The 57,671-nt window shown below is 64.8% G+C and carries 46 protein-coding genes, 4 tRNA genes, 1 pseudogene and 1 riboswitch (1 of these 52 running past the window's edge); of the genes and pseudogenes, 23 read left to right on the top strand and 28 right to left on the bottom strand.

Features of this window, described 5'->3' with window-relative positions; translation table 11 throughout:
- The 4 genes in view from MAY35_RS09835 to MAY35_RS09820 are tightly spaced (at most 55 nt apart) and all read left to right on the top strand, a layout consistent with a single transcriptional unit that may run on beyond the window.
- On the top strand, positions 1-790 hold the end of the coding sequence (locus MAY35_RS09835) for a helicase-associated domain-containing protein (protein WP_238421119.1). The gene continues 1,565 nt to the left of window position 1, outside the view; only the last 790 of its 2,355 coding nucleotides appear in the window; its start codon lies beyond the left edge, outside the window; the stop codon is at positions 788-790.
- 55 nt (positions 791-845) lie between these two features.
- Complete coding sequence (locus tag MAY35_RS09830) at positions 846-1,778, top strand: oxygenase MpaB family protein (protein WP_238421118.1); 933 nt, start codon at positions 846-848, stop codon at positions 1,776-1,778.
- A 55-nt stretch (positions 1,779-1,833) separates the two neighbouring features.
- Positions 1,834-3,504, top strand: a complete 1,671-nt coding sequence (locus MAY35_RS09825) for a DNA repair helicase XPB (protein ID WP_374237937.1) — start codon at positions 1,834-1,836, stop codon at positions 3,502-3,504.
- 9 nt (positions 3,505-3,513) lie between these two features.
- Positions 3,514-4,677: a pyridoxal phosphate-dependent aminotransferase gene (locus MAY35_RS09820; protein WP_238421116.1), complete on the top strand. Its 1,164-nt coding sequence runs from the start codon at positions 3,514-3,516 to the stop codon at positions 4,675-4,677.
- A 3-nt stretch (positions 4,678-4,680) separates the two neighbouring features.
- Here the strand turns inward: MAY35_RS09820 and MAY35_RS09815 are convergent, their stop codons facing one another.
- The 4 genes from MAY35_RS09815 to MAY35_RS09800 are packed head-to-tail and all read right to left on the bottom strand — an operon-like array spanning position 4,681 to position 10,591.
- Entirely contained in the window at positions 4,681-5,664 is a 984-nt protein-coding gene (locus MAY35_RS09815; RefSeq protein WP_238421115.1) for an LLM class F420-dependent oxidoreductase, read from the bottom strand.
- A 10-nt stretch (positions 5,665-5,674) separates the two neighbouring features.
- A complete protein-coding gene (locus tag MAY35_RS09810; protein WP_238421114.1) occupies positions 5,675-7,999 on the bottom strand; it encodes an ATP-binding cassette domain-containing protein in 2,325 nt (774 codons plus the stop codon).
- A complete protein-coding gene (locus MAY35_RS09805; RefSeq protein ID WP_238421113.1) occupies positions 7,996-8,970 on the bottom strand; it encodes an ABC transporter permease in 975 nt (324 codons plus the stop codon). The genes MAY35_RS09810 and MAY35_RS09805 overlap by 4 nt, the downstream gene beginning before the upstream one ends.
- Positions 8,971-8,980: 10 nt before the next feature.
- Complete coding sequence (locus MAY35_RS09800; protein WP_238421112.1) at positions 8,981-10,591, bottom strand: ABC transporter substrate-binding protein; 1,611 nt, start codon at positions 10,589-10,591, stop codon at positions 8,981-8,983.
- A gap of 10 nt (positions 10,592-10,601) precedes the next feature.
- Positions 10,602-10,738: riboswitch (cobalamin riboswitch) on the bottom strand.
- A gap of 62 nt (positions 10,739-10,800) precedes the next feature.
- Here MAY35_RS09800 and MAY35_RS09795 point away from each other — a divergent pair.
- From MAY35_RS09795 to MAY35_RS09785, 3 genes are read left to right on the top strand one after another with little or no spacing between them, the layout of a single operon-like run.
- A complete protein-coding gene (locus MAY35_RS09795) occupies positions 10,801-11,397 on the top strand; it encodes a TetR/AcrR family transcriptional regulator (RefSeq protein ID WP_238421111.1) in 597 nt (198 codons plus the stop codon).
- Positions 11,390-12,961, top strand: coding sequence for an NAD(P)/FAD-dependent oxidoreductase (locus MAY35_RS09790; RefSeq protein WP_238421110.1), 1,572 nt, complete (start codon positions 11,390-11,392; stop codon positions 12,959-12,961). Before MAY35_RS09795 ends, MAY35_RS09790 begins: the two co-directional genes overlap by 8 nt.
- Positions 12,958-14,688, top strand: coding sequence for a GMC oxidoreductase (locus MAY35_RS09785; RefSeq protein ID WP_238421109.1), 1,731 nt, complete (start codon positions 12,958-12,960; stop codon positions 14,686-14,688). The genes MAY35_RS09790 and MAY35_RS09785 overlap by 4 nt, the downstream gene beginning before the upstream one ends.
- Before the next feature lie 16 nt (positions 14,689-14,704).
- Here the strand turns inward: MAY35_RS09785 and MAY35_RS09780 are convergent, their stop codons facing one another.
- Positions 14,705-15,334 carry an alpha-ketoglutarate-dependent dioxygenase AlkB gene (locus MAY35_RS09780; protein WP_238421108.1) on the bottom strand — a complete coding sequence of 210 codons (630 nt, stop codon included), beginning with the start codon at positions 15,332-15,334 and terminating at the stop codon, positions 14,705-14,707.
- 140 nt (positions 15,335-15,474) lie between these two features.
- Between MAY35_RS09780 and MAY35_RS09775 the strand changes: the two genes are divergently transcribed.
- Positions 15,475-15,993: a hypothetical protein gene (locus MAY35_RS09775; RefSeq protein WP_238421107.1), complete on the top strand. Its 519-nt coding sequence runs from the start codon at positions 15,475-15,477 to the stop codon at positions 15,991-15,993.
- A gap of 24 nt (positions 15,994-16,017) precedes the next feature.
- On the opposite strand, the gene MAY35_RS09770 is transcribed toward MAY35_RS09775, so the two are convergent.
- From MAY35_RS09770 to MAY35_RS09750, 5 genes are all read right to left on the bottom strand, one after another.
- Complete coding sequence (locus tag MAY35_RS09770) at positions 16,018-16,908, bottom strand: oxidoreductase (RefSeq protein WP_238421106.1); 891 nt, start codon at positions 16,906-16,908, stop codon at positions 16,018-16,020.
- A gap of 109 nt (positions 16,909-17,017) precedes the next feature.
- The gene (locus MAY35_RS09765) at positions 17,018-18,733 is read right to left on the bottom strand and encodes an adenylate/guanylate cyclase domain-containing protein (RefSeq protein ID WP_238421105.1); all 1,716 of its coding nucleotides are present in this window, start codon (positions 18,731-18,733) and stop codon (positions 17,018-17,020) included.
- Between the two features lie 194 nt (positions 18,734-18,927).
- A complete protein-coding gene (locus tag MAY35_RS09760; RefSeq protein ID WP_238421104.1) occupies positions 18,928-19,479 on the bottom strand; it encodes a YceI family protein in 552 nt (183 codons plus the stop codon).
- Positions 19,480-19,617: 138 nt separating this feature from the next.
- A complete protein-coding gene (locus MAY35_RS09755; protein ID WP_238421103.1) occupies positions 19,618-20,220 on the bottom strand; it encodes a CoA pyrophosphatase in 603 nt (200 codons plus the stop codon).
- Complete coding sequence (locus tag MAY35_RS09750; RefSeq protein WP_238421295.1) at positions 20,217-21,263, bottom strand: hypothetical protein; 1,047 nt, start codon at positions 21,261-21,263, stop codon at positions 20,217-20,219. The genes MAY35_RS09755 and MAY35_RS09750 overlap by 4 nt, the downstream gene beginning before the upstream one ends.
- Before the next feature lie 281 nt (positions 21,264-21,544).
- Here MAY35_RS09750 and MAY35_RS09745 point away from each other — a divergent pair, with 281 nt between their 5' ends.
- Positions 21,545-23,137 carry an HNH endonuclease signature motif containing protein gene (locus MAY35_RS09745; protein WP_238421294.1) on the top strand — a complete coding sequence of 531 codons (1,593 nt, stop codon included), beginning with the start codon at positions 21,545-21,547 and terminating at the stop codon, positions 23,135-23,137.
- Positions 23,138-23,226: 89 nt separating this feature from the next.
- Here the strand turns inward: MAY35_RS09745 and MAY35_RS09740 are convergent.
- The 3 genes from MAY35_RS09740 to MAY35_RS09730 form a co-directional block, all read right to left on the bottom strand.
- Positions 23,227-23,300, bottom strand: a tRNA-Phe gene (locus tag MAY35_RS09740).
- A 33-nt stretch (positions 23,301-23,333) separates the two neighbouring features.
- Positions 23,334-23,410 (bottom strand) — tRNA-Asp (locus tag MAY35_RS09735).
- Positions 23,411-23,457: 47 nt separating this feature from the next.
- Positions 23,458-23,530: transfer RNA gene (locus tag MAY35_RS09730), tRNA-Glu, on the bottom strand.
- 182 nt (positions 23,531-23,712) lie between these two features.
- Here MAY35_RS09730 and MAY35_RS09725 point away from each other — a divergent pair.
- The 4 genes from MAY35_RS09725 to MAY35_RS09710 all read left to right on the top strand — a co-directional run bounded on the left by MAY35_RS09725 (position 23,713) and on the right by MAY35_RS09710 (position 28,783).
- Positions 23,713-23,785: transfer RNA gene (locus MAY35_RS09725), tRNA-Lys, on the top strand.
- A 1,382-nt stretch (positions 23,786-25,167) separates the two neighbouring features.
- Entirely contained in the window at positions 25,168-26,688 is a 1,521-nt protein-coding gene (locus MAY35_RS09720) for a sugar transferase (protein ID WP_238421102.1), read from the top strand.
- An 83-nt stretch (positions 26,689-26,771) separates the two neighbouring features.
- Positions 26,772-27,803 (top strand): GDP-mannose 4,6-dehydratase, encoded by a 1,032-nt coding sequence (gene gmd, locus MAY35_RS09715; protein WP_238421101.1) that lies wholly within the window; start codon positions 26,772-26,774, stop codon positions 27,801-27,803.
- Positions 27,800-28,783, top strand: a complete 984-nt coding sequence (locus tag MAY35_RS09710; RefSeq protein ID WP_238421100.1) for a GDP-L-fucose synthase — start codon at positions 27,800-27,802, stop codon at positions 28,781-28,783. Before gmd ends, MAY35_RS09710 begins: the two co-directional genes overlap by 4 nt.
- On the opposite strand, the gene MAY35_RS09705 is transcribed toward MAY35_RS09710, so the two are convergent.
- Entirely contained in the window at positions 28,763-29,239 is a 477-nt protein-coding gene (locus tag MAY35_RS09705; protein ID WP_238421099.1) for an acetyltransferase, read from the bottom strand. The two genes, MAY35_RS09710 and MAY35_RS09705, sit on opposite strands and share 21 nt — an antisense overlap.
- A 29-nt stretch (positions 29,240-29,268) precedes the next feature.
- On the opposite strand from MAY35_RS09705, the gene MAY35_RS09700 reads away from it, so the two are divergent.
- Genes MAY35_RS09700 through MAY35_RS09655 form a run of 10 tightly spaced genes read left to right on the top strand, consistent with a single transcriptional unit; the run spans position 29,269 to position 39,328 of the window.
- Positions 29,269-30,561 carry a glycosyltransferase family 4 protein gene (locus MAY35_RS09700; RefSeq protein WP_238421098.1) on the top strand — a complete coding sequence of 431 codons (1,293 nt, stop codon included), beginning with the start codon at positions 29,269-29,271 and terminating at the stop codon, positions 30,559-30,561.
- Positions 30,558-31,121: an acetyltransferase gene (locus MAY35_RS09695; protein ID WP_238421097.1), complete on the top strand. Its 564-nt coding sequence runs from the start codon at positions 30,558-30,560 to the stop codon at positions 31,119-31,121. Before MAY35_RS09700 ends, MAY35_RS09695 begins: the two co-directional genes overlap by 4 nt.
- Positions 31,118-32,257 (top strand): glycosyltransferase, encoded by a 1,140-nt coding sequence (locus tag MAY35_RS09690; protein ID WP_238421096.1) that lies wholly within the window; start codon positions 31,118-31,120, stop codon positions 32,255-32,257. The genes MAY35_RS09695 and MAY35_RS09690 overlap by 4 nt, the downstream gene beginning before the upstream one ends.
- Positions 32,241-33,098 (top strand): glycosyltransferase, encoded by an 858-nt coding sequence (locus MAY35_RS09685; RefSeq protein ID WP_238421095.1) that lies wholly within the window; start codon positions 32,241-32,243, stop codon positions 33,096-33,098. The genes MAY35_RS09690 and MAY35_RS09685 overlap by 17 nt, the downstream gene beginning before the upstream one ends.
- Complete coding sequence (locus tag MAY35_RS09680; protein ID WP_238421094.1) at positions 33,082-35,085, top strand: GDSL-type esterase/lipase family protein; 2,004 nt, start codon at positions 33,082-33,084, stop codon at positions 35,083-35,085. Before MAY35_RS09685 ends, MAY35_RS09680 begins: the two co-directional genes overlap by 17 nt.
- Complete coding sequence (locus tag MAY35_RS09675; RefSeq protein WP_238421093.1) at positions 35,082-35,738, top strand: hypothetical protein; 657 nt, start codon at positions 35,082-35,084, stop codon at positions 35,736-35,738. Before MAY35_RS09680 ends, MAY35_RS09675 begins: the two co-directional genes overlap by 4 nt.
- On the top strand, positions 35,735-36,424 hold the full coding sequence (locus MAY35_RS09670) for a hypothetical protein (protein ID WP_238421092.1): 690 nt from the start codon (positions 35,735-35,737) through the stop codon (positions 36,422-36,424). Before MAY35_RS09675 ends, MAY35_RS09670 begins: the two co-directional genes overlap by 4 nt.
- Positions 36,424-37,146 carry a hypothetical protein gene (locus MAY35_RS09665; protein ID WP_238421091.1) on the top strand — a complete coding sequence of 241 codons (723 nt, stop codon included), beginning with the start codon at positions 36,424-36,426 and terminating at the stop codon, positions 37,144-37,146. The genes MAY35_RS09670 and MAY35_RS09665 overlap by 1 nt, the downstream gene beginning before the upstream one ends.
- Positions 37,143-38,414 (top strand): O-antigen ligase family protein, encoded by a 1,272-nt coding sequence (locus tag MAY35_RS09660; protein WP_238421090.1) that lies wholly within the window; start codon positions 37,143-37,145, stop codon positions 38,412-38,414. Before MAY35_RS09665 ends, MAY35_RS09660 begins: the two co-directional genes overlap by 4 nt.
- Positions 38,411-39,328 (top strand): YveK family protein, encoded by a 918-nt coding sequence (locus MAY35_RS09655; RefSeq protein WP_238421089.1) that lies wholly within the window; start codon positions 38,411-38,413, stop codon positions 39,326-39,328. Before MAY35_RS09660 ends, MAY35_RS09655 begins: the two co-directional genes overlap by 4 nt.
- A gap of 638 nt (positions 39,329-39,966) precedes the next feature.
- On the opposite strand, the gene MAY35_RS09650 is transcribed toward MAY35_RS09655, so the two are convergent.
- From MAY35_RS09650 to MAY35_RS09585, 14 genes and pseudogenes are all read right to left on the bottom strand, one after another.
- Complete coding sequence (locus tag MAY35_RS09650) at positions 39,967-41,094, bottom strand: O-antigen ligase (RefSeq protein ID WP_238421088.1); 1,128 nt, start codon at positions 41,092-41,094, stop codon at positions 39,967-39,969.
- Between the two features lie 257 nt (positions 41,095-41,351).
- Positions 41,352-42,389 carry a cellulase family glycosylhydrolase gene (locus tag MAY35_RS09645; protein ID WP_238421087.1) on the bottom strand — a complete coding sequence of 346 codons (1,038 nt, stop codon included), beginning with the start codon at positions 42,387-42,389 and terminating at the stop codon, positions 41,352-41,354.
- Between the two features lie 193 nt (positions 42,390-42,582).
- Positions 42,583-43,626, bottom strand: coding sequence for an O-antigen ligase family protein (locus MAY35_RS09640; protein WP_238421086.1), 1,044 nt, complete (start codon positions 43,624-43,626; stop codon positions 42,583-42,585).
- Between the two features lie 331 nt (positions 43,627-43,957).
- Positions 43,958-45,436: a polysaccharide biosynthesis tyrosine autokinase gene (locus MAY35_RS09635; RefSeq protein ID WP_238421085.1), complete on the bottom strand. Its 1,479-nt coding sequence runs from the start codon at positions 45,434-45,436 to the stop codon at positions 43,958-43,960.
- Positions 45,437-45,555: 119 nt separating this feature from the next.
- On the bottom strand, positions 45,556-46,689 hold the full coding sequence (locus tag MAY35_RS09630) for a glycosyltransferase (RefSeq protein WP_238421084.1): 1,134 nt from the start codon (positions 46,687-46,689) through the stop codon (positions 45,556-45,558).
- Positions 46,686-47,606 carry a glycosyltransferase gene (locus MAY35_RS09625; RefSeq protein ID WP_238421083.1) on the bottom strand — a complete coding sequence of 307 codons (921 nt, stop codon included), beginning with the start codon at positions 47,604-47,606 and terminating at the stop codon, positions 46,686-46,688. Before MAY35_RS09625 ends, MAY35_RS09630 begins: the two co-directional genes overlap by 4 nt.
- Before the next feature lie 215 nt (positions 47,607-47,821).
- A complete protein-coding gene (locus tag MAY35_RS09620; RefSeq protein ID WP_238421082.1) occupies positions 47,822-48,988 on the bottom strand; it encodes a glycosyltransferase in 1,167 nt (388 codons plus the stop codon).
- Entirely contained in the window at positions 48,948-49,883 is a 936-nt protein-coding gene (locus tag MAY35_RS09615; protein ID WP_238421081.1) for a glycosyltransferase family 2 protein, read from the bottom strand. The genes MAY35_RS09620 and MAY35_RS09615 overlap by 41 nt, the downstream gene beginning before the upstream one ends.
- A 1-nt stretch (position 49,884) precedes the next feature.
- Positions 49,885-51,309: a lipopolysaccharide biosynthesis protein gene (locus tag MAY35_RS09610; protein WP_238421080.1), complete on the bottom strand. Its 1,425-nt coding sequence runs from the start codon at positions 51,307-51,309 to the stop codon at positions 49,885-49,887.
- Entirely contained in the window at positions 51,306-52,202 is an 897-nt protein-coding gene (locus MAY35_RS09605) for a glycosyltransferase family 2 protein (protein WP_238421079.1), read from the bottom strand. The genes MAY35_RS09610 and MAY35_RS09605 overlap by 4 nt, the downstream gene beginning before the upstream one ends.
- 49 nt (positions 52,203-52,251) lie before the next feature.
- Positions 52,252-53,556: a UDP-glucose/GDP-mannose dehydrogenase family protein gene (locus MAY35_RS09600; protein ID WP_238421078.1), complete on the bottom strand. Its 1,305-nt coding sequence runs from the start codon at positions 53,554-53,556 to the stop codon at positions 52,252-52,254.
- A 57-nt stretch (positions 53,557-53,613) separates the two neighbouring features.
- Positions 53,614-55,125 carry a hypothetical protein gene (locus MAY35_RS09595; RefSeq protein ID WP_238421077.1) on the bottom strand — a complete coding sequence of 504 codons (1,512 nt, stop codon included), beginning with the start codon at positions 55,123-55,125 and terminating at the stop codon, positions 53,614-53,616.
- A gap of 3 nt (positions 55,126-55,128) precedes the next feature.
- Positions 55,129-56,544 carry a sugar transferase gene (locus MAY35_RS09590; RefSeq protein ID WP_238421076.1) on the bottom strand — a complete coding sequence of 472 codons (1,416 nt, stop codon included), beginning with the start codon at positions 56,542-56,544 and terminating at the stop codon, positions 55,129-55,131.
- A 612-nt stretch (positions 56,545-57,156) separates the two neighbouring features.
- Positions 57,157-57,671: pseudogene (locus MAY35_RS09585) on the bottom strand (dTDP-glucose 4,6-dehydratase); the annotation flags it as partial.

Here is a 57,671-nt window from a genome sequence, read left to right as displayed (position 1 = left end):
CCTGGAATCCGGTGGCGCCGCATCGGTGTACCGGGTCTCGCCCGAGAGTGTGCGCCGCGCGCTCGATGCGGGACGCAGCAGCAACGAACTGCTGTCGATGTTCACGACCCACTCGAGAACGCCGGTGCCGCAGTCACTCACCTACCTGATCGAGGATGTCGCACGTCGTCACGGGCAGCTTCGCGTGGGCGTTGCGTCGGCTTTCATCCGGTGTGAGGACCCGACGGTGCTCGCCGCGGTGCTGCGCAGTCCGGCCGCCGATGCGCTCGCCCTGCGCGCACTCGCACCGACCGTCGCGGTCTCGCAGTCGGAGGTACGGGACGTCATCGATCAACTGCGTGCCGCGGGATTCGCTCCCGCGGGCGAGGACTCGTCGGGCGCGCTGGTGGATCTGCGGGAGCGCGGTAGCCGGGTCTCGGTGTCGCGGGCGCGACGTCAGAGCCAGCCACGTCGTAACGCCCCGTCGGAGGCACAGCTGCGGTCGGTGGTCACCCGCATCCGCTCGACCGACCGGGCTGCCGCCGCGACCCCGGTCGTGCGTACCGATCACGCCACCCCGGTCCGCGCGACCGGTGGCGGCGAATCGGCGACGGCCCTCATCCAGTTGGCGCTGCGTGCGAACCGCAGGCTCCGGGTCGGGTACGTCGATGCACAGGGCTCCGCGAGCCGGCACGTCGTCACACCCAAGATCCTCGGCGCCGGTCAGCTGGTTGCCGTGGAGGAGGGCAGCGACGACGAGCAGCGCTTCTCGCTGCATCGACTCACCAGTGTGGAACTGCTCGACGCCTGAGTCCTGCCGATAGAGACGTCCTGTGGCGCACGTCTCATTCTTGCTACAGTCAGATATGACCGCTGCACGCGACCTCCCTGAGCGCGAACACGGTGGCGGCCCTGTCGCCGACACCTATCAGCACGATCTGGTCGCCCGGAGGAAACCCACCGCACGCCGTCGCCCCGTGCGACGGCCGGCAGATCTGGTCACCGCCATCGGTCCCACGCTCGCCGGTGCCAATGTCATCATGCAGCTGGCCAACCCGAAGGTGGGCTACGGCGTGCACGAGAGCCGCGTCCCCTCCGGCAACGCCATCAAACGGCCGATCAAGCGCGGCCGCACCACCGGCACGTTCCTCGCCGTCGCCCTGATGGGCAACGAGTCCGACAAGGCCTACATCCACGAGGCGGTCGGTCGCATCCACGATCAGGTGTACTCCACCGAGACGAGTCCCGTCCGCTACAGCGCCAACGACTCGCGTCTCCAGCTGTGGGTCGCGATCTGCCTGCTCAAGTACTTCATCGACCAGTACGAACTCCTCCACGGCCCCCTGACTGCCGAGGAGAAGCAGACGGTGCTGACGCAGGCCCACCCGCTCGGAACCGCGCTCAACGTACCGGCGGACAAGTGGCCCGCGACCTACGACGACCTATTGGTCTACTGGAACGGCGAGCTCGCCGGGCTGCGCATCGACAAGCCGGTGCGCGACGAGCTGCGCAGTCTCGCCGACCTCTCGTTCCTCGAGTACCGGGTCGGCAAGCTCGGGACGCTTGCGCATGTCACGCTCGGACCCTCGTTGGCCTACGCCATCAAGGCGGGCCTGCCGCCGGAGTTCCGCGAGATGATGCGCTGGCGGTGGACCGAACGCGACGAACGCCGCTACCAGCGTGCACTGGTCGGATTCCGACTCGTCGACCCGGTCCTGGCGCCCGTTCTGCGAGGCGTCTTCCGGCTCAACCTCCTCGATCTGCGCCTCCGCCGCAAGCTCGGCATCCCCGTGTTCTGACCCACATCGTGCCCCGTCGCTGACAATCGTCGGTGCGATCTGGACAATGGAGCGGGTGACCGACGGACCCCTGATCGTGCAATCCGACAAGACGCTGCTGCTCGAGGTGGATCACCCCGACGCAGCGGCGGCGCGCGCGGCGATCGCCCCCTTCGCCGAACTCGAACGTGCACCCGAGCACGTCCACACCTACCGGGTCACCCCGCTGGCATTGTGGAACGCCCGCGCCGCCGGGCACGACGCCGAGCAGGTCGTCGACGCACTCGTCACCTACTCGCGCTACGCCGTCCCGCAGCCCCTGCTCATGGACGTCGTGGACACCATGGGCCGCTTCGGTCGCCTGCAGCTCGTGAAGCACCCGGCGCACGGCCTGACGCTGGTCAGTCTGGACCAGGCGGTGTTGATCGAGGTGATGCGCAACAAGAAGGTCGCCCCGATGCTGGGCGCCCGCATCGACGACGACACGGTCATCGTGCATCCGTCCGAGCGCGGCCGGCTCAAGCAGGTGCTGTTGAAGGTCGGCTGGCCTGCCGAGGACCTCGCCGGGTATGTCGACGGCGAAGCGCACCACATCGAACTCGCGCAGGACGACTGGCAGTTGCGTGACTATCAGGAGATGGCCGCGGACTCGTTCTGGGCCGGCGGCTCGGGCGTGGTGGTCCTCCCCTGCGGTGCCGGGAAGACAATGGTCGGCGCGGCGGCGATGGCCAAGGCCGGCGCGACGACGCTGATCCTGGTCACCAACACCGTCGCCGGGCGCCAGTGGAAACGCGAACTCATCGCACGCACGTCGCTCACCGAGGAAGAGATCGGCGAGTACTCGGGCGAGCGCAAGGAGATCCGCCCGGTCACCATCGCGACCTATCAGGTGATGACGCGGAAGTCCAAGGGCGAGTACCGGAATCTCGACCTGTTCGATTCGCGCGACTGGGGTCTGATCATCTACGACGAGGTGCACCTGCTGCCCGCGCCCGTCTTCCGGATGACCGCCGACCTGCAGTCCCGGCGTCGTCTGGGCCTCACCGCGACACTGGTCCGCGAGGACGGCCGCGAAGGCGACGTCTTCAGCCTGATCGGACCCAAGCGCTATGACGCGCCGTGGAAGGACATCGAGGCGCAGGGTTGGATCGCGCCCGCCGACTGCGTCGAGGTCCGTGTGACGCTCACCGACGAGGAGCGCCTGCAGTACGCCGTCGCCGAGCCGGAGGAGAAGTACAAGCTCTGCTCCACCGCCCACACCAAGGTCAACGTGGTGAAGGCGATCCTGGAGAAGCACCGCGGTCAGCAGACGCTGATCATCGGCGCCTACATCGATCAGCTCGAGGAGCTCGGCCGCGAACTCGACTCGCCGGTGATCCAGGGCTCGACCAAGAACAAGGAGCGCGAGGTCCTCTTCGACCGGTTCCGCTCCGGCGAGCTGCAGACCCTCGTGGTGTCGAAGGTGGCCAACTTCTCCATCGACCTCCCGGAGGCGTCGGTCGCGGTGCAGGTGTCGGGCACGTTCGGGTCACGGCAGGAGGAGGCACAGCGCCTCGGCCGGCTGTTGCGTCCGAAACGCGATGGCGGACAGGCGCATTTCTACTCCGTGGTCTCCCGCGACACCCTTGACGCCGACTACGCCGCCCACCGTCAGCGGTTCCTGGCCGAGCAGGGTTACGCCTACCGCATCACCGACGCCGACGACCTGCTGGGCCCGACCATCGGCGACGCCACGTCCACGGACTGAGTCCGGCACATGCCATCGGACAGGACAACGAGCCGGCTGCGTCCGTTCGCCACGACGATCTTCGCCGAGATGTCGGCACTCGCCGTCGAGCATGACGCGGTCAACCTGGGCCAGGGGTTTCCCGACACCGACGGGCCGGAGTCGATGCTCGACGCCGCACGCGCCGCCATCTCCGACGGTCGCAACCAGTATCCGCCGGGCCTGGGGGTTCCCGAGCTGCGGCATGCGGTGGCACGTCACCAGCGCGAGCGCTACGGCCTGGACTACGACCCGGACCGGGAGGTGCTCGTGACGATCGGCGCGACCGAGGCGATCGCCGGCGCCGTGGTCGGACTCGTCGAACCGGGTGACGAGGTCGTCATGATCGAGCCGTACTACGACTCGTATGCGGCGACCGTGGCGATGGCCGGAGGTGTCCGGCGCGTCGTACCGCTGGTGCCCGATGGTGACGGGTTCCGACTCGACCGCGAGCGTCTCGCCGATGCTTTCGGGCCGAAAACATCGGTCGTACTGGTCAATTCGCCGCACAACCCGACAGGCACGGTCCTGACACCCGACGACCTGGCCGAGATCGCCCGCCTCTGCGTCGAACACGATGCCGTCGCCGTCACCGACGAGGTCTACGAACACCTCGTCTTCGACGGACGCACCCACACCCCGCTGGCGACACTGCCGGGCATGCGCGAGCGGACGATCCGCATCTCGAGCGCGGCGAAGACGTTCAACTGCACCGGCTGGAAGGTGGGCTGGCTCAGCGGGCCGCCCGAACTCGTCGCCGCGGCCCGCACCGCCAAGCAGTACATGTCCTACGTCGGTTCCGGGCCGTTCCAGCCGGCTGTCGCGCACGCACTCGACCACGAAGCGGACTGGGTGACCGCGTCCGCCGATGCGCTGCAGCGCAAACGAGACATGTTGTCGGCAGCCCTCCGCGATGCCGGGTTCGGCGTACATCGCAGCGAGGCAACGTACTTCGTCTGCGCCGACCCCCGGCCTCTCGGCGTCGACGACGGCATCAAGTTCTGCCGGTCGCTACCGGAACGCATCGGGGTCGCGGCGGTGCCGGTCAGCGTGTTCGCCGACGACCGTGATCCGTGGCGACACCTTCTGCGCTTCGCCTTCTCCAAACGCGACGAGGTCATCGCCGAGGCAGCCGACCGACTCCGCAGGCTCTGACCCCTAGCGCAGCGCGGGCGCGACGTGCTGCTCGAACAGTTCGAGATCCGCGAGGTCGTGCGCGAGGTTCGGGAAGTAGAAGATGCCGTAGGACATCCCGGCGTCGGCGAGCCCGCGCAGGTTCTCGGCGACCTGCTCGGGAGTACCGACCGCGGGCATTCCGCGGAACGCGCCCATGCTGCCCGACGCCGCGTCGGGTCCGACGATCGTGCTGAGTCGGCTCTCGAGTTCGGCGAGCTTGCGCTCCACCTCTGCTTCGGTCTCGCCGAGGATGACGTTGTAGTTGGCCGACCGGACGATCGACTCGAAGTCGCGTCCGAGGTCGGCGCAGTGCTGTTGCAGGACAGTCGATTTGTGGGTGAACCCGTCGAGCGTGCCGTCGAAGTTGGTGTAGTCGGCGTACTGCGCGGCGATGCGCAGCGTCTTCTTCTCACCTCCACCTGCGATCCAGATGGGCAGCTTTCCGGCGGTGGGTTGCGGTGCGCAGATCGCGTCGTCGACGGTGTAATGGTTGCCGGCGAAGGTGGCGCGCCCGGTCTCCCAGGCCTGCTTCATGATCTGCACGCCCTCGTCGAGGCGCGCGAGCCGCTCACCTGCCGAGGGGAATCCGTATCCGTATGCGCGCCACTCGTGTTCGTACCAGCCGGCGCCGATGCCCATCTGCACGCGTCCGCCGGAGATGAGGTCGGCGGTGGCCGCGACCTTGGCCAGGTACATGGGATTGCGGTAGCTCATCGCGGTGCACATCTGCCCGATCTCGACGCGACTCGTGGTGGCCGCGAGAGCCGAGACCAGGGTCCACGCCTCGTGGGTGGCCTCGTCGGTGGGCATCGGGACGGTGTGGAAGTGGTCGTAGACCCAGACCGAGTCCCAGCCGCCCGACTCGGCACGGTCGGCCACCGAGGACATCACCGCCCACTGGTCGGCGGGTGTCACACCCACGAGGTCGAGACGCCAGCCCTGAGGAATGAAGAGTCCGAAACGCATGACGTCCAACTTACGCGGGCGCATCCGCGGCGGCCCGGCTGCGGACGTCGAGGGTGGTCTCCGCAGGATCGGGTACCAGTCGCCCGTCGGCCAGCGTGAGCACTCGGTCCGCCATTCTGCGGACGGTCCGCGCGTCGTGCGAGATCAGCAGCACCGAAGTCCCGGCGGTCTGCACCTCCTCGATGATCGTCAGGACGGCGTCGGCGGCGACCGCGTCCAGCGACGAGGTGATCTCGTCGCAGATCAGCACTTCCGGGTTGCCCGCAAGCGCACGTGCGATCGCCACCCGCTGGATCTGTCCGCCGGACAGTTCACCGGGACGACGGCCCAGCAGGTCCGGGGTCAGGTGGACCGCCGACAGCAGGGACCGGATCTCTCGGTCCGCGGCGGTGTCGTCGAGTCCCCGCAACACGCGGAGGACCCGACGCAGCTCCCGGTCGACCGTTCGCCGCGGGTCGAGGCTTCGTCGCGGGTTCTGGTAGACCATGCTGATCGCGCGCCGATGATCGATGTGGCGGTGCGCGGCCGTCGACGCGAGGCGTCCGCCGTCGAGGACCACGTCGCCACCCGTCGGCGCGTGCAGGCCCGCCAGACACCGCGCCAGCGTCGACTTCCCCGCACCCGAACGTCCGACGAGCGCCACACACTCTCCCCGCCCGATCCCGAACGAGACATCGCGCAGGATCGCGGCGCGTCCATGAGAGGCGGCGAGGCCGCGCACCTCGACGCGCGGATCGTCGTCGAGCACGAACCGGCGAGATGCCCCTGCCGCCGGATCAACGGACGCGGCCGGCTCGACCACCGACCGCTCACCGGTGACCCGCCCGCCGTCGAGCGTCACGATCCGATCCACGACACGCGAGATGCGGTGCAGATCATGGGTGATCACGACGACCGTTCGACCCCGCCGCAGACGGTCCAGCACGTCCACGAGCTCCTCCGCGGTGTCCGCATCCAACCCGCTCGTCGGTTCGTCGAGGACGAGGACCCCGGGCGATCCGAGCAAGGCCATCGCCAGAAGAACCCGTTGTTGTTGTCCACCCGACAGCTGACCGGGGTACCGACGGAGGAACTCCCGGTCCGACGGCAATCCCAGTTCCGCGAGCAGGTCTCCGATACTCCCGTCTCGAGGGAGTTGGTGGGCACGACGTACTTCTCGCAGGGCAGCGCCGATCCGCATCGACGGATTGAGCGAGGTGCCGGGATCCTGCGGCACATATCCGAGACGCCGACCGCCATCCGGTGAGTCAGCCACGCGCACAGTGCCGGTGGCGGCGAACCCCGGCGGCAACGCCCCCACGAGCGACAGTGCCGTGGTGGTCTTGCCCGCACCGGAGGGTCCGACGAGGGCCAGGGTCTCGCCTCGACGCACCTCGAGTTCGTCGATGTCGACGACGACAGCCCCGTCCGGCGCCGAGACAACGAGATCCGACACCGAGACGGACACCCCGGGTGGGGCATCCGGCTGATCGCGCACCGTGCCAAATCCCCGGCGGCGAGACGCTCCTCGGCGAGACCCCCGTCTGCGGGATCCCCCATCGACCAACGGATGCGACTCGACAATCCGGTCGACGAGCAGGTTCACCGCCACCACCATCGCCGCGATGCAGACGGCCGGCACCACGACCGGCCACGGCGTCAGCGCCATCCCGCCCTTGTTCTCGGTCACCATCAACGCCCAGTCCGGCTGCGGCTGGGTCACTCCGAGACCGAGGAAGCTACCCGCGGTGACCAGCGCGATGGTTCCCGAGACCCGAATCCCGGCGTCGGCCAGCAACACCGGGCGCAAGTTGGGCAGCACCTGCGCCATCGCGATCCAGCGGAGGGTCTCACCCCGCGCGATCGCGGCCTCGACGAATCCCGCGTCCATCAGTTCGATCGTGGCCGTCCGCACCACCTTTGCCACCCAGGGCACGGTCGCGACCCCGACCGTCAGGCACACGGCGAGCGGCCCCTTCCCCATCGTCGTCGCGATGACCACGAGCAAGAGGAACCAGGGCAGGACGGTGACAGCGTCCACCGGGCGCATCACCCAACCGTCGAGCCGACGCGACATCCCCGCCGTGATCCCGGCGAGCACTCCGAGCGCGTACGACACCGACAAGGCGGCGACGGTCATCAGCACAAGGCGGTGGCCGCCGTGCAGAATCCGGGACGCCACGTCGCGACCGACGAAATCGGTTCCCAGCCAATGGCTCGACGACGGCGCCCCGAACGACACCGACACGATCGCGGTCGGCGAGTACGGGGCCAGAAAAGGGCCGACGACGATGATGATCGCCAGGAGGACCAACACGGTCGCGGGGACCACCAGCCGACGGGCGCGGGTGCTCATGAGCGCCCCCGACCGATGACGGCGCGGGCGGCCGGGGACGAGCCGAGGGCCACGAGGTCGGCGAGCAGGTACACGAGCAGTCCGTATGCGGCCAGCAGCACCGCCACGGACTGGACGAAGACCAGGTCACGTCCGGAGATGGCGCGCAGGAGTTCGTGCGCCACACCGGGGTAGGCGAACACGACTTCGATCACCGCGATGCCGCCGACCAACCCGACGACTGCTCCCGCGAGCGGTTGGATCGATGCCGAGACCGCGTTGGGTGCCGCATGACGCACGACGAGGCGGAGCTCGCCGACACCGTTCGCCCGTGCCGCCGAGATGTACGGCGACTGCATCACTTCTGCCATCTGCGCACGCACCAATCGCACGGGATGCGGCGCGAGCCCGATCAGCAGACACACCACCGGCAGCACCAGGACTTCCGGGCGATCGAGAGCGGACGAGCCGGCCGGGACGAGCGACACCGCGGGCAGCACACCCAGACCGATCGCCACCCAGGCGATGAGCACGACGCCGACCACGAACGCCGGAACGGATTCCGCCGCCAGCGCCGCGGTGCTGAGCAGCCTGTCCCATCGCGAACCCGGCCTCGCACCGGCGGCCACTCCCATCGCCAACGCCGCCGGGACGAGGACGACGATCGTGACGACGGCGAGCACCACCGAATTCGTCAGGCGCCCGTCGAGGATCTCCGCGACGGGTCGGCCCGACAGTTGCGACACACCCAGGTCGCCGGTGAGAAACCCACCCGCCCAGTCGAGAAACCGTACGACAGCGGGACGGTCCAGGCCCAGCTCGGCTCGCAGCGCGGCGATCTGTGCGGGATCTGGTTTTCCGGCGGCGCTTCTCGACAGTCGCGTCTCGGCCGCGTCGCCCGGCAGCAGTTCGAACAGGGTGAAGATCGACACCGCCACCACGGCGAGCACGGCCAGCGCTCCGCCCAATCGGCCCGCTACATACCGCAACACGACCGTCGGCCTAACGCGGCTGCAGCCAGGTGCCCGTGAAGCTGGCCCACTGCCCGGTGCCCGGTACCCCGTCGGTGATGCCCTGCACGGTGGTACGAACGCCGGTCGGTTGCAGCGCGAAACTGTGGATGAGATAACCGCTGTCGTTCCAGAGCTCGTCCTGCAGTTCGCGGTAGAGCGCGCCGCGACGGGCCGGATCCAACTCGGCGCGGGCCTCCGCGAAGGTCGCATCCCACTCGGGACGACGCCACGCCGTGGCGTTGGCCGGGGCGTCCGAGGTGAGGGTCTGCCCGTAGAAGTAGTCGAGACTGTAGTTCCACCAACCGGATTGGGTGAACGGCTTCTCTCCGACGACCTGGGAGAAATAGGTGTCGCCGGGTTCGACGGCGAGTTTCACGGTGATTCCGGCGGCCTTGGCCTGCTCGGCGAACAGCGTGGCCGACTCCAGTTGCCCCGGGCTGACATCCGCGGTGTGCAGGGTGACCGTGAGATTCTCCTTGCCCGCTTCCCGGAGCAGTCGTCGAGCCCGTTCCGGGTCGTAGGACCGCTGGGGCATGTCGGCGTAGAACGGCGCTCCCTTGCCGTACAGGTCGTTGCCGACCTCGGCGAAGCCGTAGTACACGTTGTCCACGATCGCCTGCCGATCGACCGACAGCTTGAGCGCCTCCCGCACGCGCGGGTCGTCGAAAGGCGCGATGTCGGTGCGCATCGTGAACGAACTCATCGTGCCCACGGGCGGGGTCACGAGGTAGACGTCGTCCTGTGACCGCAGGATGTTGCCCTGAGCCGGGGACAGTTCGTAGACGACGTCGGCTTCCTGTGAACCGAAGGCATTGAATCTCGCGTCCGCCTCGGCGACCTGGAGGATCTCCAACCCGTCGAGATGCGGCCGCTGATCCCAGTGGTTCTCGTTGCGGACCAGGACCGACCGGTCACCCGGCGACCACGACTGCAGGACGAACGGACCGGTTCCCACCGGGAGCGACGACGGGGTGAACTCTGTTGTGCCGTCTTTGATCACATAGACGTACCAGCCGGCCAGCACGGAACCGAAGTCGGCGACCGGCTCTGTCATCGCCACCACGACGGCGTGGTCACCGTCGGCGCGGGTCCGGGACAGGTCGATGATGTCGAGGTCGCCGGCCGACGGCTTCTCCTCGTCGAGCATCCGCTCGAGACTCCACATCACGTCGCGGGAGGTGAAAGGTGAACCGTCGCTGAACTGTACGCCGCGACGCAGGTTCATCCGCCACTGCGAGCCGTCGGCGTTCGGTTCCAGGGACTCGGCGAGGCGGTAGTCCAGGGTGAGGTCGTTGTTGTAGTCGACGAGGTGATCCCACACCGCCTTGGAGAGTGCACCGCCGGCCGAGTGACCGACGACGTGCGGATCGAGCACATCGGCAGTCGCCGAGGTGCCCGCGAAGACGACGCGGAGCGTGCCGCCGGGGACCGGGGTGCCACCGCTCGGGGCGCCTCCCGGGTTCGACCGGTCGGCGCATCCGGTGAGGAGCCCCACCGCGCCGAGTCCGGCGAGGCCGGCGATCCCGCCTGCTCCGCGCAGCAACCGGCGCCTGGTGAATACGGGAGCTGCGTGGGCAGCTGTCGATCTTGAGTTGTTCATGTCCATCCTCGTGGGTAGCGAAGACGCAAGCGATCTGGCTCCCCGATCGGGATCGGGTCACAGTTGCGGGACAGCCCCGGATTCACACCGGGTTCCCTTGCGTCCCGGTCATCGTACGGAGTGGACAATCGCGACATCACACGCGGCTTGGCTCGCACCTTCGGCCGAACTTACAAGCAGTCCGGACTGTTTGTGGTACCGTCTGCGATGTGACCGAGCCCACCAAGACCCCACGGCAGCGAGCGCCGGGTCGACGCACGCAGGCCGAGCGCACTGCGAGTACGCGTGCGCTGATCCTCGACGCCGCGGTCGACGCGCTCGTCGACGTCGGTTATGCCGCGACCACCACGCAGGAGGTCAACCGGCGTGCCGGGGTGTCACGGGGCGCACTGCTGCATCACTTCCCCACCCGCGAGTCGCTGGTGGTCGCCGCCGTCGGCCACCTCGTCGACCGTCGCCTCCAGGAGATGCTGTCGCGTCCCCGCACCGGCGACGAGGGGCTCGAGATCCTGATCGAGGCGTTCAGCGGTCCGCTGTTCGACGCGGCGCTCGAGCTCTGGGTCGCGGCCCGCTGCGACGTCGGCCTGCGCACGGCGATCATCCCGCTCGAGCAGCAGGTCTCCGACGCCCTCGCCGTGGGTTGCGCCGAGCTGTTCGGCGACCGGTACACCACCGCCGAACTCGAGCTCTCGATCGAGCTCGCCCGCGGCCTCGCCGTGTCGCGCATCCTGCGCTCCCCCGACGCCGACCGCGCCCTGCTCGACCATCTCCTGCCTGTCTGGAAGGACCTACTCAGCCATGACTGACCCCACTTCGCCTCTTCCGCAACAGAACACGTTGCCGGCGCGCGTCGACGTCCTCGTCGTCGGTGTCGGATTCGGCGGCCTGGCCGCACTGCACCGGTTGCGCACCGATCATCCCGAACTGCAGGCACTGGCGATCGAGCGCGGCGAGGGCGCCGGCGGCGTCTGGCGTGAGAACGACTACCCGGGCGCGGCCTGCGATGTGCCGACCTCGCTCTACTCGTTGTCGTTCGCACCCAATCCCGACTGGTCGCACACCTACGGACGTCGCCATGAGATCCACGCGTACCTGCGTTCTGTCGCAGCGGATTTCGCCGACCAGATCGAGTACAACTGCGCGCTGACGTCGGCGCGATGGGACGGCGACGCCCAGGAATGGATCGTGGCGACGACCCGGGGCGAGATCCGCTGCCGGTTCCTGGTGGCGGCGCCCGGCGCCCTGTCCGAGCCCGGACTTCCCGCCGTCCCCGGCGCGGACGAGTTCACCGGCACGATGTTCCACTCGGCCCAGTGGGACCACAGCCACGACCTGCGCGGTCGCCGCGTCGCGATCGTCGGTACCGGCGCATCGGCGATCCAGATCGTGCCCGAGATCGTCGACACAGTCGGACATCTCACCGTCTTCCAGCGCACTCCGGCGTGGGTCGTCCCGCGTGTGGATCGCAACATCGGCCCGCTCGAGCGCACGCTCTACCGTCGCGTACCCGGTCTCCACCGGCTCGTGCGGCGGATGGTGTGGACCTACCGCGAGGCCTACGTCCTGATGATGGCCCGCAATCCCAAGCTGCTCCCGATCGCGAAGTCCATCGCGCTGGCCCAGCTTCGCGTCCAGGTCCGTGACAAGAACCTCCGTCGTCGCCTCACCCCCGACTACACCATCGGGTGTAAGCGAATGTTGCTGACCAACAAGTGGTTCCCGGCGTTGCAACGGAACAATGCCACCGTCACGGGGGCCATCACCCGCCTCACCGCGCGCGGGGCCGTCGACGACGCGGGTCGGGAGCACGAACTCGATACCGTTGTCTTCGCAACCGGTTTCACACCGACGCAGCCTCCCATCGCGCACGCCATCACCGGCCGCGACGGCCGAACCCTCGCAGAGGCCTGGGCCGGATCGCCGCGCGCCTACCGCGGGGTCGAGGTCCACGGCTTCCCGAATCTGTTCTTCCTGTACGGGCCCAACACCAATCTCGGGCACAGTTCGATCGTGCTCATGCTGGAGCCGCAGGCGTACTACATGAGCAAGGCCATCTCCGAGCTGGCTCGCAACGGTCATTCGGCCTTCGAGGTCACCGAGTCCGCGCAGGAGCGCTACAACGCCGACCTCGACCCCGAACTCGAACGCACCGTATGGAACTCCGGCGGATGTTCGAGTTGGTATCTCGACTCGACGGGCCGCAACTCCGTGATGTGGCCGAAGTTCACCAGCGACTTCCGCCGCATGATGGCGTCCTTCGACGCCGCCGACCACCGTTTCGACGACGCGATCCCCGTCGCTTCCACCACAGCCGGCGACACCACCGCACCGGCAACCGATTCCGACACCGAGAGGACAGTCGCACCGTGACCTCCACCCCCACCCCCGACCACGACGACGCCGATCACTACGACGCCATCGTCATCGGCTCCGGTTTCGGCGGTTCGGTAGCGGCCTTGCGCCTCACCGAGAAGGGCTACCGGGTCGCGATCGTCGAATCCGGACGGCGATTCGCCGACGGAGACCTGCCCAAGACGAGTTGGCGGCTGCGCGATTACGTGTGGGCACCGGCGCTCGGCATGTTCGGTGTTCAGCGGATGCATCTGCTGCGCGACGTCCTCGTCATGGCCGGCGCCGGGGTCGGCGGCGGATCACTGAACTACGCCAACACCCTCTACCGCCCGCTGCCCGCCTTTTTCGACGACCCGCACTGGGGCTCGATCACCGACTGGGCGTCCGAACTCGATCCCTACTACGACCAGGCATCTCGCATGCTCGGGGTCACCACCTACCCCAAGGTCACCCCGGCCGACCGCGTGATCCGCAAGGTCGCCGAGGACATGGGCGTCGGCGACACCTTCGTCCACACACCGGTGGGTGTGTTCTTCGGTGAAGCCGGCAAGACGGTCGACGATCCGTTCTTCGGTGGCGCCGGGCCTGCCCGCACCGGATGCACCGACTGCGGCGCCTGTATGACCGGCTGCCCGGTGGGCGCCAAGAACACCCTGGTCAAGAACTACCTCTATCTCGCCGAACAAGCCGGCGCCGAGGTCATCCCGATGACGACCGTGGACACCGTGCGGCCGGGCCCGGACGGCGGATACGTCGTCGGCGCGCACCGCACCGGTCGCCGCTGGTCGCGCCGGGGCCGCCGTGCGTTCACCGCCGATCACGTGGTGTTCGCCGCAGGAACCTACGGCACCAACAAGCTGCTGCTGGACATGCAGCAGGGCGGCCACCTGCCCGGGCTGTCGACGCGCCTGGGCAAGGTGGTCCGCACCAACTCCGAAGCCGTGCTGGCCGCCACGGCACGCGACCTCGAGACCGACTACACCGAGGGTGTGGCGATCACGTCGTCATTCCATCCCAACGAGCACACGCACATCGAGCCGGTGCGGTATGGCAAGGGCAGCAACCTCATCGGGCTGCTCCAGGCGATGCTCATCGATGGCGACGGTCGCATTCCGAGGCCGTTGAAGGCGATCGTCGAGATGGCGCGGCATCCGCTGGTCACGATCCGCAGCCTGTCGGTTCGACGCTGGTCCGAGCGCACGATCATCGCCCTCGTCATGCAGACGGCCGACAACTCACTCGAACTGTTCTCGCGTCGCGGGCGTTTCGGCCCGATGCTGCGCAGCCGCCAGGGCGCCGGCGATCCGCCGCCGACATGGATTCCGGTGGGACACGACGCCGTGCGCGCGGTGGCCGACGAGATCGACGGCGACGCAGGCGGTTCCGTCGTCGACCTGCTGAACATCCCGATGACCGCGCACTTCCTGGGCGGTTGCTCGATCGGCCGTTCTGCCGAGGACGGCGTCGTCGACCCCTATCACCGCGTGTTCAACCATCCGGGCCTGCATATCGTGGACGGTTCGACGGTGTCGGCCAACCTCGGCGTGAACCCGTCGCTGACGATCACCGCGCAAGCCGAACGCGCGCTGGCGATGTGGCCGAATGCCGGGGAGGCCGATCCGCGACCCGCGCTCGGTTCGACGTACCGGCCCGTCGAACCGGTGGAGCCGATCCATCCGACGGTCCCGGCGCACGCCCCCGCCGCGCTGCGGTTGCCGATCACGCCGGTCTCGCACGCCGGCTAGAAATTTCGTGGGGAGGTCACCACACTCCCGGCGGACGCAGCTGGATGCTGATGCGCGCCCCGACGCCGCGCACCTTGGGAACCGCATGTTCCCAGGTGCGCTGGCAGCTGCCGCCCATCACGAGCAGATCGCCCGTCGACAGCGTGAACCGCAACGATTTCCCGCCCCCGCGGGGACGCAGCATCAGTGGTCGTGGCGCGCCGAGTGAGATGATGGCGACCATCGTGTCGTGCGTCGAGGCGCGGCCGATCCGGTCGCCGTGCCACGCCACAGAGTCGTTGCCGTCGCGATAGAGGCTCACGCCGGCGGTCGCGAAGCCTTCAGGCAGTTGGTCGCGGTAGTGGTCGCTCAGCGCACTCCGGGCCTGGGTGATCAGGTCGTCCGGGAACGGGTCGTCGGCCTGGTAGATCGACACCAGGCGCGGGACATCGACCACCCGGTCGTACATCTGACGCCGCTCGGCGCGCCACGGAACGTTCCGGCGCAGCCGGTCGAAGAGCTCCTCCGGACCGCTGATCCACCCCGGGCAGAGGTCGACCCAGGCGCCGTCGGTGAGCGGGCGACGCATCATCGTGGTCGAGAGGTCGCCGAGAGCCGGATCAGCCGACTGGTCGGCGAACAACGAGCCCTGGATACCGATCGACATGAGCGCCACCCTACACCGCTGATCGAATACATGTTCGATGATTCACTCGCCGGCCGCCCTCTGGTGAGGCGACCCTTCGCATGCGGGGTTCCCCGTGCTTTAATCATTTCGTTATAAACCGCGATGACCGAGAGAGTTCGATGAAGCGCACCCGTATCGCCGCCACGTTGCTTGCCGCCACTGCCCTGCTGCTGCCCGCCGCACCGGCGAACGCCGGCCCCCTGGACAGCTTGTTCGGAAGTGCGAGCGGCAGTCTCGACTCCGGGAGCGCTGCCCTCGGGTCATCCGGCGGCGACAAGGTCACGCACTACGGCAAACTCGGTCGCCCGGGCGCACCCAACGGCATCAAGTCCATCAACGTGTGGGTGTACGCGCCGAACAAGACCGAGGCGATCGTCCCCGGCACCTATCCGAAGAACTCGCGGCTCGGCGTGCGCTGGAATTCGATCATCGACGCCGGACCCATCGTCGACGGTAACGAGTGCCGCATGGAGGTCCGTCTGTCGGGCCCGAAGGTGCCGAAGGAGGCCGCGCTGTACAAGACCCAGGACTGCACCGCGGTGAAGTCTTACTTCTTCAAGGGCGCGGGCGACTTCACGATTCGGGTCACCGACACCATCTCGGGTGCGTCGAACAGCATCGCGTTCAGCGTTCAGTAGGGCCGGTACCGGTCTGCGGCCGCCTCAGCCGGCAGCCGCGACGTCGAACTTCTCTCCGGTGAGCCGTTCGGACTCGTCCCACAGCGCGCCCCGGAACCGCACATCGTCGGCGGCCTTGCGGTACGTGCTGCGCCCTGGGGCTCCGCGCATGCCGAAGAGCTGGGTGGGCCCGAAGAACGTCCCGGACTCCACGTCCGGCATCGTCGCGGCGTAGAGCTGCGGTAGAGCACCGTCGGCGGCAGGCTGCGCGATGGGCAGTTTGTTACCGAGCTTCGCGAACAAGTCGGAGAAGTTCTCGGTGCGGCCCTGCAGTTCGGTTGCGGCATAACCGGGGTGGGCGATGAGCGATTTCTTCGACGACCCGGCGGCGTCGAGTCGCGCTGCGAGCTCCTTGCCGAACATGAGGTTGGCCATCTTGGAATCGCCGTACGCGCGCCAGCGTCGGTATCGCCGCTTCTCCCAGTTCAGGTCGTCGAGGTCGATACGACCGATCTGGTGAACGGTCGACGACACGGTCACCACTCGCTCGGTGATCTTCGGCAGCAGGAGCGCAGTGAGCGCGAAGTGCCCGAGATGGTTGGTACCCATCTGCATCTCGAAGCCGTCGGTCGTGCGCCGGAACGGCACGGCCATGAGGCCTGCGTTGTTGACCAATACGTCGGCCCCGGTGAGACCCGCGGCGAAGGTGCGTACCGAATCCAGGTCGGCGAGGTCGAGTTTGGCAACGGTCGCCTGCGAGCCGAGTTCTGATGCCACCGCATCCGCCTTCGCGGTGTTGCGGCACGCGAGCACCACGTCCGCTCCGGCCTTCACGAGCGCCTTGGCCGTCTGGTATCCGAGCCCGCTGTTGGCGCCCGTCACCACGAAGGTGCGACCCGTCTGATCCGGAATATCCGCTGCCGTCCAACCACTCATCGCGACCCCCTGGGATGCTGTGTCTCCCCCGGCATCGACGCCGGGACCGTGCCCACGCTATTCACGGCTTGGTATGTCGTCAACGATCCATCTCTTCGGCGCGGGAGTTTCAGCCACCGAAGAAGGTCGACATCCGGAGCGGGTTGGCCCCGACGATGCGTCGCGCGGGACGCAGCAATTCGGCGATCAGATTGGTCGACGACCCGAGTCGCTGAACCAGCTCGATGGGCGCGTAGAAGTCGGTCGGCTCGGATCTGCCCCGCATGATCCGACTGCCCAGCAGTTTCCATTCCTCGGTCTCGTCGCCTGCGGCCTCGATGGCCGCACCGCTCGCGAGGGCCGGAATGCGACCGGTCTTGGCCATGTCGGACAGTCGCGCACTCTCGTTCACCGGGTCGCCGATGACGGTGTACTCGTAGCGTCGCTCGGCACCGATGTTGCCGGCGAACACATCGCCGTGGGAAACACCGATGCCCCACCGGATGTCGAGGCTGTGTGCGAGACGGTCGGCCAGATCCCGCGCTGCGGCGAGGGCAGCGCCGGCGGGGTCGTCGATCTCGACCGGCGCACCGAACACCGCCAGCGCGGCGTCTCCCTCGAACTTGTTGACGAACCCCGAATGCTGGTCGACGACGTCGGCGACGATGCTGAAGAAGGCATTCAGCAGAGCGGCCGTGTCGTCCGGGCTGCGTTGCTGCGCAATCCCTGTCGAGCCGACGATGTCGACGAACAGCACGCCGACGTGAGTGTTGGTGCCGTGCATGCCGACGCCATCGGAGATCGCCAGGTCGGCGACGGTGTCGCCGACGTGCCGCGCGAAGATCTCTCGCATGCGGTCGCGTTCGGCCAACCCCTCGACCATGCGGTTGAAGCCGTGTTGCAGCACACCGAGTTCCGAGGAGTCGTAGACGGGTACGCGGGCCTTGTAGTCCCCGTGGTCGACGCGATGCACGGCACGACGCATCTCGGTCAGCGGATCGGTGAGGGACTGTCCGACAAGCGCGATGACACGTGCACCCGAGACCAGCCCGACGATGGTGAGCACCACGGTGGTCCAGTCGACCGCGCCGTGGACATCGGGGAGCAGGCCGCCCCACCGACCGGCGTTGACGGTGAGCAGGCCGACCATCGGGACCGCCGAACTCACCGACCACACCGCGAGCATCCGCACCCGGACCCCGTTCATGACGTGGTTCGTCGGGAAGTCCTCCAGCACCACCACCGCAAGCGGACGAGCGGCGCGTTCGGCGAACAGGTAGGTGAGACAGGCACTCGACGATCCGGCAAGCGCGAACGCCACGGCCACGCCGGCGACGGTCGCGGTCGTCAGTTGTTCGGCGATGAGCACGTAGAAGAGGACGGCGGCAGTCCAGGCGGTCGCCGTCACGAGAACCTGGACGATCGGGATCCGCTGGACCGCGCGGCGTCGCGCATGGTCGGCGGGCTGGCAACTGATGAACCACTGCAGCTGTGGCCGTACCGCGATGAGGCCGAGCAGGAGATTCGTGAGAATGCCGACGATGATGGCCCCCACGACAACCGGGAAGTTGGGGGCGCCCAGCGTCTCGTCGAATGTGAGTTGCCCACCGTTGAAGGCGAGTTGGACGAGGAGGAAGGTCTCGGCACCGATCACCGCGTTGCTCGCGATCACGGCCGTCATCGCGGTCACCGTGGCGTGCAGCGCGATCCGGCTGCGCATCGTCGGCCCTATCCGCGACCACCCGCGCGGGCTCGGAACCGTGGGACTTCCCCACAACAAACCCGCGGTGCGCCGGCGAAGACGGTTCCACGGCGCACCACGGCGGGTCCGGCGCGGTCGTCCCATCGGCCTCTCCTGCCCAGCGGCGTTCTTCGCAGCCTACCGAAGGGATCGCCGCAGATGAGGTGACCAATGACCCTTTCGGAACGGTCGAAGCCCACACAGACGAACGGGCCGGCACCGCTGCGGGGTGAGCGCGGTACCGGTCCGTGACCGGTGGGACTCGAATGTGGGCGAGTCCCGACCGGGGTTCGTGCGGATCAGGCCTGGAGTGCCTCGATCTCGAGGTTGATGGTGATCTTGTCGCCGACGACGACGCCGCCACCCTCGAGCGGCATCTCGATGTCGATGCCGAACTCCTTGCGGCTGAGGACGATCTTCGCCTCGAAACCGGCGACGGTGCCCTGGCCCATGCCGGGGTTGGTGCCCAGGTACTCGAGTTCGAGCGTGACGGGCTTGGTGACGCCCTTCAGGGTGAAGTCGCCGTCGAGGAGGTAGTCATCGCCGCTCTGGCGGACGCCGGTGGAGACGAAGGTCGCCGTCGGGAACTTCTCCGCGTCGAAGAAGTCGGCGGACTTGATGTGGCCGTCACGCTGCTCGTTGCGCGTGTTGATCGAGGTCACGTCGATCTCGGCCTGCACAGCCGGGGCACCGTTCTCGTCGACGGTGATGGTGCCGGAGAAGGTGTCGAAGCTGCCGCGGACCTTGCTGACCATCAGGTGCTTCACGGTGAAGTTGATCGCCGAGTGCACAGCGTCGATGGTCCAGGTGCCGGCGGGGATCGGTGCCTTGACGGTGGTTGCAGAAGTCATGAGTGCGTCCTTCCAGAAATTCGGGTTCGGGTCTCGAGTGGCCGTGGGCCTTCGCGACCCATCACCCAAGCTAACCGGACCACGGTCCGATTTCATTCCCGGTGCCCGATTTCCGTAGCGTGATCTATGTCGCACTGGCTACTTCCAGGCGAATACTGGCTGCTCGAACCCGTCGACGCGGGTGGCCCGGTCGCGCAGGACCACCTCTGCGAACTGGTAGATCACCGCGGCTGTCGGCGCGTGGACCAGCGATCCCACGATCGGTAGCTGGATGACCGGGAGGTCCGACTGCGGGATCGAGAGGAACCGCGGCTCCACCAGGAGTTCCTCGAACGTCACGAAGAACAGGAGCGCGACCTCGTCCGGGTTGGGCGTCGGCTCCTGGTACTCCTCGGCCCAGCAGACGATCGGGGTGATCACGAACCCCGATCGTGTCGGATAGTCGTCGAGCAGACCGAGGACCGAACTCGTCGGCAGCTGGATGCCGAGCTCCTCGTCGAGCTCACGGAGTCCTGCGGTGACGTGGTCTTCGCCGGGATCGAGCCGGCCGCCGGGCAACGCGAACTGGGCCGCATGCCGACGCATCGTCGCGGGACGCTTCGAGAGCCAGATGCCTTGTCTGCCGTCCTTCTCGGCGACCGCGAGAACCACCGAGGCAGCGCGGGAGCCCGGCACATCGGCGGTACGACGCTCGAACCGTTCGACGCGCGCGGCCGCCACTTGCCGTTCGAGGTGAGTCACACCCTCAGTTCATCACGGGCACCGCTCGACTCCGTGACCGCCTGCGAGAGGTGGTAGCTCACGACGCTGAGCGCGAACAGGCCCAGGCCGAGGTTGAGTAATGCGCCGAACCCTTCCAGCGCGAAGTCGACGAGCGCGTTGGACAAGGTGAACACCAGTGCGGCGATCCGCAGTGCACGCAGGGGCCACACCCCGGCGTCCTCCCGATGACGGGCGATCATGGCGGGCAGCGAGAGCGCGAGTGTGACGATGCCGCTGACGAGAAGGATCCAGGTCGCCTTGTGATCGCGGGTGAGTTCGATGTAGACCGCGATCTCGTCGTACCGGTTCTCGTTGAAGTAGAAGCTCAGGGCACCGACGACGACGGTGACGCCCGATGCGAGCACCAGACCCCACCCCACCAGTGAGATCCAGCGTGGACTCCGGAAGAACCGGGGGATGAGCCCCACCGCACGATCGCGCAGCCGCATCAGCCGATCGGGGGTCCCTTCACTCGATTCGAGCACCGCGCGGATGTGACCGATCGTCTCGGCGTCGAGTCCCTTCTCCCCCGCCATCTCCAGGAACTCATCGGCCTGGCGTCGGCGACGCTCGGGCAGCCCGTGCGCCACCCCGTCGGCGGCGATCACCGCGGCGTTGGCAAGCGCTTCGGCTCCCGTGGGGCGCTTCACATCTCGGACGATCCGACTGATGAGCAGAACCAGCACGACGAGGATGTACATGATCTCCGCCGACGGCCCGTAGAAGTAGTCGTTGGTCCGGGTCACGAACTTTCCGACCTCGTCGAGGAACAACCCGAAACCGATACCGCCGAGCACGATCGAGGTGACACGCGCCGACGCCCCCAGGAACAGCCACCCGTTGATGAGAGCCAACATCATCAGCGCGCCACCCCACAGGGCGTGCGCGATGTGCAGAGTGCCGTCGCCGATCTGCGGATATCCCGTCAGGTGCAGATACAACCGCGTGACGAGGATCGTGACGATCGCGATGATCAGGAACCACTCGACCGCGGCGGTTCCGTACACGCTGCGGACGACCACCGTGGTCGTGCGAGTTCTCATGGAGATGAGTATGGCCGGTCTCGCGGCGACACAGTGATGATCGGCGGAAGGCCCCACTCCCAGACTTCGTTTCGTCGACGCGACCTCGATCGAAGTCGCGTCGACGAAATGAAGTCTGGCAGTCGATTCCTGTTGCTGCATAGCCTTTCTCGTACACCCGGCCTGGGGATCGAGATCTCGGTTTGTCGGTGGTGAGGTCTAGATTGGTGGGTGAGCGGACAACCGTCGGAGATGTCCGCGCACACGTGTTCGGGGGAATCATCGTGGTGTCATGGGCCGATCTACCGGGCGAGTTCCTCGCCGGGGTCGATCCCGCCTATCCCGATGAGACGGAACTCTGCGTCTTGATGGACGGTATGGCCGCCGGGACGCGAGGCCGGTCGTTCCTCGCGTGGTCGCAGTATCAGATCATCGCGGTCATGTACGACCGCCTGGTCGCCGCGCGTGAGGACATCAGCAAGTTCGTCATGGACGGTCATGCAGACTGCGCCGCCCGCATCGCGCGGCAGGAGGGCATCTCGCGTCGCAAGGCCGAGACACTGATGGAGGAGGCACTGGTCCTGCGTGACCGGCTTCCCGAGGTCTCCGCCACCCTGCGGGACGGTGTCACCACCGATTGGCAGGTCCGGTTGATCATCTCGCGCACCTACCTGATCGCCGCCGACGATTCCGTGGCACCGGCACTGGATGCCGAGATCGCACGGACGCTTCGCAAGCGCCGCGGTGTCTGGGACCGCGCCCGCCTGCGGGACATGGTGGACCGCCTGGTGTTCCGGCACGACCCCGACGCCGTACGCGAACGCCGCCGGGAGGCGCTCGACGGGCGTGGGATGTGGACCCGCACTCTCGAGGACGGAACCGCCGAACTGACCGGCGTCATGTCGGCGGAGAACGTCCGCATCGCCGCCAAGGCCATCAATGCGCTCGCCGAATCGGCGTGCAAGCACGACGGCCGCAACCGCGGTCAGCGCAACTCCGACGCGATGTTCGCTCTCCTGACGGGCGTCGCGTTCGAGTGCCAGTGCGACCGCCCCGACTGCGAAGCCGAGATCCCGGAGCCCGGTTCGTTGATCGCACCGGTCAGCACCGCGGTCGTCATCCACGTCGTGACCGACGCCTCGACTCTCGCCGGGGGCCCCGGCATCGGCTTCCTCGACGACCACGGCGTCATCTCCGACGAACACGTCCGCGATCTCGCCTCGCGTGACGACGCGACGATCAAGCCCGTGACACCCCCGCGAACCCGTCCGGTACAGGCCGTCGCACAGTCGATTTCGATCGACGACGAGACCGTGGTCTATCCAGGCGCCCAGCCCGCGGATCCGTACCGGCCGACGACGGCATGCGCCGACTTCGTCCGAGTCCGCGACGGTTACTGCACTGAACCCGGCTGCACCCGGTCGGCGTTCGCGTGCGATCTGGACCACGTGGCGGAGTATGACCACCGCGACCCCTCCCGCGGCGGATCCACATCCAGCGAGAACCTGAACGCCAAATGCCGCGCGGGCCATTTGTTGAAGACCCACGGCGACTGGGTGGATGTGCAGTATCGCGACGAGGACGGCCGCCTGAACACGGAGTACATCACCCCGGAGGGCATCATCCTCCACGGCGACGCCGAGACGCTCGAGGACCTCTTCCCCAACCTGCGTCGCATCCGGTTCGAGCAGGCCGCGAAAGCACCACCCCGGCCGCGCGTCATCGGCCCGGAGGACAACCCGAGCCGCACCCGCACCCGACTCGCCGACAAGCTGGCGCGCCGGCGGGCCGAACGTGCCCGGAACAGGCGGCAGCGCGAGGCCGAACACGACGCCGAGCGTCAGGACTCCTTCGACGATCCTCCGCCGTTCTGAAGCGAAAACCGTTGGCACCAATCGTTTTCGGACGAAGGTGGACCAAACAACAACAATCCCCAACAGACGAATCTGCTGGGGATTTGTTGTGGCCAGAGTCGGGATCGAACCGACGACCTTCCGCTTTTCAGGCGGACGCTCGTACCAACTGAGCTACCTGGCCGGAAGGCACCGGTTGGCAATGAACCGAAACCTTTGGCGACCCTGACGGGACTCGAACCCGCGACCTCCGCCGTGACAGGGCGGCGCGCTAACCAACTGCGCCACAGGGCCTTGTTAAATTATCCACGCGGGACCCGTTGCCGAGTTCCGCGCAGGCGTACCCCCTACGGGATTCGAACCCGCGCTACCGCCTTGAAAGGGCGGCGTCCTAGGCCGCTAGACGAAGGGGGCCGGTCGTGTTCTCCGTTGGGAGCTCGCATAGCTTATGACAGGTTTCGCAGAAACCACAAATCGACTGGTCAGGTCCATAAGGGGGCTGTCAGGGCCAGCTCGCCGACACGCGGCGCGAGGGCCTCGTCCGGACCCCTCGCGCACGTTGTAAACTCATCGACGCCCCGGCTCGCCGGGGTCCTGCCCCTATAGCTCAGTTGGTAGAGCTACGGACTTTTAATCCGCAGGTCCCAGGTTCGAGCCCTGGTGGGGGCACTCATCTCTACCGCCCTCGTGCGCACGCCGGTCGCTCAGCCGATCCGGAAGTCGTATCGCGCCCGGCCTCCGACCTGATCACAGAAGTACGGCGAGTCACATTCGAGGAAGACGTACCCCGCGCCAGTCGAGGTCATACGGACCCTTGCACGGTCGCCTCCGCCCAGGTCGAAGTTCAGAGTGGCGTCAGCCCGACCCAGTCCACAACTCGCGCCACGCCTCGCAGTGAAGATCACCCGCCAATTGGAAGGCCAGCGATCTGGCAGTTCGAGCCCAGGGGTTTCGAAGCAGGACGAGTCGGGTTGAGCGTTGATCATGGTGACCGTCGCCCCTCGGAAGCCGGTGCTCATTGTGACGAGCACCTCCGGCTCGCTCGTACGCGGTTCGAGGGACCCGAGATCGAGGCCGTCGAGGCTCCCAGTTGCAGGGGCGGCCACCGCCGCGGCGGGTGTCGCACTTGCGAGTCCTGCGAGAGCGATCGTTGTCGAGGCCAGTACTGCGGCAACGCGGCGGGCGAACGTCATGACGTGCTCCCCAGTGGCTCACGATCCAGACCGACCGCGATCAAGACATCAGTGCATCACGAAAGTCCGTAATAGCGGGCGGCTTTGACCACACCGGACACCCCTTTCACTCATCGATCCGCTCGCGCCTGCGCAACCCTCGGCCGCTGCATCCCCGGCCGGCAACACGAGAACCGTTCGCATTGCTCACTTCTCGCGCCGCGTTGCCGCATCCATCCCCACAGCGGGACACAAGAAGTACAAATTTGTGACATGTCACGAGGAGTTTCCCGCGCGCAATTCGCGCGAGGTGAAGCCGATTTGCCACGCTCCCTCATATTTCGACGGCCGCCCACGGAAGGCGAGTGCGCCCCATTTCGCACCTGACGAGCGGGGCCATCGAATCAATTGACAATCAGAGCGAGTCAAAAGACAACAACGTTTTCTCAACCTCGATTTGTCAACTGAAAAGCCTTACGCAACCATTACGACTTCTCAGTTGCCGGCATCCTCCACCTCCCTGAGGGCATGACTCGACGCCGTATCCGCAGCTAGAGAGGTTGTAGACAGCGCCGATGCGCCGGCGAACGCCCCATCCAGTAGGCGATATGCACGATTCTGGACGGTAGACAACGTTTACCTGACGATCACCTCGGCCCGCGCAAAAGCTCGACCGGGCATCCATCTGCGGCAAGCAAATAGGTCACTTGTCCAACAATTCAGACATCTCAACAATGGCCATTGTTTCGAATCCTCCAACGCCCACAAACGCCTATTTGAATGACGCGGAATGGTCTGTACAGTTCCGAATTGCCAAGGGGGCGAGAAGCCGAAACGAATAGATCGGCCACTTCTCGCGGCACTACTCAGGGGGAGTACATGAGCGTTCCAGTTGACCGGTTCACACGTGCCTTCATCGGCGCCGAGCGTGTTCCGGGCGCGGCGCCGATCGCGTCGCAGAGGTGGCTCGTCCAGTACGCGCGGCACATCGCGTGGACCGACCTGTCCCTCATCGCGCTGGCGGTGCTCGCCGGTCAGGTCATCCGCTTCGGGGGCGACCTGCTGCGCCCGATCGGACGCGACGGAATGCCGGCGCTGCTGGTCACCGCCACCCTCATCGTCGGATGGCAGTTGGCGTTGCGTATCGGGCAGGCCGGCGACCCGCGCATCCTCGGTGCAGGCCCCGTCGAGTATCACCGCGTCCTGACCGCCTGTTTCGGCTTCTTCGGCGCCTGGGCCATGGTCGACCTGGTCTTCGACCTCGCCATCGCACGCGGTTTCATCGCGATCGTCCTGCCCGTCGGCACCCTGATGCTCCTCGGCAGCCGGTGGGCGTGGCGCCGGCACCTGACGACCGGCCGCGAAAGCGGACGTTTCCTGCGATCGGTGCTGGTCGTGGGGTCCCGAACGTCGGCACGGGCGCTGATCGAGCGACTGAACACCAACCCGTCACTCGGCTACCGCGTCGTCGGGGTGTGTCTCATCGACCCGACGACCCCCACCGCGATGCCCCGGTTCTCCGGGTACGGCACCGAGGGTGAGAGCACCGACGTCCCGGTGTTCGCCGGTTACGACCGTGCGGCCGAACTCGTACAGTCCTGTGGCGCCAATACAGTCGCGGTCACCTCCGCGGACTCGCTCGGACATCGGGCAATGCGCGAACTGTCGTGGGAACTCGACAACTGCGACGTGGAGATGCTCGTCGCGCCCGGTCTCATCGACATCGCCGGCCCCCGGATCACGATGCGACCGGAGGCCGGACTGCCGCTCCTGCACATCGACAAACCGCAGTACAAGGGTGCCAACAGATTCCTCAAACTCACCTTCGACAAGGTCGTCACAAGCGTTGCACTGCTGACGCTTTCGCCCCTGTTGGCACTGTGCGCGCTCATCATCAAACTCGACAGCAGAGGTCCGGTCTTCTACCGTGCCGAACGCGTCGGCACCGACAACGAGCCATTCATGATGTGGAAGTTCCGTTCGATGGTGGTCGACGCGGACTCCCGGCGCCGCGAGCTCATCCACCTCGACAACGGCAACGGCGTGCTCTTCAAGCTGCACACGGACCCGCGGGTGACCCGCTTCGGCCGCTTCATCCGCCGATACAGCATCGACGAACTCCCCCAGCTCTTCAACGTCCTCGGCGGCACGATGAGCCTGGTCGGTCCACGACCGCCACTGCGTGAGGAAGTCGAGTCCTACGATCAGGTCGTCCGGCGCCGCATGCTGGTCCGGCCCGGGATGACCGGCCTGTGGCAGATCTCCGGCCGCAGCGACCTCTCCTGGGACGACTCCGTCCGGCTCGATCTCTCCTACGTCGAGAACTGGTCTCTCACCACCGATCTCGTCATCCTCTGGCGCACGGCGAGTGCCGTCCTCTCGCGTCGAGGCGCCTACTGAACCCCGTCGCGCACCGGTCACCTCGCACCGGCACCCGAACACCACTGACCACAACCACTCTCGCGACATACGAAGGAAGACCCATGAAGAAGGCGCTGATCACCGGAATCACCGGACAGGACGGCTCGTACCTCGCCGAACTCCTGCTGTCGAAGGGCTACGAGGTACACGGGCTGATCCGTCGCTCGTCGTCGTTCAACACCGCCCGCATCGATCACCTGTACCAGGACCCGCACGATCCTTTCGCCCGGCTCTTCCTGCACTACGGCGATCTCAGCGACGGTGCGCGACTGGTCACCCTCCTGGCGTCGATCAATCCGGACGAGGTCTACAACCTCGCCGCCCAGTCGCACGTCCGCGTCAGCTTCGACGAGCCCGAGCACACCGGTGACACCACCGGAATCGGTTCGATCCGCCTCCTGGAAGCCGTGCGGCAGGCCGGGATTCGGTGCCGTTTCTACCAGGCATCGAGCTCGGAGATGTTCGGCGCCTCGCCGCCGCCGCAGAACGAGGACACCCTGTTCTACCCGCGGTCGCCCTACGGCGCGGCCAAGGTCTACTCGTACTGGGTGACCCGCAACTATCGCGAGGCCTACGGACTGTTCGCGGTCAACGGCATCCTGTTCAATCACGAATCCCCGCGTCGCGGCGAGACTTTCGTGACCCGCAAGATCACCCGCGCGGTCGCCCGCATCAAGGCCGGCGTCCAGAAGGACCTGTACATGGGCAATCTCGACGCGGTGCGCGACTGGGGGTATGCGCCCGAGTATGTCGAGGGCATGTGGCGGATGCTGCAGGCCGACGAACCGTCCGACTACGTTCTCGCCACCGGGGTTCCCTTTTCGGTCCGGGACTTCCTCGAGCACGCTTTCGATCACGCCGGCCTCGACTGGCGCGAGCACGTGATCTTCGATGAGCGTTACCTGCGCCCCACCGAGGTCGACTCACTGATCGGCGACGCGTCGAAGGCGGAGCTGGATCTCGGCTGGCGGGCGCAGGTGCGGGCCCCTGAACTGGCACGGATCATGGTCGACGCCGACATCGCCGCCCTCAAATGCGAGGGCACGGAATGGATCGACACTCCCCAGCTGCTCACCTGGAGTCGCGCGTCATGAGGTTCGATCCGTCGTCGACGGTCTACGTCGCGGGTCATCGAGGGCTGGCGGGCTCCGCCCTGGTGCGCGCGCTGCAGCGTCGTGGGTTCACCGACATCATCGGGCGGTCGAGCCGCGACCTCGACCTCCGGGATCGGCACAGCGTGTTCGAGTTCTTCGCATCGACCACACCCGACGTCGTGATCCTCGCCGCCGCACGGGTGGGCGGGATCATCGCCAACAGCACCGCACCCGTCGACTTCCTCTCGGAGAACCTGCGTATCCAGGTCAATGTGCTCGACGCCGCGGCCGCGTTCGGCGTCGAACGGGTGCTGTTCCTCGGGTCGTCGTGCATCTATCCCAAGTTCGCGCCGCAGCCCATCCGGGAGGACGCGCTGCTGACCGGACCACTGGAATCGACCAACGACGCCTACGCGGTCGCCAAGATCGCCGGCATCATGCAGGTCCAGGCCACGCGACGCCAGTACGGCCTGCCGTGGATCTCGGCGATGCCGACCAATCTCTACGGGCCGAACGACAACTTCTCCGATGACAACAGCCACCTGCTGCCGGCGATGATCCGGCGGTACGAATCGGCGCGCCGGGGGGCCGCGCCGATCGTGACCAACTGGGGCACCGGCACCCCGCGCCGCGAGCTGCTCCACGTCGACGACATGGCCGAGGCGTGCATGCGCCTGCTCGAGCACTACGACGGGCCACGGCAGGTCAACATCGGTACCGGGGTCGACCATTCGATCGCCGAGATCGCGAGCATCGTCGCCGACGCGGTGGGTTACGACGGCGCCGTCGAATGGGACACGACCAAACCGGACGGAACTCCGCGAAAGTTACTCGACGTCAGCACGATCCACGAACTCGGCTGGCGTCCCATGATCACCCTCCACGAGGGGGTGGCGCAGGTCGTGGAGTGGTATAGAGGGGTCCACTCCACGACCGACGCGTCCCCCGCGGGAAGCGAGCTATCCGATGTCGGGGTCTGAGTCATCGGTGACCGTCGCGGTACCCACCACGACGGTTCCCGCAGCGACGTCCCCGGACACCTCGGCGGCGGCACCCACCACTGCCCGCCTGCCGATGGTCGCGGGTCCGGTGACGATGGCGCGCAACGCAATCCATGCCCCGTCCTCGACGACGAGTTCGGCGCTCGCCGGCGCCCTCAGCGTCGCCGACTGCGAGAGCACCACGTCGGCGCCGATCCGGATCGGACCCTCGTTGTCCAGGGTGACCGCTTCTCCGATCCACGAGTCCGCACCGATCACGAGGCGGCCCGGCCGCGTCACCCGCACGCGTGGCCGCATCAGAACACCTCGGCCGATCTGCGCACCGAAGACCCGAAACACCGCCAGGCGTACCGAATTGGGCACGAACACCAGCCCGATCGCGCGCATCACGAAAGGCCAGACCAGCGATGACCACTGAGCTAACACGATCGCCATCGTATCGAACCCGCCGGCCACTCGGCCCGGTGAACGAGACCACCGGACCTCGTTCGGTCTCCTCGGGCCGTAAGTGCGTGGACTTCATCGCGATCAACTACGCCCCCGAGGTCACGGGAATCGCCCCGTACGTCACCGACATCACGCGACGCCTCGCCGCACGCGGTTGGAGCGTCCGCGTGGTCACCGGCTACCCGCACTACCCGCAGTGGCATCTCGACGGAGAGATGTCGGACTACACCTCGACGGTCGTCGACCACGGCGTCATCGTCGTACGAGTGCCCCACAGCATTCCCGAGGGCACCGCGCTCGTCGCCCGTTCACGCATGGAGCTCGAGTTCGGCATGGGCGCCATCGTCGCGCACCTGCGTCCCGAGGCCGTCACCGTCATGGCGAGCCCGCCGCTCATCGCGTCGGCCATGGTCATGCTGCGCCGCAAGCTGGGACGACGACGGTTGTCGCCCATGGGCGTGTGGGTCCACGACCTCTACAGCCAGGCCGTCAGCGAGGCCGCGTCCGGCGGATCGCTCAGCCGCACACTCGTCGGCAAGCTCGAGAGGTTCGCGCTGCGCGCGGCCGACGAGATCGCCGTCGTACATCCGCGGTTCGGCGAGATCATCGTCGACCGTCTGGGTGTCGACCCGAAGGTCGTCACCCACGTACGCAATTGGACGCAGGTGCAGCACGACGCGCGGGTCGCGCGCGCTTCGGCGCGTGAGCGGCTCGGCATCCCGTCGGACGCCATCGTCGCCGTGCACGCCGGAAACATGGGCCAGAAGCAGGGACTCGAGAACCTCGTCGACGCGGCCCGCTTGATCGACGGGACCGACGACCCGTCGACGCAGCAGGTCCACATCTACCTGGTCGGCGACGGCAATCAACGTCGACAGCTCGAGGAACGCGCCCGCGGTTGCACGAGTCTGACATTCGTGGACTCGCTTCCCGATGACGAATTCCACCTCATGCTGTCGGCTGCCGATGTCCTCGTGGTCAACGAGAAGCCCGGTGTGGTCGAGATGTCGTTGCCCAGCAAGCTGACCACCTACTTCAGCTATGGGTTGCCGGTGGTGGCCTCGGTGGCCGACGACGGCATCACCGCCGGCGAGGTCCGGCGATCCGGGGGCGGCGTCGTGGTACCGGCGGGCGATCCGGCGGCCCTGGTCTCCGCGATCACGCTGATCGCGACCGACGCCGACGCCGCCGAGGCAATCGGTGAGGCCGGCGCCCGTTACGCACGTGAGGTTCTCGGCGCCGACGCCGCGGTCGAGCGGTTCGAGCTGTGGCTGCACAAGCTCGCACAGCACGCGAGCGTGCGGGCATGACCGTGACGACGCCGACCACGACCACCGCGCGGTCGGTGATCCTGTCCGACCTGGAGCCGCGCCGCCTGCGCGACTACATCGTCGACAAGTCCGACCGCGGACGCGGACGCATCTGGATGGTCACGTGGTTGGGCGTCGGGCCGGTCCTTCGTAGTGGTCTGGGCGGGAACCGCTTGCGCCGCCTCGCGCTCCGCTCGTTCGGCGCCGCGGTGGGTGCCGGTTGCGACATCCACCGTTCCTTCCGGGTCCACTTCCCGTGGAAGCTCACCCTCGGAGACCAGGTGCACATCGATCGGGATGTCTGGATCATCAACCCGGAGCCGGTGTCGGTCGGGTCGGCGTGCCGACTCGGCGAGCGCTCGGTCATCTGCTCCGGCGGCCACGACCACCGTTCGCCCACCTTCACCCGCACCAGCCAGAGTGTCGTCATCAGCGACCGCTGCCATCTGGGCAACGGGGTGACGGTCCTGAAAGGGGTTGTGCTGAAGGCGGGTACGCAGGTCCCGGGTGGGGCCGTGGTGATCCCGTCGACCCGCCGCCCAGGAGGTGATCCCGCATGAGGATCCTGCAGGTGTTGACCCTGCTGTCCCGGGCAGGCGAGTTCGGCGGTCCCGCGACCGTCGCCGTCAACCAGAGTCGTGCCCTGGCCGAGCGTGGCCACCAGGTGACACTGATCGCGGGCTCGTTCGACGGCCACGCCGCGGCACCGGACGTGGCCGGCGTCCGAATCCTGACCTTCCCCACGCGCACGGTCGGGACGGCACCCAGCTTCTCCCGCATCGTCTCGCCGTCCATGCTGCGATGGATCTGGTTGCATGCGAACGAGTTCGACGTCGCCCACGTTCACCTCAGCCGCGATTTCGTGACACTGCCCGCCACCCGGCTCCTCGCTCGGCGTCGGGTCGCCACCCACGTGCAGACGCACGGCATGATCAATCCCCGCCCGTCGCTTCCCTATCAGGTGATCGACAAGACGCTCACCATCCCGGCGGTGCGGCATGCCCACACCGCGTTCTATCTCAACGACGTCGAACTGACGAAGTTGCGTTCCGCGATCGGTGGCACCCCGCGATATGCGTACCTGGCCAACGGCGTACCACTGTCGCAGCCCGTCCCGGTCGCTGCGCCCGCCGACGACGATCTGCCCGAGGTGTTGTTCCTGGCACGGCTTCACCCGCGCAAGCGTGCGGTCACATTCGCCCGCGCCGCAGCCGAACTCGCGGTGCGCTTCGATGCCCGCTTCACCATCGCCGGCCCCGATGAGGGCGACGGTCCCGCCGTCGACGAGGTCATCGACACCTTCCGTACGGTCTGCGGCCCCGAACTCGGTTCCCGGATACGTCGCGATCCGCCGTTGCCGTCGGATGCCGTGCCAGCACGTCTGGCCTCGGCGTCGATCTTCGTGCTCCCCTCCGTCCACGAGCCGCTACCCATGTCGGTTCTCGAGGCGATGGCGGTCGGCCTGCCGGTGGTGGTCACCGATACCTGCGGCTTCGCGGGCCTGATTGCCGAGGCCGATGCCGGGCTGGTCGTCGACGACTCGGTGGAAGCACTGTCCGCTGCCCTGGGTGCCCTTCTGGCCGATCCCGACGGCGCCCGCGCCCGCGGAGCGCGAGCGCGGCGGGCGGTCGAAGACCGTTGGGGCATCGGCACCGTTGCCCGAGAACTGGAGGCCCGCTATGCCGCAACCCGCTGACACCTTCGCCGCCACCCGTCCGGCCCCCACCGCTCCGGTCACGTTCTCGATCCTGGTGCCCTCCTACAACCCGGGTGACTACTTCGGTCCGGCGATCGCATCGGCGTTGCGCCAGATGAGTGCCGACGACGAGATCCTCGTCCAGGACGCGGGTTCGACAGACGGGACCCAGGACGTCATCGCCGCACTGGCTGCCGAGGACCCCCGAGTCCGCGCGGTGGTGGAAAGCGACGACGGCCAGTCCGACGCTCTCAACCGCGCACTCGCACGCGCGTCGGGTGACTGGGTGATCTGGCTCAACGCAGACGATCTGCTGATCGACGGCGCGTTGTCGGCGATCCGTGCCGCCGCCCTCGAGACCCCCGAGACATCGGTACTGACCGGTGACCATCAGCTCCTGCGGGCCGGTGGTGACGTGGTCGGGACATTCGACGGCAAGCCGATCGAGAAGCGAACCCTGTTGCGCCGCTCCACCTGCGCGTCGTTCTCGGGATCCGTGGTCATGCGACGTGATCTGCTCGAGGCGCTCGGCGGCTTCGAGAACGACCTGCATTGCACCATGGACTATTCGTTGCAGTTCCGGATCGCGGCGGTCGCCCCGCGACAGCGGGCCTTGCCGGTCCCGATCGGGGCCCTGCGGTTTCACGACGCATCCAAGTCGGCGAACCTGTGGCGGACGTTCCTCGGTGAATCGTTCCGGTTGCGCATGCGCTACGCCGAGTCGGGAACGGACCGCGTGCTCGGGGTCGTGGGCACCGCCGAACAGCTGGCGTCGTTCCTCGTGTTCCGCATCCGGCTGACGCCGACCTACCGGAGGTTGCGCGGTGCGCTCCGACACTGACCGTCGTCGCGCCGGCGACCGGTTGCGCAACGATGCCGGACTACGGATCGCGGCCCGAGTGGCCAGTTCCGCGATGCTCGGCGTCTTCGTGCTGCTGCTCGCCCGCGCGCTGTCGGTCGATTCCTTCGGTCAGTTCATCCTGGCGTATACCATCGGTCTGGTCATCGGGCTCGTGGCGGGATTCGGTGCGCCGGTGCAGGTCATGCGGTCCGGCGCGGGCGGGGGCGACACCTCGGCCGTGCGGTTGTATGTCGTCCACACGGTGTCGGTGTCTCTGGTGTTCGTACTCGCCGGCGCCGTCGTGTCTCTCTCGACGATGCCGCTGATCGTCGTCGCCGGTGGGCTTTTCGCCTACTCCGACACGCTGCAGAACTTCGCCCAGAACTTCCTGGCCGGCATCCGCGCCCACACCGCGGCCAGCTGCCTGGTCGTCGTACAGCGGGCGGTGCCGCTGGCCGCGTGGGGTGCCATGGCAGCCCTGGGCCAAGGGTTCGGCGACATCGCGGTCATCGTCGTGTTCGCCTCCACATCTGCGGCGGCGCTGCTGATCCCGACGATCGCGGTCGGAACCCGGGCCGTGCGGAGCGCCGTCGCCGAGATCCGCGAACTCTCGCCGGGAGAGGTCGCCCACTTCTGGGCGCTGTCGATGTCGGGCATCCTCGCTCAACTGCAGGTGTCGGCGCTCGCGGTTTTCGCTCCGCCGGCGACGGTCGGCTACTTCGCGATGGCCTCACGCGTCACCGGGCCACTCACCCTGTTGTCGGCAGCGGTGTCCACGGTCGCCGTCCCCGAGCTGGCCGGATCGGTCGACGACCCTTCGGCGTTCGACCGCATCTACCGTCGCTATCGGAACCTCATCCTCGCCTACTGCCTGTTGGTGATGGTCATCGCGTGGCCCGCCGCCTGGATGATCGTGCAGATCGTCGGCGCGAAGTACCAGCCGGCGCAGATGCTGCTGGTCGGCATGATCATCGCTGCGGGTATCTCGTCGGTGTCCCAGGCGCTCAGTTCCAAGTACATCGCCCTCGGGCGGCCCGACACGGTGACGGTCGCGATCGTGATCGGCGGCGCAACGACACTGGCTCTGCTGCTGCTCGCCGGCGCCGTCGACCGTCTTTCCCTGATCTGGCTCGTTCCCGTCGCCGGTCAGTCACTTGTCCTCGCAGTCCTGCTCTCCGATATTCACGAAGGTGGGAGAATGACCAGTTTCCTCCGAACTCATTGGGAGCGAGCGCTTCTCGTGGTCACGGCCATCGCGCTCGTCGTCGCGGGAGCGTCGACGTTCCTCGTCCAGCGGGAGTCCGCGGACCCGGTTGCCGCCGGCCCGGCCCAAGAGATGACGGCCGCCGCCGGCGTCCGACCGGCCGCGAGCGACGAAGCGGTCAAGATCCTCGTGATCGGTGACAGTTTCACCGAGGGAACGACATACGGCGGCAAGGGCACGTCCAACTGGACGCGGGTCGCGCAGGCGAAGCTGTCCGGCGAGCGACTCAACCGGTGCCCGGTTCTGCTGCGGGTGTCGGGGCGCGGCGGCGCCGGTTACCTGACGACCGGTATCCGACACACCACCTTCGCGTCGGAGGCGCAACGCCTGTTGACCCGCGATGTGTCGGCGATCGTCCTGGTCGGCAGCGGCAACGACCTCTCACACCCGTCGCGTCAGTACCGTGCCGCGGTCGACGAGACCATCGCCGGGGTGCGCAAAGCACGTCCCGAGATCCCCGTGGTCATCGTCGGACTGTCGTGGATCCACGACGCCCCAGTCGAATCCGGGTACCTGCGGGCCAACAAGATGCTGGCCTCCGTCGCCGCCCGTCATCGGTCGACGTTCGTCGACCCGATCCGCGACGGTTGGTACGACGGTCCGCGCGAGCAACCGCTCGTGGGCGCGGACATGCGGCACCCCACCGATGAGGGACACGCCATCATCGCCGCGCGGATGACCCCCATCCTGGCGGACCTGGGCCGAAAGGGCGCCTGCGCATGAGGAACACGAGGACGAGCGGGTTGCGGCGACCCGCCACCCCGATGCTCGTCGCGCTCGGCGTCCTCGGCTGCCTCGGCCTCGTCGTGGCCGCTGCGGTGTCCACTCTCACGTCGCAGCACGGCACGGTCGAGGCCACCGCGCGTGTGGTGCTCACCTACGAGCGTGACGCGATGGAGCTCCCGCAGGACTTCGATCCCGCCCCCACGATGCTGCTCACCAAGAGCATCGAGTCCTACTCGTCGCTGGTGACCAGCGAGAACTTTCTGCGTCGGGTAATCGACTCCCACCACATCGGCATGACTCCCGCCGAACTCCGGTCCGGCCTGTCGATCACCTCACCGCCCGACACGACGATCATGGATTTCACAGTTCGCGGTGCCGACTCGCAGACGGTCGAGGCAGCCGCGCTGGGAATCGGACGTGAGTTCACCGCTGCTCTGGCAGAGCTCGAATCACCGGCCCCCATCGCCTCGGTCGTGCTTGGGCCGGGGTCCGCCGGGCGGACGTTCCCGAACGCGCTGATGCGCACGACGATCCTGACCGTCATCGCCGTGCTGACGACCGCGGTCGTGGCGTTGATGTTCGTTCGCCGCCGGGCCGAAACATCCACTCTTCGAACACCACCGCTCGCCGACCTCTGGAGGACATCATGAAGCGACCCAACAAGTGGCTCAGCCTGATCGTCTGGCTGCTCCCCGCGTCGAACGCGAAGAACACCCTGTTGCGTGCCATCGGCAACACCGTCGGACAGGACGTGGTTCTGGGTCCGAATCTCGTTCTCGGGTGCGGCCCGTTCCACATCGGCGACCGAGCCGTCGTCTCCCCGTTCAACATCTTCCGACAGATGGCGTCGGTCGAGTTGGAGAAGGACAACTTCATCGGCCGGCTCAACCAGTTCACCGCCGCACCGTCGTACCAGCGGTTCAGCGACCGCGCCGGGGTCCTGTCGATGGCGGAACAGTCGGCGATCACGAACCGGCACTACTTCGACTGTTCTGGACGTATCGACATGGAGGCCTACAGCGCCGTCGGGGGCACCCGCAGTCTGCTGCAGTCCCATGAGATCGACATCGTCGAGGACCGAACCACCATCGGCACCATCACGATCGGCGAGCGGAGCCTCACGGCGACCGCCTGCCTCATCTTGAAAAACGCCCATATCCCGGCTTTCTCGCTGGTGGCGGCAGGATCGGTGGTCACCGCATCCAACAAGGCGACCGCGGGTGATGCCGGAATCTACGCCGGCGCCCCGGCGAGGTGGCGTCGCGAGCTGCCGGAGTGCAAGTGGTGGTACCGGTCGTCGTACATGACTCCGGTCCGAGAGGTCGAGGGCTTCTGATGTTCTCGTTCTCCGGTAGACGACCGTCGACCGTCGCGTGGGCGGTGGCTGCGGTCGGCCTCATGCTCCTGGGCTCCGCGTGCTCGACGGCTGCGCTCGCCGAACGCGCCGACGACCGGGTCGCCACCGCCCAGGGGGCCGCCGTCCACGTCGACTACGCGACCGCGGCCGCCGTTCCGCCCGGATTCATCTCCATCGAACGCGGACGCAACTCCCATCCTCTCCGAGTCGTCGACGGCCGACTCCTCCACGGAGAGTCGGCCGCACCGAACGCGGCATCGTATGTGGCGACCGACCTCTCGCCCGCACACGTCACCCGGATCGGCGCGACGGTCGGATTCACCGGCGACGACGCCGGATCGATCGCCTTGCTGGTGAGCGCGAAACCCGTGCCGGACAACGAGTCCGAACCCGCGCCGAGCGCGGCCGTGCATTTCGTCGCCACGCGCACCGGTTGGTCGTATGCGATCTGGGAGGCCGGCAAGGGCGGCCAGACGGTGCTGGGTAAGGGCACCTACAAGACCGCGTTCGATCGTGATGCGGCACGGTTCGAGATCGAGCTCGACGGTGACCGCGCCAAGGTGTATCTCCCCGATGCCACATCGATCGTGTTCACGGACAGCCGGATTCAGGAGTTCTCGGGGGGTTGGGCGACGTGGGAGCTGTATGAGGATTCCGCCGGAACCGCTCCGGCCTCGTTCCGGGAGCTCTGGGCGTCATGATCGTCGCGACTCTGTTCGCAGCCCTGGTTGCTTTCGTCGCCGCCGCCTACGACCCGCAGTGGGTTCGACGGGTCGACCCGTTCCTGTGCAGCTGGCTGGTCGCGTTGACGGCGTGGCCGGTCATCGTGATCTACGCGGTGGCGCCGGCGGTCTGGTCCTCGGCGGACGCAGCCGGACCGATCTTCGCAGTGCTCCTGTACGGCCCGGCGGCGGGCTTGAGTGTGGCGGCTGCCCTCAGGGCCATCGGAACGCACGGGTTCCGGATCGACCAGTCCGCGGCGATCCTCGGTCTGCTCACCGTGTACGCCTGTGCCGCAATGGTCATCGACGGTTCGGGGCGGATCATCAACCTCGGCATGGCGATGGCCCTGCTGGTCGGGTTCATCTTCCGGTACCGGCCCTTCGGGCTCGACGATGTTTCCCGCGCGGCGCGAATCGCGCTGGTCGTGACGGCCGCCGTCCTGCTCGTGTCGGTGTTGTTCAATTCGTCCCGCGTCGTCGGAGCGTGCCGCATCGACAAGTGCACCGACCTCGGTGCGGTCCTCACTTCGCCCTTCGCGGGTAACGGCAACCTGGCGGGTATCACCATCACGGCGCTACTGCCCTTCGCGGTGTACCGCCTGCCGATGTGGCGTGTGCTCGCGGCGGTGGCCGGCGTCGGGTTGATCGGCATGCTCGCCGGAAGCCGGACCGCGTTCGGCGGCATCGCGGTCGCCGGCGCACTGGGGATCGTCCTGGCCATGCCTTCGGTCACGACTCGAGTGCGAAACCTGGTGCTGGGGCTCGCCCTGGTGGCGAGCGCGGTGTACTCGCTGTTTCCCCTGTACGTCGGCTACACCAATTCCGACTACAGCCTGCGTGGCTACCTGTGGAACCAGGCGCTGCGGGAGATCCCCGACCAGTGGTTCTTCGGTCACAACCCGGCGTTCTGGGTCGAGTCGGGCGCCTCGTTGCTGTTCAAGGCGAACTACTCGCCGCACAACGGGTGGCTCGAAATGCTTCTGGCCGTCGGTGTCTGGGGTGTCGGACTCGTCATCCTCGCAGCCGTCGTCAAAGTGGTCCAGACCCCTGACAGCACCACACGCGCCTATCTGCTCGCGTACTTCAGCACCATCCTCGCTCTGAGTTCGCTCGAAGCGGTGTACGTCCCGTACTTCCTCGGCATCGCACCGTTCGCTGCCCTACTGCCCTACTTCCTCTACCAACACAACCGTTTCCCCGTGAGTCGCCACGAGGTGCTCGCCGAATCACAGATGGAGTCCCGATGAAGATCCTCACCACCATCGCCACCAGATGGATGCTCGTCGTTGCGTTCACCCTCATCGGCCTCGTTGCGGCCATCGGGTTCTCGCTGCTGCAACCCCAGACCTACGTGGCAACGGTTCGCACGTACATCGCGACAGGCACCTCCGACATGCTCGAGGCCTACCAGGGCAACCAGGCCGCCCGAGCCAGCATCCAGACGTTCGCGGTGCTCGCGACCGACCCGGTGGTGGCCCAGCGCGCCATCGAGAAGTCCGGCGTCGACATCTCATTGCCCCAATTCCTCTCCGAGATCTCCGTCAGCGTTCCGCCGCAGACCGTCATCCTCGACGTCTCCGTCCAGAACGCATCGTCGGCCGACGCCGAACGGTTGTCGACCGCGCTGACCGAGGAACTCGTGGGGATGGTGACAGCGCTCCAGGAGCCGACAAGCGGCGGCCCCGGTGCGCTGCGTCTCGTCATCGTCGACCCGAACACTCAAGGGGCCGTGCGGCAACAGCTGATCGACCCGATGCTTCTCGGCGTCGGCGCGGTCGGTGGCGCACTCGCGGGCGCGGTCCTCGCCCTCCTGCTTCAGCTCCGCAAAGATCGCCGCAACGACGACGAGGAGCTCCTCGACGTGACCGGTGGTCCCACCACCGGCGACATCGAGGTGGCCATCAGCCGTCCCGCGGCCGCTGCGCCCGCTGCCGTCAACCGCCACGAGCTCCCCGAGCCGGCGCCGAGCGCCCCGGTGACGAGCGCAGCACCGAGCCACCACATGCCGATTGAGCCGGTGACGAGCGCAGCACGGAGCCACCACACGCCGGTTGAGCCGGTGCCGAGCGCAGCGAGGAGCCGTGTCGAAACCCCCGCCCGGCCCGCTGTTGCGCCCTACTCCGCTCGCCACACCGTCAGCCGGCATTCGGCGACGCGATGAGACGACGGACTCGCTGGGGTGGGCTGGGAGATGTGAACTTGCGGGTCGATTCACGCCTGTAGGACCGACGGATGCCCGTGCGCACCTCACCCACCCGTCACAATTCCCAACCGACACCCGGCACCATTTTCGTACACTGTCGAGAGCCGGTTCGGCCGCCGTCGATGGCAGGCCGTAGAGGCGCCGAACCCCGAGCGCCCTCCTTGGGGTCGCGACTGGGCAGCTCGAATAGCCAGCCAAAAGCACGTACACGATCACGCAGGCACATCAGGCCCACACTCGATCCAACACCAGGCGGCCAGGGCCGCCACAAACATCGACCAAGGACTAATAAGTTTACATCTCGCTGCTTAAGAAGCAGTCCGTTCTGAATGTGGTCCCTCTGTCAAACATTGCGATGCAGATAATGACGGGCCCCCTAAGAATTAGAACGGAACTCTTATCCACGCCAAATTATGGAATCGACCCAAACTCGGAGGTCTAACGAATGCTTCTCGACCGGGTTGTAGATGATGCAAACGAGCGTACTTAAACGGCTCCATCCAATTTAACCTCGACATTCATGTCTGCATGCTGCGGCGAGCCAACGGTTTGCACTCGCGTAGACGATCCCGGTTACAGATTCTCATTCGTTCGAACTACGCGCGCCGCCGGCCCGGAGCGTGTTCAGTGACTTGCTGCGTCCTAGTAGCGCTGTCCACTCTCGACACCCCGGGGCGAATTTTGCGCTCGAACGTACATACCGCGAGGGCAAGACCCGACCATACAATGAATGCGTGCGGGCTGAGCCGCCATGCACGCAGGGGATCTTCCGCAATTTCGGCTAAAAGAAATGCCAGAAAGAAGAAGGCAGGAATGCTGTTTATCGAGTACATGAACCTGAATCGCACTGCGACCGTTACCAAGGCGATAAGTACGGCTGCCACGGCGACCCAGCCCCCCACCGCCAGAACCGTAAGCCACATGTTGTGCGCCGTCACAGCTCGTGATCCGATTGCTGCCGCGAACTCGTTGTCGGGACTTTGGAAGACTCCCGCACCCCACCCTAAAACTGGATGGTCTGGAACATAGAACCGTGTCACCTTCCAAATCAACCCCCGGTTAGTGAAAGCGGAATCCTGAGTGGTTTGGAGAGGTACTATCACTATTGCTGCCGCAGCAACTACCCAGGAACCTGTTAGAACCTGAGCGGGACGTCGAAATCTGGCGTACTTGACGGTCACTAGTATCAGCACGACAAGCGTAGCAGCGACAATCGAGATTCTCGAGGCCGACCAAACTAGCGCTAAGCAGACCAAAATTCCCCCGGCCAGGCGTTCTTTACCGCGAAGAGCGAGCAGAACGAACGGAATCGACAGTACCATTGCTAGACCAAGAATATTGGAATGACTGTACGGCCCCGCCAGAGCAGCGTCGCCGATTATCGCCTTATCGTCGGTCTTGTGCCACCCGTACGGCATCGAACCTTTGCCGAAAATTCCGAGAGCGATGCTCACCAAAGCAGTTAAGACACTAATCCTAGCGAGGAAGATACACACATCATCGACCCTCGGCGCAGCTAAGAAGAACGTCACGATCATCAATGGCCAGACGAATTCGTAATACTTCGGAAACTCGCCGAGCAGAATGACTGATTCGAGGACGTAGATGACAAGCCACGGCAGTACCAGAGCGAAAGGAATCCAAAGACGCACGGCCGGGCGCTGCGACCGGTCACTTATCGAGGCGAGGATCGACAGCGACATCGTCACCAGGATCAAGACCATCGTCAACCTGGTGACCAGATCGGCCAGGGGTGCCGATGTGTCGATGATCTCGGACCGCAGAGATTCTCGTCCTTGGGTGAGCAGTTGCGTGGCACTCGGAGCCCATGAGTACAGCCAAAGGAAGCCGACGGACCAGAGCGCGAAGGTTGCCTGAATCGGGCGTCGAGTATCCACATTCGAAGTCTCGTAGTCTTCACACTGAGTTGCACCTCGCAGAGGGGCAATTGGTCCGTTTGGACCACACCCTCGAAGCGCCGCTACCTCAGAATGTTCTGCAGAGCACCCACTACCGGCTTCTGCGATCCATCGAACCGATATAGGCCGAAGTTCGAGTTGTCCACTGCCTTGTTGGCCGAGAGGTCATGGGCGGTGAAGAGGAAGATCGCGGCTATCCAGGGCAGGTTGTTTGCGCGGTTGACCGCGTCGGTGATGATGCTGGCCTGGACCGACTCGGTCGTCGAAGCGGGTGTCGTGCCGGTCGGCTGCCCGAACTCGGTGACCCAGATCGACTTCGCCGAGTCTCCGTTCGCCACCATGGTCTCGCGCCCCTGGGGCAGTACCGCGGCGCCACCGCCGTCACCTCCGCGTGGGTCTGCCGTGATGGGATACGGAAGCGTGTACGGATGGACTCCGATGCCGTTGAAGTAATTTTTGGCACCGAGCGCATACATATCGGCGATGAAGACCGTGTCACGAGTCTCTGTGCGAAGACTCGAAAGTCCACCTGTGATGACCGGCTGATTCGCCCCGGCTCCGCGGATACCGTTGAAGGCTGCCTTCAGCAGAGGGACGTACTCGCCGGCGGTAGGAGGAATCAGGTAGTGCGCCAGGTTCGGCTCGTTCCAGACTTCCCAGGCCGCGACACGAGGTGCGTAGCGGAGTGCGACCTGGCGAGCGAACTCGCCGAAGGTCGCGGGATTCGCGGGACCGTTTCCGTTTGCGAGGGGGTTCGCGCCCGGCTTCTGAGCCCAGACCGGGGCCGGGCCTTCGAGGTTCATCAGGATCGACAACCCTTTGGCCCGAGCAGCGCTCACTGCCGTATCAAGACGTGACCAGGTGAAGGCAGTCGAGTTCGACGGCTGCAGCAAGTTCCACTTCGCCGGTATGCGTATCGCCGTGGCGCCTGCCGACCTGATCTGGTCGGCCTCACGGTTGAAGTCTGCCCCAGCGTACTGGGTCGATATCGACGCTACGCCGACGACGACTCGAGTCGCCGCCAGCGACGGCCCGGGAACGGCTACGAGTCCCAGTGCAGCTGTCACCCCAGCGACAATCAAGGCGATAAGTCGGCGCACGGTCTCCTCCTGCCAGGTTCAAGGTTGGCATGATTATCGCGTCTGATCGCCCAAGCGACTGCCGTTTGCCGATCACAGGCTCTTGCTTGCCGCGTCCGGTCCCGGCCGGCAGCATAGCCGTGCCCAACCCAGCCAACTGTCTACGACCCCGACCGCACACAGTGGCTACGTTCTGAACATGGGCCCAGCGCGGTTACGAACTGGTCGGCGTCAAGATCCGGTTGCCGAACGTCGTCTCCGCGGTTGCCAGCCTGTTTGAACCCGCGTAGGCGACGGCGAAGAACATAGACATCCACACAACATAAGCCGTTACCGTGCCTCCTGTGCTGATCGAGGAGAACAGCTGGATCGATACTAGTGCGATAAGAGCAGAGACCATTCCCGGATTCAGCGATCGGTCAATCACGAGCTTACTGATTACGATCCAAACTAGCGCTCCGAAGAAGCAAACTGCCAAGACTAAACCGAATCCGACCAGGTATCCCAGCACTGCCGACTCTGGACTCGTGTTCAAACCGTATTGCGATGCCACGAAAGGTTTGACGCGCTGAATCCCTTCGCCGAACGGAAAGAAGCGCGAGACATCTGGCAAGATCACCGTCCATGCGTTCCGTCTCGCATCCGCGGACCCGGAGTCGTCTGCGATCCGGCCGAAAATCGCGTTGAACACTCCCAGCGTGTCGAAGAGTACGTAAGCTCCTGCCACGCCGGCCCCAAGGAATAGTCGGCGCCCGATGGTGGCGGAGCTTGTGAGGATCAGGAAGATCACTCCGATCGCCGCACCCAGCAGAGCGATCCTCGATTGGGTAAGCGCTACTCCGCCGATCAAGACTACTAAAGCCACGTATGTCAACCACGTGCGTCGGAGTAGGGCCAGTAGCGGAACCGCCGTTGCGATGAAAAGACCGAGGTCAAGCGGGTGATCGATAGTGCCCATTTGGCGGTTCGACTCGTCGACGATACGCCACCAAAAACGCGTCATGTACCGATCTAGGAATGGCTGCGTCACCCAATCTCGCGAGATCAGAAATGCGAGGACGCTCTGAGCACAGGCCGCGACAATATACCCCATGGCCGCGAGCCGGTAGAAAGATCTGTACCGTTCAGCGAGATCGCAACACATTAGGAAAATTAACACCGGGGCCAGGATGAAATTTAGCCAGAATGACAGCGCGACACCATAGCTCGCGCCATTCAGGAACTCCGAGGCGAGCGATCCGACGATAAATGTGGCCATCAGACCTGCGGCACCCTTCGGGATCTCAGTCAGGATCGGTCGAGATCTCGCGGGTAGGTGATTCGCCGGAATAAGCAGGCGCGTGCAAGCGACGGCCACAGTGAGGACAGTGCATAAATGCACCCCTAGGAGGGAGATCTGCGCAGCAAACGGTAAGACCAAGTAACCGACAAGCACAATTGCCACACCTAGGCGCGGGTCGTAATACGCTGCGGCACAGACGATTCCGACAGCTAGCAGGATGAGCACTACTGCCAAGGGATTAACCGCTTCCTACGCTCGACGAACTGCGACGAACCGTTTGGCTCAGAAACCCGACCGCACCGCTGGATCAGCGGTAGATCGACCGTCCATCATCTGACGCTCCGTGCATGCTGTCACGTGATGTTCGGGTGGCAACCGTTGCTGGGTTGACATGGCGCGGGTCGACTTGGGTGACATCCCCGTAGTACCCGTACCGGTACGTGCGTTCGCGATCGCTGACGCCGTTCACAACGACTCCCAGGATCGTCGCCTGCGCTCGTTCGAGCTCAGCGAAGGTAGACACCAGCTCGGTTCGCTTGGTGCTGCCAGCCCTGACCACAACCACTACGCCGTGCACCCACTTCGTCAACTCGACAGCGTCGGTCACCGGCATGACCGGTCCCGAGTCAACTATCACGAGGTCGTAGAGGGCCTCGAGTTCTGCAAAGCAGCGGCCCGTCCGTTGGGAGGCAAGCAACTCCGCAGGGTTCGGCGGCACCGGCCCTGACGCAAGCACATCGACACCCGGTGTGCTCGACTGTTGGATGACTTCGGCGACGTTCTCCACACTCCCACGGAGGTAGTCAGTAAGACCGATACTGTTTGTCAGACGCATCCGCTGAGAGGCCGACGGTTTCCGAAGGTCCGCCTCGACCAGAACCACTCTGTTGCCGGACTCAGCGAAAGCCGCGGCGAGATTCACAGCAGTTGTCGTCTTACCTTCTCCAGGGTTCGCACTTGTCACGAGAATCCGTCGGGCCGGGGTGTCGACGCTGACAAACCCCAGGTTGACCCTCAGCCTCCGGTAGGCCTCGCCGGTCGGGCTCGCCCCGGCGGGAGCGAAATCAAGCAGGACCTTGTCCTGAAGCGCGGAATCGTCCGGGACAGTACACAGTGAGGACACGTTCGGCAGCAGCTCGGTCACGTCCGATTCACTACGGAGACGGGTGTCAAGTCGGTGCCGGGCAAACACGATGAGCAGGCCGAGAAGCAACCCGGCTGTAAGACCTATCGCGAAATTGCGTTTCGTTCGTGGCGAGATCGGGGTGTCGCTGGTCATTGCGGGACTCACGACGGTCACCTTGGCCAGAGGATCGCCGCCAGAGCTCGGTGTTTCGAGCACCGACACATACTTGACCAACGACTCTGCCACCCTGTTCGCCAGGTCGCTGGCGACCGCCGCGTCAGCATTCGTTGCGTTGACGGTGAGTAGCACGGTCTCCAGCGACGTGTATGCAGACACGTCTTCACGAGCGTCCTCGACGCTGATCTGAAGACCGGAGTCATTGAGAGCGTCGCGAAGCACAGCCTCGGAATCCACCAGTCGGACATAGGACGCCACGCGCTGCTGGGAGGCCAGCGAGCCCTGATATGCATTCTGTACCGTGGCCTCCGTCCCGGAGGTCACATACAGGACTGCCGAAGAACGGTACAGCGGCGTCTGCGTGAGACTGAGCCCAATCGCCGAGGCACCTCCGATCAAGACACAAAGAGCGATGATCCACCATCCATCGCGCATCACCCGGAGGAGCAACCTCAGTCGGTCGGCTGCCGATGCGGTATCCACAGCTTCAGTTTGATTCACAGTGCCTGCCTCGGTTGGGGCTCAGACTCATCGAGCCGATCGACCTGATTGGTGGGTTCCAGGGAAGCTCCAGTTTTCGAAACTTCGCATAGATGTGCTGCTTAGGAGTGCACGGTTTTTCTGGGGGAATCCATACTGGCGAGGAGTTCGCTCTCGTACGCTTCACAGACGCCGTTCCAAGTGAAATATTCCCTCTGGCGTTGCATTGCAGATCGGCCGAGCTCGATACGGGCGTCGCAATTGCCCATCACGCTGATCAATGCCTCCGCAATCGCTTCAGGATCAGGCTCGGTGAACACTCCAGCATCGCCAAGAACCTCTCGATTGAACTTGGTGTCACGGGCCACGGTCGGTGCTCCGCAAGCCATCGCCTGGACGAGCGCCGGGTTAGTGCCACCGACGCTATGACCGTGGAAATATGCTCCGCAGTTCTGCCACAAAGCGAGGAGCTCATCGTCATTCGATATGTGACCCAACCAGGTCACACTCTCGCACGCATCAGCAAGTGCCGCAACTCGCTCTTCGATTTCACCGCCATAACCGGATGACCCGACGATCACAACCTGTTGGCCCGCCGGTAACCGCTCCACCGCAGCGACAAACTCCGCCACGGAGTTCTCCGGCACAAATCGGGCAACATACAGGATGTACTCCCCGGTTCGGTAACCGCGCACCGGTTCGAGTTCGCCGGCCTCGGTGCCCCCATATGGAATGTAGGCGCCCACGCGCGCGAATTCACTGACCCATCGGTCGCGAATAGCGAGGGAATCGCACACGATCCGGTCGGCGTACCGCGCCGAGAGAACGGCACCCGCGCGGAAGACCCGCTTTGCCAGGCCACCCCACTTCTGACGTTCCCACTCGATCCCGTCTACATTGAGGACCACGGGCACACCTCTGGCCCGCAGTATCGGAAGCCAGTACCCGTTGGCCACGTTCATCACCAACGCAACGTCGACATCACGAAAAGCCGTATCAATCGAGCTCGTCAACCCGTACGACAGCGTGCTGAGCGACTTCTTCTCGATTCCTGGCGAGAACACTTGGACTACCGAATCGCCCCCAGCACCGTCGTCGAGGCGGTCAACCCCTGAGCGACAGTAGACCACGACTCGCCAACCACGCTCGGTCAAGAACGGAACGAGTTTCCTGATGAGGGTCTCAAAGCCTCCGTAATAACTGGGGTAGCCCCGCGTGCCTACGATCGCAACCGTTGGCTTCGAACTATGCTTCATTCTTCGATCCTCCGGCGAGTTTTCAGCCGCGGTCGCCCGGGCCGTCGAACAGGCTTTCTCAACTCGGTAAGGCGTTCGGTAATTCCAGCGACAGCACCGGCCATGGTGAGCGATTGTGCATTCGAATGGACGTGCTCGGCCACGAGAGAGAGCAATTCAGGTTCATCTAGCAGTCGGCGCACGACGACCGACCAAGCCTTCGGCTCGGACGAGCGCACGACGCAAAGTTTCGCGATGTCGGGATCGGTCACCAGCATTCGTGCCGCGCCGTATCTGTCACCTATGACTATCGGCAGTCCGGCGAGGCTCGCTTCCACCGCGCTCCTACCAAACGCCTCGCGGTAGGAAGTCCCCACAAAGATTGAAGCGGGTCTCCACATCTCATCGGGCCCCGCCCAGCCCTTCAACTTGCAATGTTCTCCGACTCCGGCGGCGAGAGACTCACGCAACGGTCCGTCACCGAAGATGTGTCCAGTATGTGCTGCCTGTTCACAGATCTCGGCGAACAGCCCAGGCCGTTTGTCGACGTCCAACCGCCCCGCCCACACAAGTGGGCCATTCGAGTTGCCTCCCGAGTTGCATCGCTGGAGTGACTTGATGCCCGGGCGGACAACACGAGGAGAAGCCCACGGACGCACGTCTTCCGCGAGAGTTTCCGTCGTCACCCACACTTCGCGTGCCCGACGCAACGAGATCGTTTCCAGGAAACGTAATAGCTGCCGCCGCACCGATGACTGTTCTCCTGCGGCTGGCCAAGGAAGACCTCGGATGTAGGCAATCCATGTAGATCGTTCGCGATTGCCGTCGAGAGTATCGCGATAGACGGCCATGTCCGACTGACTTATCAGAGTGATCACCCAATCAGCACGGGCGTAGTTGACGTCGGATGCGAGCACCTCCCGAATCTCGGGGATCACCGGAAGTCCGTGACGACGGATCTCACTGACACACACGGCTGCATGGTGACGCGCAGTTCCCGGCGCACCCGGCCTCATACCGACAGTCGCCGTCCACGGCAGGCCCTGTGCTCGGGCTTGTTCTATGAGATCGAAAAGTGAGTTATAGACCCCGCTCCGCGCCATGAGCGGAGCGGCAACTAGGTGCACCCTCATCGATCTACTTCCCGATTCAGTCATCGCTTGACCAGATCCAAGATGAACTGGGCCTTATAGCGCCAGGTCACCGGGTCAGGGATATCTGCCGGAATACGAACCGGTCTACGAGCCTCGGTTGCCCGCGCGAGCCAGTCCCTCTGATCTGCGGCGTTGACGACAAAGACCCCGTCATCTAGTTTGCGATCGCCCGTGCCGAGAACCGGAGTCGTCAGAACCGGTAACCCGGCGGCGCGATATTCGTAAGTCTTGATGACATCACCCCCGACCTCACCTCGTCCGACCCGATGCGGGACCCAGCCGATGTCGAAGGTGGTCAGCAACTCCGGTACGCGCTCGTAATGGACATCACCAAGCAGCGTGATGTTGTCGATGTCCCCCAGAGGCTTGCGGTACTCCCGGTCGAGAATGGGTCCCGCGAAAACGAAATTCAAATCGGGCATCTGTTGCGCTGTATTGCAAATCAGCTCTAGATCCAGTCGACGTCCGATCTTGCCGACGTACCCGACGGTCACTGGCCCCTCAACCGTAGGGGTCCCCGAAAACCGCTCCGGATCACACCCATTGAGCACGAGGTGAACGTCTGAACGACCGAACCGACGTGCTAGATCCGCGGTCGCCTCCGAGTTCGCAGTTACATGATCCGCGCGCGCGAACATCACCTCGTAGGCGTCCTGGACCTTGTCTGCGATGCCTTCGAACGCGAAATGAACTGTCCAATCATCCAGAAGATCGAAAACTATGGTCCTGCCGCCCGCACTGAGGTCGTTCCATGAAGCGCTGAGCGCCACAAAGGGATTCCACACGACCGCATCCGCCACGTCGAGTTCCGCCCCCAGACGCGGATACTTGCGCAGTGAGTCGACCCACCAAGCCTGCCTGTCCGAGATGCGAGGAAGAGCCCAGGTGAAAGAGTTCAACGCAACCGTGTTCGATGCAACCTCGAGATTCTTCGCGCGGATAGACGCGCCCGTCAAGTGCGGTTCCGGCCGCGAGATAACCGCAGTACTTCCTAATTCCGAAAGTAGGCGCCCGAACCACTCGATGAGATGGCCGTCGCGAGTTCGGTACCCCTCCCGGCTCAGTTTGTGCTGACCATGCATCGGAAAGGCCAGCAGCGCGACTTTCGTGTCGTTCGAAGTCAAATTATGCAACGGATACTCCATCGTCGGTGCGGCGGTACTCATAGGTTCGGTAACCCGCCAGCCCGAGGACCTTGCCGACCTCGAAACTCATTACGTTGAATGGTTTGGCTGGAATCATTCGGCTAACTACGATCCCCCGCATTAGAAGAAGTGCGTAATAACCTGCGCGGGGAATACCTTTCAAAACCGCCCTGTAAGGGTGATCGCAGTACTTCACGCGCACACGGGAATGCACGATCCCGCTGCGAGTACTTCGACGGATCAGCCACCGCGCATTGAGCCTTGAGGCCGGAACGTCCTCGGACACAATCGCCTCGTTGCAATACACGATCAAAGCACCGGAGAGTCGAAGACCCCAGAAGAAGTCCCAGTCGCTTCCTCCGGTCTCGCTGAATGACGTGTCAAAGCGTGGTTCGCCGGCGCGGACCCAGGCATTGCGCGTCATGATCGTGTTGTTGGTCGCAGCCGAGAGCAACCTGAAACCACTGGCGACGCGCTCGCGCTGGAAAAAGCCGCCACGCCGAATCCACTCCGGGCAGTCCTCGGGGAGAACGGTCATCACTGGGCCCTGCACGACGTCAGCCCCGCTGGTGACCAGGTACGACGTGAGGGCGTACAGCCATCCTTCGTCCACCCATTCGTCGTCATCGACGAAAATGATGCCGTCATATTCAGTGGTGAAGAACTCAAGGCCGGCGTTACGTGCCTGGGCAATACCTGCTTCGGGTTGAATTGTGTAGTAGGTCGCAGCAGGATGAGCCTCAGCGAGGGCTCTCGCGGAGCCAACCGGATCATTGTCCACGATCACTACATCGGCGCATGAGTTCGTACCCACGGCGAGACTGTCGAGCAGACGGCCCAGGCCTTCCGGCCGCATGTAGGTGGCGACAGATATGAGGTATTTACCTTTCACCGGATACCGCTCTTCGTTGGACATTTCACCCCTTCGATCCACTGACGCGCTGACGACGGGAACTCGCGAGCCCTCGCAAGCGAGTCGTGAAATGACAAGCTTTCCGAGAGAGCGCTGTGAAGTCGTCGCGCCTAAACCGCAAGAAGAGTGCGGGCCTCAGTCCGAACACTCTGTTCGCCAGAACCAGTACAAACAGGCCACAAACACCGTTGGCGATCATCGATGCGATGGCCGCCCCCATGGCACCCATTCGGGGCAGAAGGACTACCAACAAGACGACATTCAGGATGACTGACGAAAGAATGGCAATACTGCGCAGAACCGGCCGTCCGCGAGCTGTCATTCCCGCCGCCGCAACCGATCCCGGGTTTCCAACGATTGTGCCTACCAGGATGACAGCCAGGACCGCAGTTACCGAGCTGAACTCGGAGCCGAATGCCAACGGCACGGCCCACAGCGCCATCAGCACCGCAGCGAGCCCGACTGCGGTGGTGATGATGGTGGACAAACGCGCCGCCCGCCCCAGACTCTCATCATCGTTCTTCGCTGACTGGACCGAAAACACGACATCTCGAACGGCTGTGTTGAAAGTCCTGACCATGTCAGCGAGCGACACTGCGACGACATAGATGCCGAGCTCCTGCGCGGAAGACAAAGGCAAGAACAGCACTTGGTCCAGCCTCGCCAGGATGACACCCGCTGCCGATCCAATCCAGGCGCCCATTCCGAATCGAGTCAACTGGGTCACGTGTGTGCGCACTGGCAAAGGCGTGGGCGGAAGCGCAGATCTAGAACGCCGCGTCCAGAAAAGGCCGAGGTAAGCGAAGCCTCCTATGAAGTTCCCGATTCCCAAGACCCACGCGGCCGAGGTCACGGTGAGGCTCCCCGAGGCGAGGAGCGCACCCAGGGCACCAACCCTGAACACGCTGGCGATGCATTGATCGAACGCAACCAGCAGCCAAGCCTGCTCGGCGCGCGCATACCCGCGGACCACCAGGACGATCAGCGCTGGGGTCAGCATCAAGCCGACCATCGACATCAGGCCCCGGATGTCGGGATGCGCACCGGCCAACATGCCAGAGATCGACGCGATCAGCACACTGCCAATAGGCCCGACGACACACATCACGCAGATTCCGAACAAGAGGCTGCGGATGGTGCGCACGCGGCGGGCGACGAAGTAGGTCACCGCTTCGGGCATGCCGAGGGTCAGTGCTGCCGTCGCAACTAAGAGCGGCGCGGTTGCGGCTGCAACCAAACCACGCCCTTCGGCACCAAGGGCACGCGCCAACAACGGAGCTGTGATGAGTGAGGCGAGGAGCGGCATCAGGTTGCCGAAGGTGACGATCGCAATACTGCGACCGACGTCGCCGCCGGCCTCTTGCCGACCCTCGGTTTCTTTGCCTCGGACGTCTGAGTCTGATCCGGCCGGGTACTGCGGGACTCTCATCGGCAGGCGGCCAATTTCTTTCGGTCCAGTTCTTGATAGGCGGCAGCGATCTGCACGTCGTTCCGACCTTGCGACACGTTGACGTGCTTCAGACCGCTCGACTGCGCTGCTTCGACGGAGATGAAGTCCCGACTATTGCCTCCTACGACACGCACCGGGACATCGACCTGCAGGGCGGTGTGATTGATCCAGACGTCATCTGCGCTTGGACAGACTTCCTTGAATTCGGTTCCGCGCGCGATCAAGGCGCGCACCATGTGGAGAGGGTAGAGCGCCCCGGAGACGCCACACACGAAGTTTCTGTCGCTTTCCCTCGAATCGCGAACCAAGGGCCACTGGGCGTAGGGCAAAAGGTGAGGCCCTGCATCGCTGTCCGTGGTGTCGACACCTATTCGTCGCGCACGATAGCAACTGATCCCGTCCGGGTGATGAAGATGGTGCTCGAACAGTTGATGCAGCCAGAAGACTGGGTAAATCGTATCGTCGTCGGCGGTGACCAGCGGCACTCCGGCTTCCACCGCGATCTGCAGTGCGTCGAAGTATTTAGTATGCGGGCCGACACCCTCAACCGAGAGCCGCACCTCGAGACCCACTCGCTGCAGTCGCCTCAATTGTCTGGGCAGATGCTGAATCGTGGCACGGTCGTCGACCCACAAAATTATCCGAGACGGTCTAAGACGGCCCATGAGGATCGATTCCAAAGCATAGTAGGCGAGGTCGAGACGATCGCCATAGCTAGTCATGCTGACGATCGGCGCTCTGTCGTCGCCCAGGGCGCAACCACGGTGCCGCAAAGCGTTGCTGGCTCGGATCCGGGTTAGCACTAAGGCTTTTTGGATACGAAACTTTGCGCCGCCAGCGACCCGTCGGAGGAGCGGTTTGTGCTCGGTCAATGCGCGAGGTCTCATGTCAGGTCTCTTTTTCGGAATTGCTGGGCTCATATCAGCGGAGATACGTCCACCCCGCCGACTTCCAGGCGGATTCGTCGAGACACAACCGGCCGTCGATGATCGTGCGTCCCCGAACGATGCCATTCAAATCACTCGGCTTCAGATCCCGGAATTCTTGCCACTCGGTCAGCACCGCAACCACATCTGCTTGATCACAAGCTTCTCGCGCGGACGGTGCGTAGTCCAGCGTCGGAAACAGGCGCTTAGAAGTCTCGTTCGCCTTCGGGTCATACACCACCACCGACGCTCCTTGCAGCTGGAGCTGGCCCGCCACGTTCAGAGCCGGAGAGTCGCGTACGTCATCAGACTCCGGTTTGAATGCAGCTCCCAAAACCGCAACGCGTTTGCCGAGCAGAGATCCTCCACACGACCGCTTTGTCAGATTTACCATGCGGTTCCGGCGCCGCATGTTGACATTGTCAACCTCTCGCAAGAACGACAACGCTTCGGAAGCTCCCAACTCGCCAGCCCTCGCCATGAAAGCCCGAATGTCCTTCGGGAGGCACCCTCCACCGAAACCCAGACCCGCGTTGAGAAACTTCCGACCGATTCGGTCGTCGTGGCCGATCGCATCGGCCACCGCGGTGACGTCTGCGCCCGCAGCCTCACACACCTCGGCGATCGCGTTAATGAACGAAATCTTCGTAGCCAGAAAAGAGTTGGCCGCAACCTTCACCATCTCTGCGCTCTGGCGATCCATGACGATGTAAGGGGTTCCGCGGTTGATCATCTCGGCGTAAACCTGTCGTGCCGCGAGTTCCAACTCGCCGTCCCTTTCGGCGCCCACGACGATCCGGTCAGGACGCAAAGTATCGTCGATCGCATGCCCCTCGCGTAAGAACTCAGGGTTCCATCCAAGGTGAACCACGACGTCGTCCTTCGCCAACTCCTGTGCGCGATTTGCGAGTCGTTCGCAGGTACCCACCGGCACTGTTGATTTGCCCAGAATCAGTGCGTCTTCCGACAGGAGCGGAACCAGGCTCTCTACAACACTCTCGACGTAGCGAAGATCTGCCGCGTACTCCCCCTTGCGCTGGGGCGTTCCTACCGCGATGAAGAAAACACCACCCCAGTCTGCCGCCTCCTCGTAACTGGCGGACACCTTGAGTAGGCCCGAATCGAGGTGCTTTCTAACCAGGTCCGGTAGCCCTGGCTCATAGAACGGCACCTCGCCTCGTGCGAGTTCCTCGCGTCGGTAGTCGTCCAATTCGATTCCGAGCACCTCATGGCCGAGTTCCGCCATGCAGGCCGCGTGCGTCGCTCCCAGATAGCCCAATCCGAACACTACAATCCTCATGCGACTGCCTTTCCAATGCGTTGTGGTGCCCGGCCTTCGCGGCTTGGCCACCGAGTCTCAAAGTTCACAGAAAAAGAGGACTTTCGCAGATGCTGGTGCGCTGTCGACCTCAGCCACGCGCGTAAGTTCTTCGTGCTTCTGACCGGCCCCACATGCCGAGTCCAGGTCTGGGGGAACACCCCTGAGGGTGGTCTTGCGTGAAAGTCTGGTCCCATCCTGAGACGACTCATCCTCCGTGGACATCTCAACTTCCTCGAGTGGCACATATCCATCTCCAGGAAGGTCGACCTCAACCGGAACCCGATCTGTTACGTTCTCGCCAGTATTGATCACAACGAGCGCCAGCGACTTGTTCCCTTTGAGCCCATAAATCCTGAGATTGTCTCTCTTTTCGGCCGGCACGACTTGAAGCATCGCCATCCCGTTGGCCAAACCATTGAGCACAGCCATCGCCTTGAACGTATCGCCCTTTCCGATTTTCTTATCCTCACCGACACAGAGCGGCGAATACGCAATGCAATCCGTGAGCGTCCCGTGGAAGTAGATCCCGTTGAAACCACGGGTCGTCGCATCGAGCGCAAAGTCAAGTATCCACAGCGCTCCCGCGAGCCTGTTGCTGACTCCTGCGATACCTCCACAGTTGACTGAGTTAGCCTCGGAAAGAACAACTTTAGGAGAGTTCGCGATAGACGCGGCACGGGATATGTCAGTCAGGGATTCATCGCGTGCCTCATAAGCGAAGTCGGAGAAGAGAAGACTCGGGTCCATCGTCGTACTGCCGCAACCTCGCGATCCATAGAAATGCGCCGCGTAAACACTCGGGGCCGCACTAGGCGATCGGGCGAATTGGGAAGCACTACTCCAGATGAAGTCATATCTGTTGCCACTCGAGTCCGGCGCCTGGATATCGATATCCGAAACCTCGTTTCGGATGGCCTCCGAATAGCGCTTCACGTCACTCAGGTAAGTACCAAAAGGAGGATTCGGCGGGTAGTAGACATTCGGCTCGTTGCCGATCGCAGCTGAGACCAACCTGTCACCGAAGATCGCCCGTGCATGCTTCACCATATCCGCGGCGCGAGCTGAATCTCGGGACCTCAGATTCACGCCCATCACTACTCGCCAACCTAAGGCCTCCGTGAGAGTCGCGAGCCTCTGTAACCCCGTCGGCGTCGCTCTGAAGCGGTACCCATCTGGCAGTGCTTCACCCTTCGAGGTCCAGAACATCTCGTCAGAGGTATTGCCACCAACCCGTAGAACCATTCCTGGGCGGAAGCTCTTGAAAGCTCTTGCGACTTCTTCAACTTGCAGAGATTTGGCGTCACCGGCCAGCGTCGAAGACTCGATCGAGAGCCCCACGCTGTCGGACACGAACCCGTAACCCGCTTCGCCCAGCATCTGGGCGTGAACAGGCGATTTGACATCATTCGTTGCGCATGCGCTGAGAACCAGAAGGACTGGGAGCATTACATTCAGGACTCGTGCGTCCATTCTGGTTGAACCACTACCCCTCTCATAAGGATTGACCAGACCTTCCTCGCGGGAGATCGTGTTCGGCGGAGTCGACATGACTCAGTACGCTCCATCCTTCTGGAGCACGGCCCGGACCGTCCGCCAGAGGATCAGGGCGTCTTGCATTATCGACCAGTTCTCGACATACGACAGATCGAGCCGCACAGACTCTTCCCAGGACAAGTCCGACCTCCCCGAAACCTGCCACAAGCCAGTCATTCCAGGCTTGACCAACATTCGCCGGGCGACGCGGCCGTCGTACTGTTCAACCTCTTCCCGCAGTGGCGGTCGCGGGCCTACCAGGCTCATGGTCCCGCCGAGCACGTTGAGGAGCTGCGGAATCTCGTCAAGACTGTATCGCCGGATGAACGTGCCCACGCGGGTGACGCGGGGATCATTCCGCATCTTGAAAAGGACGCCTGCCCCCTCGTCGAGTGTTGCGAGTCCTGCTTTGTGCTTGTCGGCGTCCTGAACCATCGATCGGAACTTCCACATCAGGAAAGGCTGGTTGTTGATGCCCATGCGTGTTGCTCGGTAGAACACCGGCCCCGGCGAGTCCAGTTTGATGGCGAAGGCTACCGCCACGAATACGGGCGCCAACACGGTGAGGATTGCCGCAGAACCGACCCTGTCGACGAAGGCCTTTCGGAACCGGTTGGCACCCTCATACCGGGGCTTGTCGATATGCAGGAGCGGCAAACCAGCAACAGGACGCACCATGACCCGCGGCCCAGCAACGTCTGTGACCCCCGGTGAGACGATCATGTCGACGTCAAGCCCTTCCAGGTCCCAGGACAACGCTTGCATCGCGTCATGCCCCAGGGCTTCGGCAGAGGTGACAGCGACGGTTGTGGCGCCAGATTCCGCAACGACATCACACACGTCGTCGAAGGTGCCTAACACAGGAACCTGCGACTCGCCCACTGCCATCAGCCGTGGACGCCCACTGCGCTCCGGCAAACAGATCCCCACAACTCGGTAGCCCAGCTCGGGATGTCTTACCAACCGCTCCATCAGAGGAACCGCGGAACTTCGCGTGCCTACAACCAGCACATGCTCAAGATTCTCTGATCGCCTACGCTGCATCAGCAGGACTCGTCTCCACATCCAGCGTGAAAGTACGAGGCCACACGTACCTATGGGAAGCGCGAGGGCGAGGAATCCTCGTGCGATGTTCATTTTGAACAGCAGATCGACCATCGCAAGAACACCGAACACGGAAAGACACGCAGTCACGACGCGGCTGTACTCCTGGGACCCCGAAGCGAGAATCCGTCGATCGAGGCTTTGGAAGGCGCGCAGCGCGAGCAGCCAGGAGATGCCGAGCGCGATCGAGACATAGACCGCCGGAGCACCTACCCGACCGTTGGGCGCCATCGCGCCATCAGCGCCGAAGCGGACCCCTTGAGCAACGGCAACAGCGACTGCGACTATCAACGCGTCAGACAGTGAGACTCGCCTCAGGTAAGTGCGCATCCAAGACCTGGAGCGGTCTTCACTGCGATCGACAAACCGAAGCCGCTGACCGCGGCGACCGGCGCCACGCGTCGGCCTTTCGTAGGCTTGACGATCGGCCACTGCCCACCTCCAAACATCCCCGAAATACTGAAGGAATAGGCGAACTCCCCACGCCACACCAGGGAGAGTTCCGTCGTTGGAATACTCCTCCCGTGCGGCGAGCTTATTTCACTTCGATCACAGTGACAACTTGGCGTGATCTAGGGTATTTCCCAGTTCGCCCTGGGGTCAGATGCAAGATTCGCGCGACCGTCGCCATCTCACAGCACCCTGCGTAAGGTCGTTAGATCCGCCGGTTGTGGCTCACCACCTGCGGAGACGCGAATTCCGCGGGCACCGATGACCATTTTGAGCTGACCGCCGATCGGGTCACGACAGAGCTACGAAGTTGCGGCCTGCAAAACAGGGACAGATTCGCGCGAACCATTCGTAACTGGTTTTAACGATCACAGAATCTGCGAAAATGCGGTTAACAATTGCTCGCCACGGATAAAGCAAGGCTACCGAGGAGCTGGTGCCTTGTATCACACAGATGAACTAAGCATGACGCTGCGAAGAAGAAATTGCGCGTTAGCCTTTGATGACGCGTTCGGTGGTGGCGTATTTCTGTTCGACGGCGTTTTTGGTGGGTTGCCACCAGTCGGTGTTGGTGCGGTACCAGTCGATGGTGGCGGCGATGCCGGCGCGGAAGTCGAGGTAGGTGGGTTGCCAGCCGAGTTCGGTGCGTAGTCGGGTGGAGTCGATGGCGTAGCGGCGGTCGTGGCCGGGGCGGTCGGTGACGAAGTCGAAGGCGTCGGTGGGGTGGTCGAGGAGTTCGAGGATGGTTTCCACGACGGTGCGGTTGTCGACTTCGCCGTCGGCGCCGATGAGGTAGGTTTCGCCGATCTGGCCGCGGTCGATGATGGTCCACACGGCGTCGTTGTGGTCGTCGACGTGGATCCAGTCGCGGATGTTGCGGCCGTCGCCGTAGAGCTTGGGGGCGTACCCCGGTCAGCACGTTGGTGATCTGGCGGGGGATGAATTTCTCGATGTGCTGGTAGGGGCCGTAGTTGTTGGAGCAGTTGGAGATGGTCGCGGCGACGCCG

The organism is Gordonia sp. 'Campus' (assembly GCF_022206305.1).
Lineage (GTDB): Bacteria > Actinomycetota > Actinomycetes > Mycobacteriales > Mycobacteriaceae > Gordonia.
This window is presented reverse-complemented; position numbering and strand designations above follow the sequence as displayed.

Bases quoted from the DNA above. Each gene is read 5' to 3' on its own strand.
- MAY35_RS09610 (WP_238421080.1), bottom strand. From the start codon at position 51,309: ATGAGAGTCCCGCAGTACCCGGCCGGATCAGACTCAGACGTCCGAGGC.
- MAY35_RS09830 (WP_238421118.1), top strand. From the start codon at position 846: ATGACCGCTGCACGCGACCTCCCTGAGCGCGAACACGGTGGCGGCCCT.
- MAY35_RS09685 (WP_238421095.1), top strand. From the start codon at position 32,241: ATGCCGCAACCCGCTGACACCTTCGCCGCCACCCGTCCGGCCCCCACC.
- MAY35_RS09660 (WP_238421090.1), top strand. From the start codon at position 37,143: ATGATCGTCGCGACTCTGTTCGCAGCCCTGGTTGCTTTCGTCGCCGCC.
- MAY35_RS09780 (WP_238421108.1), bottom strand. From the start codon at position 15,334: ATGTCGATCGGTATCCAGGGCTCGTTGTTCGCCGACCAGTCGGCTGAT.
- MAY35_RS09775 (WP_238421107.1), top strand. From the start codon at position 15,475: ATGAAGCGCACCCGTATCGCCGCCACGTTGCTTGCCGCCACTGCCCTG.
- MAY35_RS09630 (WP_238421084.1), bottom strand. From the start codon at position 46,689: ATGAAGCATAGTTCGAAGCCAACGGTTGCGATCGTAGGCACGCGGGGC.
- MAY35_RS09760 (WP_238421104.1), bottom strand. From the start codon at position 19,479: ATGACTTCTGCAACCACCGTCAAGGCACCGATCCCCGCCGGCACCTGG.
- MAY35_RS09600 (WP_238421078.1), bottom strand. From the start codon at position 53,556: ATGAGGATTGTAGTGTTCGGATTGGGCTATCTGGGAGCGACGCACGCG.
- MAY35_RS09705 (WP_238421099.1), bottom strand. From the start codon at position 29,239: ATGGCGATCGTGTTAGCTCAGTGGTCATCGCTGGTCTGGCCTTTCGTG.
- MAY35_RS09620 (WP_238421082.1), bottom strand. From the start codon at position 48,988: ATGAGTACCGCCGCACCGACGATGGAGTATCCGTTGCATAATTTGACT.
- MAY35_RS09665 (WP_238421091.1), top strand. From the start codon at position 36,424: ATGTTCTCGTTCTCCGGTAGACGACCGTCGACCGTCGCGTGGGCGGTG.
- MAY35_RS09615 (WP_238421081.1), bottom strand. From the start codon at position 49,883: ATGTCCAACGAAGAGCGGTATCCGGTGAAAGGTAAATACCTCATATCT.
- MAY35_RS09790 (WP_238421110.1), top strand. From the start codon at position 11,390: ATGACTGACCCCACTTCGCCTCTTCCGCAACAGAACACGTTGCCGGCG.
- MAY35_RS09810 (WP_238421114.1), bottom strand. From the start codon at position 7,999: ATGAGCACCCGCGCCCGTCGGCTGGTGGTCCCCGCGACCGTGTTGGTC.
- MAY35_RS09595 (WP_238421077.1), bottom strand. From the start codon at position 55,125: ATGTCGACTCCGCCGAACACGATCTCCCGCGAGGAAGGTCTGGTCAAT.
- MAY35_RS09765 (WP_238421105.1), bottom strand. From the start codon at position 18,733: ATGGGACGACCGCGCCGGACCCGCCGTGGTGCGCCGTGGAACCGTCTT.
- MAY35_RS09770 (WP_238421106.1), bottom strand. From the start codon at position 16,908: ATGAGTGGTTGGACGGCAGCGGATATTCCGGATCAGACGGGTCGCACC.
- MAY35_RS09650 (WP_238421088.1), bottom strand. From the start codon at position 41,094: ATGGTCTTGATCCTGGTGACGATGTCGCTGTCGATCCTCGCCTCGATA.
- MAY35_RS09710 (WP_238421100.1), top strand. From the start codon at position 27,800: ATGAGGTTCGATCCGTCGTCGACGGTCTACGTCGCGGGTCATCGAGGG.
- MAY35_RS09640 (WP_238421086.1), bottom strand. From the start codon at position 43,626: ATGGCCACATTTATCGTCGGATCGCTCGCCTCGGAGTTCCTGAATGGC.
- MAY35_RS09690 (WP_238421096.1), top strand. From the start codon at position 31,118: ATGAGGATCCTGCAGGTGTTGACCCTGCTGTCCCGGGCAGGCGAGTTC.
- MAY35_RS09815 (WP_238421115.1), bottom strand. From the start codon at position 5,664: ATGCGTTTCGGACTCTTCATTCCTCAGGGCTGGCGTCTCGACCTCGTG.
- gmd (WP_238421101.1), top strand. From the start codon at position 26,772: ATGAAGAAGGCGCTGATCACCGGAATCACCGGACAGGACGGCTCGTAC.
- MAY35_RS09590 (WP_238421076.1), bottom strand. From the start codon at position 56,544: ATGCGCACTTACCTGAGGCGAGTCTCACTGTCTGACGCGTTGATAGTC.
- MAY35_RS09820 (WP_238421116.1), top strand. From the start codon at position 3,514: ATGCCATCGGACAGGACAACGAGCCGGCTGCGTCCGTTCGCCACGACG.
- MAY35_RS09655 (WP_238421089.1), top strand. From the start codon at position 38,411: ATGAAGATCCTCACCACCATCGCCACCAGATGGATGCTCGTCGTTGCG.
- MAY35_RS09695 (WP_238421097.1), top strand. From the start codon at position 30,558: ATGACCGTGACGACGCCGACCACGACCACCGCGCGGTCGGTGATCCTG.
- MAY35_RS09720 (WP_238421102.1), top strand. From the start codon at position 25,168: ATGAGCGTTCCAGTTGACCGGTTCACACGTGCCTTCATCGGCGCCGAG.
- MAY35_RS09800 (WP_238421112.1), bottom strand. From the start codon at position 10,591: ATGAACAACTCAAGATCGACAGCTGCCCACGCAGCTCCCGTATTCACC.
- MAY35_RS09675 (WP_238421093.1), top strand. From the start codon at position 35,082: ATGAGGAACACGAGGACGAGCGGGTTGCGGCGACCCGCCACCCCGATG.
- MAY35_RS09670 (WP_238421092.1), top strand. From the start codon at position 35,735: ATGAAGCGACCCAACAAGTGGCTCAGCCTGATCGTCTGGCTGCTCCCC.